Source organism: Dactylosporangium sp. NPDC000521 (genome assembly GCF_042898305.1).
In the GTDB taxonomy this organism is placed as follows: Bacteria; Actinomycetota; Actinomycetes; order Mycobacteriales; family Micromonosporaceae; genus Dactylosporangium.
Genome location: NZ_JBIAYW010000003.1, coordinates 519,846 through 576,529, shown reverse-complemented (window position 1 = coordinate 576,529; position 56,684 = coordinate 519,846). Strand labels below are relative to the sequence as shown.

Here is a 56,684-nt window from a genome sequence, read left to right as displayed (position 1 = left end):
CACCCGCGCTCGTGTACCGCAGTTCCGGATCAGCGGTCAGGTTCCCGACCACCGTCATCTCGTTCGCCATCGTCACTCCCTCAACTCGCGAACGTCCAGCACGCCAACCCCTGGCGGCCACCGCACCCACCCGACGTGTTCGCCGGGCAGGACGGAACCCGACAGCATTCAGCGACGATTGCGGGGCTGCTCGACCGGCTCAGGCGCTGCCACGTCCTCCAGGTCGAGCGCCCACGCCTCCGCGTGACCCGACTCGGCCGGCGCCTTCGGGCCTGGCATGTCGGCGAACAGCGCAGCGAGGGGCGACACCACCTCAGCGGCGAGCGGGTCACGGCGGGACAGGTCCACCCGGATCAGCGCGGCGAACCGAGTCGATGCCCGGACCACCCGCACCTCGGACGCCCAGCACGCCACCGCCACCTGACCCGCCTTACCGTCCAGCGCCGTCAGATCCAGACCGGGCCGCAGCCACACCCAGACCCGCTCCCCCGCCGGCGTCGGCCGCGCCCACAGGATCAGCGGCAGACTCCCCGCCTGAGACCGACCCGCAGCCCGCACCACCTGGGAGAAGCACAGCCGCAGCCGATGCCGGACGATGACGCACCACGCCCACGCCACCACCCGTCGGCGCACCCTCCGCACCCCACCGACCACACCGCCGACGAGCAACACCAGAACCAGCGACACCCACGACGACGTCACGTGAGCAAGCCACGTCAGCGGCACCGCGATTCCGAGCGCCGTGGTGATCTCGACGGACCACCACCACAGCACCCGCAGCACAGGCCAAGCTGTCACCAGCACCGCCAACGCGACACCCATGACCGCGCCGAGGACCAAGCCCAGCGGCACCGCCGCCCAGAGCGACAGCCCTCCGACGAACAGCGCCATCGACGCCAACGCCGCGCTGACACCTCCGCCAACGAACAGCGCGACGCGGGCCTTCTGCGCGTACGTCCGCGACACCGGCGCATCGACCAGCGCAATCGTGCCTACCGGACGACCACCGAACAGCTTTGAGAGAGCCACAGAACTTGTCCCTTCGAGACAGATCCCTGGCCGGACACGAATGCCGTGTCGTGCGGCGTTCGCGTCCAAGCACGGGTTGGTTTGACTCTGATCAGTTGCTTCGCTCCGTACAGGGGGGCCTATACGGAGCAGCGTACAGGACCCCCTAAACGACGTCTAGGGAGTCCTTGACGCGGGGTAGGATTTGAAGCTGTGACCGATGAGGGCGTACCTGCCGAGGAAGCCGCGTTCCTGGACGCACTCGCTGCGCTGAACAGTGCGTACGCCGATTCGATCCACGCCGTCGACAGCATCGGCGACAGCGTGGCTGCGTTTGAACGAGCGACTGAGCTGTCCGGAGTTCTCCAAGACCTCGCGAAGAGTGCGGCGAACCTGCGAGCAAGTACAGCGCTCCGTGTTGCCGAGTCCGAAGGGCTTTCGCTAGCAGCTCTGGCCGGTCGGATCGGCACCTCGAAGGCGCGTGCCGACCAGCTCATCCGTGCCGCGAAGGCGCTTCGCGAAGCGACAAGCCCGGACGGTGGCGAGGCGCCGTAACAGCACCTCACCACCCAGACGCTCACCAGCTACGGGCACCGGTGCTCGCGCTCGCCAGTGCCGGCTCACACTCGACCGACGTTGCGGCGTCGAGCGGTTCGGCTTGGTGGCTGGCGGTCGACCTGCCGTCTCCGGAAGGCAGCCTGCCGTGGCTCATGGCACCGAACGCCATGAGCGCGCCGACAGTTCCAGCGACAGTCCCCACGGCAACCATCACCGACCACGCGGACACGGTGCCGCTGCCCGCCCCGAAGCCGACAAGCCAGAGGCCTGCGGCAGCGGAGCCAACGGCGGTGCCCACGACCATGTAGCGCCCGAGCGCTGAGTGGATCAGCCTGGCCATTGTCAACACCCCTTCCGTCATCCGTGACGAGCCCAGTCGCGCTGGGCAAGGCCCTCGTGACGATCATCGATCTGCGTCACACTGGAAGGGTGCGGTAGCGGACCGTGACATGACGAGGTCCACGGGCGGACACCTGACGGACCTCAGGCGGACCTGTCGCGGACCTTCGTTGAGCGGCCGACGTGCTTGCGCGACCGTGGACGTAGAGCCCCTTACAGCGTGAGGAGACGAAGATGGCGGGAGCGGCCGAACGTACGCCGCGCACCCTGCTGGAGCATCTGCTGTGGCAGCAGGACCGCACCTATGAAGAAGTGGCCGCGGACTTCGCTCGGCTTGCCGACACGCTCGGAGAACGGGCCACGATCAGCGCCCGGCACCTCCGCAGGCTTGCCGCCGGCCATCGTGCCGGAACCACGCCGGTCACCCGGCGCGTCCTGCAGACGATGTTCGCCGAACCGGTCGGTCGCCTCCTCGAACCATGGGCTCCAGAAGTCGAATCCGTTCACGGCACACCGGCAGCGCCGGTCAGCCAGGGGCAATTGCTTGCCCCCAGCGACGAAAGGAATCTGTTGACCATGGCCGCTCAACGAGCCCGGCGCTTCGCCCTCATCGCAGGTCAGGCCGGCGTAAATGCTGAAGTCATCGACCAGCTGCACGAGGACGTCCATGAACTGGCGGTCGCGTACCCCCAACGCCCGGTCTCCGAGCTGCTTGGCGACCTCACGCAGGTCCAGGAAACCATCTTCACGCTGTTGGAGCAGCACCAGAGGCCACAGCACGCACACCAGCTGTACTTCCTCAGCAGCGTCACCGGCGCGATGCTCGCCAAGGCGTCCCATGACCTCGCCGAGCCGCAGGCGGCCATGGCGCAGGCCCGGACCGCGTTCCTCTGTGCCGAGAGCATCGAACACGACGGTCTTCGCGCCTGGCTCCGTGGACTCCAAAGCCTCGTCGCGTACTGGGCCGGCCGGACTCAGGAGGCGGTGCGGTACGCGCAGTCCGGAGCCGAATTCGCACAGAGGGCGGGCAGCACCACCGCTGTCTGGCTGCCCTCCAGCGAGGCTCGCGCCTGGGCGGCTCTTGGCAACGCGGAGGCAGCGAAGGCCGCCATCGGCCGTGCTGAGGAAGCTTGGGACCAGATCCGACGGGACGACCTGGACGAGCTCGGCGGCATCTGCACCTTCAGCCGCCCGCGCCAGCTGTACTACGCGGCAGACACCCTGGCGTGGCTGGCGGGCGAAGCAGTAGCCGGCGAGCGCTACTCCGTTCAGGCGGTCGAGGCGTACGCCGACCCGTCCGCGCCGGAGTGGGCGTTCGGCGACCAGGCGGGCAGTCACACCGACCTCGCCATCGCCCGTATCGGCCGCGGCGACCTGGACGGTGCCGCCGAGGCCGTCGCGCCGGTGCTGAACCTGCCGGTCGAGCAGCGCATGAACGGCATCATCATCTCCGCGCAGCGCGTCCACCGCGCCCTGGCCGGCAACGACCAGGTGAGCCAGTCACCAGCCGCCGCTGCGTTGCGCGAGGAGATCGAGGTGTTCGTTCGGACGCCCCTGCGCCTCACCTGATCAGTGGGGCATCATCGTGGGATGGTCTACCCGGTGCTGCTCCAGGGCAACAAGGTCGTCCTTCGCGAGTTCCGAACTGAGGACGGCGAAGGCGCATGGCGAGTCGTCGGAGACGACCGGGTCACACGGACCCTCTCGTTCGACAGCCGAGACAGAACAACAGCACAGGCAATGATCGACGGCGCGATCGAGCGCGCGAAGCTCGACCCCCGCACGGAGTACTACCTCGCGATCTCACACACGGAAGCGGACGAACTCATCGGGTTCGTCCGCTTGGCTTTGGGCGGAGTCCAGGCCGCAAAGCTCGGCTACGCCCTACAGGCCGACGCGTGGCATCATGGTTATGCAACCGATGCGGTCTCGACAGTGATGTCATTCGCCTTTAATAGCCTTTTGCTGCACCGAGTCACCGCTGCCATCGGGCCAGACAATGAATCCTCGATGCGCCTGGTGGAGCGCCTAGGGTTCACTCGTGAGGGTGTGCTGCGTGACCATGTCTACACAAATGGCAACTGGCGCGACAGTATTTTATACTCCGCGCTCAGCCATTCAGTACAGTCAAACACCTAGATGCTCCAAGCTACGGCGGACCACTTCGTCAGCATCCAGGAGTTTCCGACTTACCTCGAAACCGCCGGCGAACGCGCGGCGCGATTGAACATCTGGAACCCATCACTTAACTGACGGCAGAACAAGGAACACAAACAGTACCCACAGCACTATGTTGGATAGTGCAACGAAAGCCCCGACGTACGTTTCATGCCATCGCTTCCAGTTGGACACTTTCGGCGGCGACCGGAACCCGACCGAAACGGCGTCGTCAGTCAATTCACATTCTTCCTTACGATAGTCCAGCCATGCCAAAACGCCAATAAATATCATCAAGATGGTGAACACTGCTATAAGTGAGGTTAGTGATAGAAGTCCTAGTATCCCCGCTCTCGCGACCGACGGATCGAGATTCCAGCTTCTGTAGCCAACGAAAACCCCAAGTGCGCTTGCAGTCAAAGCGGTTACCAACGTTTGGTAAATGGCCAAAAATCGGTACAGTGCTTCGTTGGATGTGTTTAGCTGCTGCAGGATGAACCGATATCGTTCCAGATAGAACTCTTCTTTGCCGTGATCCATTGCGAGAACGCCCCACCTTAGCCGTGAATGAGTGGATCAAAGAAGGTATCCCGATCGGCCGTCCCAGCTCACTGGGTCAAAAATCGCCCAACCCTCGATTGCCACCGCTTTAGCAAGCAAGTCCCAATCGAGATCGAGTTTGTTAGACCAAACTTCTCGATCGTCCAGGTGGCGTCGGAGTGTCTTCAATGTAGCTTGCCGTTGGGCTAGACTACTGGGGCCAGAACTCATCAAGCCCACTGTTACGGCAGCTATCCACGCAAGAGCTTCGCGGTCGTTTTCACCCAAGGCGCGCACATATTGGTCTTCGAATAGAGAAAACCATGGCCGACCGGGGAGTAGATAGATGGCTCCTCCAAGAGAAACCGCATCGTAGTCATCTAGCCCTACAGCCGAATCGGAGCTGACGGGAAAAGCGATGGAGTTCGCAGCGCGCCACCGCCGCGTAAGGGGATCAGCCACAGTCTGCGTTATACTCGCGTAGAATTCTCGTTCCGAGTTCCTCTTCAGATCTGCAACGGTAACGTGAATCCATTGGGACTCCGCCTCCGACATGCTCCATTTGCATTCCAGCCGACCCACCTGCGGATTGGCAGTCAGTGCGATGAGCCTCCACTCCGCACGGAAGAACCGAGACGTCTCGTATAGTGAATCGTTCACGACGAGCGGACCTGGCGGCAGCATAATTTCGAGCCCGCTTACTGAATTGATCAGATCCGTAAGCGATGCGGCGGTCGGCAACTCTCTTAGAAGGTGCTCAGTTCTTCTGATCAGTGGCTCGGTTAGGGTAAAGAAGCTGGGAAGCTTGCTCAGCTCGTCCATGGACATCAGCTTTCGCTGTGCGGCGTCTTCCACGACGATTAACGGAATCTTCCTTAGCTCCTGCTTGAGCCTCTCAGGCATTGCTGAAAGCAAAAGCGTGCTAGCACTGTTAGTTCGCTGCCTATCCCGGAATGGCAACATCAGCGCCGCGGCAATATACCCAACCTCGGCAGAGGCTTTCGACGGCGAAAATTTGTTGTCGGCCTGTAGTTTGACTAGCTGCTGCTTTAGGTGGTCACAGTAGCCAGCGTAGATTTCCGCTTCGGAAGCAGCGTACTCAGGTGTGTCGTCGATGTCAGATCGAGCGACGTTGGTTCGGGGGGCTTTCAGTCCCGACAGATTTGCGATCGCAAGGATCCCGGCATCGGAAAAGCCCGGCGATCCCACCCTGACGCGAACACCTTCAACACAGGTGCCCACCAGTTGCTCCGTCGCGACGCTATCGATGCTGACAAACTCCCAGGAACGGAAGTAGGGCTGCCATTCGACCGCATACGCTAAGTCAACAATTTCCCCGCGGTATTTTCTGATTTCAATCTGTCGAGCATTATCGTCGTAGCCGATGGTGCCCAGGGCCTCCTCAAGTGCCCCGGCGGCATCTTCGTGCCCAACTTCGACGGGTGGCTCTTCGTCTATCTGCAGCGTCAAGCGGCATCCTGGAATGATGAACCACGACTTGGCGAGCGCAAGCCAATTCTCCGCCTTTATGCTGGGCCGCACAGAAAGCCGTATCACGGTGCCATGCGGGGCGATCGTCTTAACGCGTTCGTCTGTCTCTTTGTCCAGTACTCTAATGAGGTACTTGCCGTGCACAGAACGGAGAGAAATCTGGCGTGCCTTCTGGTCGTCAGGATGGCAGGTGACAACATCCACAGCATCGGCAATCATGAACGTAGTCAACACGCCGATACCGAAACGGCTAATCGGATTGAAGTTCGGGTATTGCTTTTTGAATTGATCGCTTTGATATCTACTTGTGCCAACGCTTAGAAAGTTATCCTCGATAATCTCCTGAGTCATTCCGGTTCCGTTATCTTTTACCTCAAGAATCCGTTCATTGCTGTACCAGCGGATGGCGACGGCGCCGGCTTCATTTGAACGCCCGCCCCCTTTTTCATCTGAGTGTTGCAGTCTGACGGCATCGATTGCATTCTGAACGATTTCCCTGAGCACAACACGGCTATCGTTGTAGAGCGTATGGCCAGTTAGCAGGTCGAGAATCTTCGCCTGATTGATTTCGAAGACGAATTGACGTGGTAGAAATCCGTCGGTGGTAATCGTACTCTCATTAATGTCCCGCCACGGAAATCTATGCGGAACATCGAACTTCTTGGCGCTTGCTTCAATTAACTTGTGGCTGACTTCAAGCTCGCCCCGTGCGTAGGCGAGATAGTTTGTCAATGCGAAGAAGCCCTCTTCGTCTTTGAAATGCGCATGCACATCGATCGTGTCGGGCTGCAGACCGGTGCTAACATTGCCGTCTCTGTCGGTTTTCGGCTGTGCCAGCATTGCCCTTACTGCCATCTGCTTTGCCCACTCGCGCCGACTGAGAGGGTCGCTCGGATTCAAGATTCGAAACGCTATGGAGGGGGTCCGGTCTCGCGTGATCTGCAGTAAGTCGACGGTACGCAGAAGCACCGCCACATATTGAACATTTGCGATCTCCGCCGCGCTTCCGCCGTACGGCCTCCTGACCTGGTACTTGTTTGTGTCGTCCAGATCATTCAAGTGGTGACTCTCGCATACAAGGCCAAGGTCTGCGCGGAATACTGAATCCACCCCAGCTAGGAGTGGAGCAATTGCATTGCGTACGCCTTCAGTGTCACCAAGACGCTTACTGACTGAGCCTTCAACCCAGAGTTTGGACCTCTCAGCATGATTTGCGCGAACGAACTCCTCGTAGAGGAACTCGTCGGTTGCGTCTCCGAGAGTCTTCACCGCCGCCGTATAGTCGCGACCTCGGTCATCGCTAGTCTCTAAACGGGTGCGCCTGTACTCGTCGAATCCTGAAAAGTTCCTTGCATTAAACTCGTCCCGCGTTACAAGCATGCCTAGATCGTGAAAGTAGACGCTCAGTACCGTGAGCAGCCAGTCAGCCGGGGTCATCGCTTCCTGCGTTTCCTTAGGAATCACCCAGTCGAGCAGTTGGAGCATTGAGTTGACATGGCCTATGTCGTGACGGCTATACGTTTCAAAGATCCCCAGTTCGCCCACGTGTCGCAGCAGTTCGGTGATCTCCCGCTTGATCTGACGAAGATTGATTCCGTCGAATGCGGGCAAACTGGTCGCCTCTAGAGCTGCTGCTTCCGCTCTCGTAACAAGTTCGGCCATGAACGACTCCTCAGGCGGGTTGCAATGCGCAGAGCGATGATAACGTAGCGCATGGATGAGTAGTTCCCTTTGGGGTAGTCCATTCGGATTGACGTCAGGCCCGTCGGTCTATACGCGTGGTAGCCGTCCATGCAGGACTAGTGGCACCGCCAGCATTACTGTGAACTCTTACTGCAGCACCCGCGTGCTGGAGGGTGTTGCGCATCTGTCCGTGGGGTTACGGTTCGATCGGCAGACTGACGGCAGACTGACACGGCAGACTGACGTCTGACATCCCCGGCCAGGGTGAGAACTTTCCATACGTCTTCAAGGCGGCCCTGGCGGGCCGCTGCGCACCGCTCGGGGCACGCCGCGCCTTGCCGCTTCGCTCCCGGCGCGGCGACCCCGGCTGCGCGCGAGGTCCAGAGGGCACGCCGAAGCCCCGGACATCCTCAACACGAGGAGCCGGGGCTTCAAGCGACCCGGTGACTCTGCGTCTACGAACACCAGCTGCCGGCGCCGCACCGAGCGTGGCCCGGGCGCGCATCCAGGACGATGGCGAGCGCTTCGGCTGTGCGGCCGTTCCCGGCCTCGGCGACACGACAGCTCTGGCGGACATCGCGAAGCCCAGCGTTCACCGACTCCGGCAACCGCTGAGCGCCCGGGGCTTCAGCCTCAGAATCCGCGCCACTCCTCTATGGGAACGTAGTGCCACACGTCGTCGACCCGCTCACCGAGGAAGAGCGGCCGGGTGAGGGCCACGTCTCCCGCCCGCTGCGCACGAACGACCAAGCCAAGATCCACGAGATGCGGATCTGCGCCGGGCGAGTAGCGCAGCTCGGCGTCATGCCGGTCCACGTAGTCCCACACCCACTGCTCCACCTCGGAAGGCACACGTCCCACGAGCGTGGTGCCGTCCACCGTGACCTGCGGACCGACCAGGGCGTCGATCGCCACGCAGTACAGGCATTCCGCGCGAAAGTAGGCCGTCAAACGCCGGTACGACAGCACTACGACGCCCAAGCTTCCGCGGGAGCAGCTGCCCGGCCCGGCATGGAGCGCTGCCATCACCTCATCGGGACTCATCCCGAATCGCAGCGGTCCCACGCTGACCAGCGGATCGAGAACCCAGTGATCGCGCTCGTCGTCGCGCTTGACGTCCCATACCCCCGACACTTCAGTTCCTCCGTCCACGCCTGACGCCAGCCGGACGCTACTGGCCCGTGCCGAACCGTTGCCTCCGGCGGGTAGGGCCTCCGGCCCTACAACCCGGGACATGCCTCCGGCGGCCAGGGCTGCGCGCCCTGGACTGCGGCGGGCCGGGAAGCCCCGGGCGGGCTCCGAGCCCTCCCGTTGCGCACCGAGGGCTGCCATGCCGCACCGGCAGGGCGCCAGCGTCCGAGGGCAACACTCCGGTCCGTACGTCATGGCGCCCCACCGGCACAGCATGTCCGGGCGGAGCCTGCGCAACGGGAAGCCTCTCCGGGTCCGAAGCATGTTGCGGAAGCGCCACCAGAACCGCGTCACCCTACGGACGCCGCTGGGAGAATTCTGGGAGACGATCTTGCCCAACAGGCCCCAGAGCGCCGCCGCGAACCAACGGAGACCCATGCTTTGACCTGCGTCTTTGTCCGCGCTGGCAGGTCCGGAAGAGAAGTTGACCTTGTTCACACCGAAGAGGTCACTGGTTCGATCCCAGTATCGCCCACGCGACGGACGGCCCCTGCTCAACGGCGGGGGCCGTTTTCGCGTTCGTCGCGTGGTGTCATCCGCGCAGGCTTCGCCTGCTCCCCAGCGGGGGTTCCCACCCGCACCCCCATGCTTCGGCTTCGCCTCGCACTGCCTGCGCTGCGCGCGGCAGGACCTCCGCGTTCCGCGCGCCATCGTCCGGGGTCCGGCTTCCGGGGTTGGTTGGTCCGCCTCCTGGCAAACCAACAGGACGCATGAAGCAGACCAATGGACCCGCCGAGCCGTCCTCTACCTCCACTCGGGCCTACATCGAGCCCAGACCACGGAAGCACTGCGGCGCCTGGGTGACCTCGGCGCCGCGCCGGCCTGCGCCGAAGAGTCCGTCCGGACAACTGGCGGAACGCACTACGCGGCGCGGCCACCGCTTCGCCGGCCTCTCGCTCGTCGTCGACCAGCGCGGCGACGTCGACCAGGCCGTGCACGTCTGTACAGATGCTCGACTACGCCGGAAACATAGAATCGAGCCGCATACGTGACCGCGTCGCGCAGGTAACGAGCGTCCTCCGGCCACACACTAGGGTGCCAGCGGTGGCGGAATTCCTAGAACGGGTCGACATCGGCGCCCAACTCAGGGGGTTCTGATGCGCTGGCAGGTCAACTCCGAACGCCACGCTACCAAGACCAATGGGTCCACGTGCCGACCGCTGACGTTGAGTTGCCCGACGGCAGACACCTCGACCACCGCCTCATCCGCAGCGCCCCGGCGCCGTCGTCGTAGTCGTAGTCGACGGCGAGGTGCTCCGGCGTCACCGCTTCATTACCGACACGTGGACCTACGAGGTCCCCGTCGGCGCAATCGGCAACGACGCACCGTGTCGCAGCCCCCTCGCGAAGTCGAAGAAAGACGTACGGCGCCTCCTCGACAAGCGATATCTTGACTGGCACGACGGCGACCGTCCAAACTTGCGCTCTGAAGCCGACGCCTGCTGACCGACGACATAAGGCCGCCCACGTGCTCCGGGTAACACCGAGAAAACGCACGCAGTTGTCAGCCGTCCACCAACCGGGTGGCAGCCCATTGGGTTCACGAGACTCCGTCATCGCGCACGACCATTCGGCATCGCACCCGTTTAGCAGCTGGGTGCTCGATAGACGCCGGACACTTGTCAGGTGTGTCCTAAGGTTAACCGATTTCGTCTCCACTCGAGATATGTGGATGAGCACACGACGCAGAGCCGCCACCCGATTGGTGTCCGGTAGCGACAGGTCCATCGATTTACGTGTCACTGAGCCCGTGCGATCATCTGCACGTGCCATCAATTGCAGATGCATCGCCGCTGGCAATCGGCGCTGTAGGCGGTGCCATCCTGGCGCTTGCGCTCATAAGTCTCGGCCTGCGTTTGTGGGTTCCGCGTGGACCCCAAGGAAATGCACGGCTCCCGGGGCCGCTCCGAGCGCTGCGCAGGTTTTTCGACCATCCGACGTTCGTCCTCTACAGCGCAGGTGCGGAGGTCGTGCTCGGCATCGTCCTTGTGGCCATTGCGATCGTCCGAGCTGCCCACTAACGGTCAGTGCCACTGCCTCCGGCGGGTAGGGGGCCTCCTGCCCTGCGACCCGGAGCGCGCCTCCGGCGGCCAGGGCTGCGCGCCGACGTAGCCGCCCACCATGGCCACCCGGGTGTCCAGGTCCTTGCCGAGCAGGCCGCGCGGGCGTGGGCGGCCGTCCGGCGCCTCGGTGCTCAGGAACCGCTCGACCTCCCACAGCGACGACGGCGAGAAGTCGGCGCGGTAGCCGGCGGCCGTCAGCGCGGCCGCGGTCCAGTCCGCGCCCGCCCGCACGTCGTTGTCGATGCCCACGGGCATGATCTTGGCACGTCGAGCGCCTGTCGAGCGCCTGTCGAGCGAGTACCGAGATCGGATCAAACGCATCACCAACGCTCTGACCACGCAGCGCGACCGGTCGTCCGTGAAACTGCGACACGAACACCACGGCCAACAGTCAGGTGGGGACCTTCTCCGATTGCTGGAGGTCGGCGTGGGCGTCGTACGCGTGGATCCAGCTGACCATCTCGGGGAGGTTGGTGAGGCGTTCGTTGCGGGCCCGGGCTTCGGGGCCGTCGGGGACCTGGAAGCACTTGGCGTTGCCGCGGGAGCCGAGCTGGAGCTGGCGGGCGCGGGGTTTGCGGACGGTCTCGTACGCGGCGAGGGCGGCGCTGACGGGGAGGTCGGGGCGGCTCAGGAAGTGGGCGAGGACGGCGACGTCCTCGACGGCCTGGTTGCTGCCCTGGCCGGCGTGGGGCAGCATCGGGTGGGCGGCGTCGCCGAGGAGGGTGACGCGGCCGGTGCTCCACTGGCGCAGCGGCTCGCGGTCGAAGAGGGCCCAGCGGCCGGTGTCCTCGACGGCGCCGAGCATCGTGAGGACGGTGTCGTTGAAGCCTTCGAAGGCGGCGACCGCCTGGCTCGCGTCGCCCTTCGCGGACCAGGACTCGTCGGTCCAGGCCTCGTCGCGGGTGTACGCCACGAAGTTGATCAGTTCGCCGCGGCGGACGGGGTACACGACGAGGTGGCTGGTGGGGCCGAGGAAGAACGTGAGGCCCATGGACGAGCCGCCGGGGACCTTGTCGATCGGGACGAGGCCGCGGAAGCAGCTCATGCCGGCGAAGACGGCCTCGTCGGGGCCGGCCACGTGCTGGCGGACGGTCGAGCGGACGCCGTCGGCGCCGATGACGACGTCGGCGCGGGTGGTCGTGCCGTCGGCGAAGGTGATGGTGACCTCGTCGGGCGTCTCGGCGATCGTGGCGCAGCGCTTGCCGAGGTGGACCTCGCCGCCGGTGGCGCGGAACGCGTCGAGCAGGACCTGCTGGAGGTCGGCGCGGTGCAGGCCGAGGAACGGCGCGCCGAAGCGGCCGGTGTACCAGTCGCCCATGGGGTGCTCGTAGAAGATCTCGCCGGTGCGCCACTCGTGGAACTGGATGCGCTGGAGGTCGGAGCCGACCTCGCGCAGCGCGGGGCCGAGGCCGAGGCCGTCCATCAGCCGGGTGCCGTTGGCGCCGAGCGAGACGCCCGCGCCGATCGCGCTGAAGGTGGCGGCCTGGTCGTACACCTCGACCTCATGACCATCGGCGTGCAGGGCGATCGCGGCGGTGAGGCCACCGATCCCAGATCCGATGACTACGACCCGTGACGTCATGGTGCCCTCTCGACTCGCGTCCTGCCTGTCGGCGCCGCGAAACAGCGACTCTGCGCCGCGACACAGCGACCCGGTGCCGCGGAACGGCGACTCCGTGCCCGCGGAACAGCGACGGGAGCCTATCACCGCCATTGATGAACCCCCGAGCGCCCAGGACGGCGGGGAATGGGCAGGTAGCCTTGCCCGGTGCGGACGGCGGACGAACAGATCAGGGCGGTGCTCGACGGCAGCGTCGGGTACGAGCGCGGGCTCGACGCGCTGACCGTCGCGCCGGCCGCCGACGTCGACCCGGCGCTCTTCGCCGCCGTGCGGTCCGCCTGCACGCGGCTGTTCGAGCGCGGCTGGCAGCCCGGCGAGCTGCACCGAGTCGCGGGGCGGCGCGGCACCGTCGCGCACACCCAGGTCGTGACCGACGCCGTCGCGGCGCACCTGCGCCAGTTCCGGCCCGCGCTGGTCGACCCGCGCTGGCGGGCCCAGGCCGACGCGCTCGGCGCGACCGTCTGGTGGGGGGCCGACGAGCGGTACCTCGACGGGCTCGCCGCGCGGTGGCGGGTCGACCGGGTCGAGGTGCTCGACACGGTCCTGGTGCTGCTGGGGATCCTGCGCACCCTGCCGCCGATCGAGGTGCTGGTCCCGCCGCCCGGCACCGTTCAAGCGGCCGGCGTCAAGCCGAGCAACGTCGACGTGCGGCTGCTGGACCGGGTGCGGGCGCTGCTCGCGAAGGCGGAGTCCACGACGTACCCGGCGGAGGCGGAGACCTACACGGCGAAGGCGCAGGAGCTCGTCGCCCGGCACAGCATCGACGAGGCGCTGCTCGTCGCCCGTGGCGCCGCGACGGACGTGGTGCCGTTCGCCCGGCGGATCGGCGTCGACCACCCGTACGAGAGCGAGAAGGCCGCCCTGCTCGACGCCGTCGCCGGGGCGAACCGCTGCCACGCCGTGTGGTCGCCGGAGCTCGGGTTCGCGACCGTGCTCGGGTTCGACACCGACATCGACGCGGTCGACCTGTTGCACACGTCGTTGCTGGTCCAGGCGAACCGGGCCATGTCGGCGGCGGAGCCGCCCGGCGGCAAGGCGGGGCGCGCGCGGCTGAAGACGTTCCGCCAGTCGTTCCTCGTCGGGTTCGCCGTCCGGATCGGCGAGCGCCTCAGCCAGGCCGCCGCTGCCGCCGCGCTCCCCACGGACGCCGCCTCCGACCTGCTGCCGGTCCTCGCCGCCCGGGACGCGCAGGTGCGCGAGACGATGGAGCGGGTGTTCCCGCGTACCGTCCGGGGCCGCGGCACCAGAGTGGACAGTGACGAGGGCTGGGACTCCGGCCGCGCCGCCGCCGACCGGGCGGCGCTGCACCGCGGCTGAGAGGATTCTCAGGGTCCCGCCCGGGTCGCGCCCTGATGCCGCTGGGGATCGATCGTTGCGAACCTGCCTGCATGACCCCATTGCTGGTGCGCGCCGGCGCTCCTCTCCTGCTGTTCGTCTACGGCACCCTCCGGCTCGTCGACGGGCGCGACGGCCACCACGACAAGGACGGCGCCCTCTGGAACGTCGGGCACGCCTGCTTCTTCATCGCGTTCGTGCTGCTGGCGGCGCTGACCGTGCACGCGTACCGGGCGCTGCACCGGGTTGTCGCCCTGCCCGCGGTCGTCGCCGCGCTCTTCGGCGCCGGCTGCTTCCTGTGGGTGATCGCCGGGGACATCTTCCCGTCGTTCCCCGAGCTGCCCGGCGCGCTGCAGGTCATCGGGCCGGCGCTGTTCCAGCTCGGGATGCTGACGTTGCTGGTACTGCTGACGCTGGCGCGACACGTGCCGTGGTGGAGCCCGGCGGTGGTGGTGGCGGCGTTCGCGGCGATCGGGGCGAGCCTCGACCTGATTCCGCTCGCGGCGGTCCTGCTGTTCGTGGGCCTGCTGCCGCTCGGCCGCCCTGTCACCGCGACGCCCGCCGGTGCCGCCTGAGCGTCGCCGCCGCGATCCAGTTCCAGGCGACGGCGACGCCGAGGAACAGGGTCAGCGCACCGCCCGTGCCGCCGGTCATCGCCCAGGCCAGGCCGAGCGCGAACAGTACACCTGCGATCCGCCCCGAAACGGCCCAGCCGCGCTGACCGCTCCGGCGGAACCCGGCCGCGAGCACGAAGCAGAGCGCGATCATCGAGAAGAACGACAGGCTGCCGCCGACGTTGTGCAGGATCATGTGGCTGCTCATCGTGGTCAGCCGGCCTCCGGGGGTGCCGAGCGGGAAGCCGTCGCTCGCGTCCATCCGGAACACGGCCGCGATGAGCAACCCCACCCCGATCGCGGCATGGAGCATCTTCGTGGTCTTTGCGGCTCTTGTACCGGCAGCCGCCGCCAGGCTGAGCAGGCCCGTCACCACGAAGCTGGTGGTCTGCACCCAGCCGAGGTCGCCGAGGGCGAGCATGCTGACGGGGTGCCGGGTGATGTCGTACCCGTCGCGGGTAGCCGCCTGCACGACCGCCGCGACGGTGAACAGGGGCGCCGCGAGGATCCCGGCCTTCGCCAGGGCGCTGACTCGGGCGTCGCTCGCGGTGCTGGCGGTACCTGCGGTGCTTGCGGTGCCTGCGGTGCCTGCGGTGCCTGCGGTGTCGATCATGGTCGGATCCTTCCGGTCGCGTCTTCGCTCACTGACGCGTCGAACGGCTCCCTCGTTCTTCGACACACCACTCGACACTTTCTTTGAACCGGTCCGGCTTTGAACCGCTCCTGGCTTCTTGAACCGGGCCGGGCGGCGGCGCGTGGACGCGGAGTATGCGGATCCTCTTCACCGCGTGCCCGATGTACGGCCACGTCAACCCGGTCCTGCCGCTGGTCCTCGCCGCCCGCGCCGCCGGCCACGACGTCGTGGTCGCGACCGGCCCCGACATGGCCGCCCGCCTCACCGTCCCTACCTGGGCCGTCGGCCCCTCACACTGCGAGGCCGGCAGCCCCGGGACGGACTGGCTCGCGTACTTCGCCTCGACCGCCCGCGCCCGCGCCGCCGACCTCGTCCCGCGCGCCCTGGACTGGAAGCCCGACCTGCCGCACACCCTGCTCCTCCCCCGCTGCACCGCCGTCGTCTCCCAGGCCGGCGCCGGCATCATGTTCGGCTCCCTCGCCCACGGCCTGCCCCACCTGGCCCTGCCCCAGGGCGGCGACCAGTTCACGAACGCCGAAGCCATCGAGCGCTCAGGCACCGGCCTGGCTCTCCACCCCGCCGAAGTCACCGGCGCCGCGATCACCGACCGCCTCACCGAACTGCTGACCAACTCCACGTTCGCCGCAGCCGCCGCATCGATACGCACCGACCTCACCGCCAAGCCCGACGCCACCACCGTCCTCCCCACCCTGACCACCGAGGCAGCCTCTTGGTGACCCGCTCCCCCGCGACTTGATCAACGGCGGCTCCAGCCACCCAGCGACGACGAGCCCACCCGCCCACCGCCATGATCACCCCGACCTGGCTTGATCCAAGGACAGACCTGGCCGCCACCACGACCGGATCCCTCCTTCGATCAAGCCGACCGGAGACAGGACGAGCCGCACAGCCGCGGGGCGAATCGCGCACAGCAAAACAGGCAGGGCAACGGAGCTGGCAGGCGGCGGGAGGGGTTACCCGCAGCGGCCGGCGACCGGCGGCGGACGAGGAGCAAGGCGGCGCCGATCAAGAGAGAGAGAGAGAGAGAGAGAGAGCAAGGCCAGTGGCAGCAGGGTGAACGGAATGCCGAGGCTGCGGGACAGGCCCCCACAAGAGACAGAACGAGCCGGCTCAGCAGCGGCACGGGCTGACGCGGTCGCTGGGACGGTCCGGCGCCCTCGCGAGGCGGTCCGATCACGGAACGGGCGGTCACGAGGCGAACCGGCCGAGACGGTCGCGGAACGAACCCCGCACGGTGGCAGCAGTCCGGACAGTGGCAGCGAGCCGGACAGTGGCAGCGAGCCGGGCAGTGGCAGCGAGCCGGGCAGTGGCAGCGGGCCGGGCAGGCGATTGGCGGGCGGCGGCGTTCGAGAAGCAGGGCGGCGTTCGACGAGAGAGCAAGACTGGCGGCGGTGATGACGATCGGCAGGTCGAGGCGGGATGCCGAGATGGACGGTGATGCCGATGCTGCGGGACAGCCCTCACGGGAGGCAAGAGGAGCCCCCTCAGCCGCAACGCAGGCCGGCGCCGTCGCGAGGCGGGCCGGTCACAGGGCGGGGCCGGGTCGGGCGGGCGCGAGGCAGTCCGGTCGGGGCGGTCACAGGGCGAACGACACACAGGGGTAGGGCTGACCGGCGGGACCGTGCCGGGCAACGAGACCGAGCAGCAGGACCGGACCGGGCGGTGGGAGCGGGTCCGGCGGTGGGAGCGGGTCCGGCGGTGGGAAGGGGTTACCGCACAGGGGTTGGTGAGCGGCGGCGGGCGAGGAGCAAGGCGGCGGCAATCGATCAAAGGACCAGGCCGCGGCGATGGCGGCGGCCGGCAGGGTGGGCGGGATGGCCAGGTACACGAGGAGGCCGAAGACAAACCCGAGGGAGACAGGACGAGCCCGCGCAGCCGCAGCGCGGGCTGGCGCCACCGCGGGGCGCGGAGGGGCGGCGCACAGCGAGAGCTGGACGGCGGAAGCTGGGTGAACTGCGGGAGCGGGCTGAACGCAGAAGCGGCTGAACGGCAGAAGCGGGCTGAACGGCAGAAGCCGGCTGAACGATCGTGGAGCGAGCCGGCGCACGGCGGGAGCCGGGCCGTGGGAGCGGTTACCGCGCAGGGGTTGGTGAGCGGCGACGGGCCAGGAGCAGGGCGGCGGCGATCGATGAGAGGACCAGGCCTGCGGCGGTGGTGGCGGCCGGCAGGGTGGACGGGATGCCGAGGTAGACGGTGATGCCGAGGATGCGGGACAGGCCCCACGGGAGGAGGGCGAGCTGGTCGTTCCAGATGGTGAGGGCGCGCTCCAGGCCGAGGGTCGTCACCAGGGCGCCGAGCAGCGTGAGGGGGGTGCCGGCGGCGAGGAGCAGAGTGGCGGTGACGTGGCGGCGGCGGAGGTGGTAGTGGTCGCGGAGGACGAGGGCGGTGGCCACGAAGAGCCAGCCGAAGGCGGCGAACGCCACGCAGATGTAGACCGAGCGGACCGTGGGGGCGGTCCAGAACTCCAGCCAGTAGTGGCCGGGGCCGCGGACGGCCAGGGCGGCCAGCAGGAGCAGGGAGCGCAGCAGGGCGACGCCGCCGATGGTGGCCCACAGGAGGAAGGGGTCGCGGCGGCCGAGCAGGAGGCGGGCGGTGAGGGCGAACAGCAGCCAGGCGCCGAGTGTCAGGACGAGGTGGGCGGGGGCGGCGAACCAGGTGTGGACCAGCCGGCTCAGGACCAGGGCCGCGGCGGGCAGGGCCAGCACGAGGATGCGGTCGGTGCGGGTGACCGTGGCGTCCAGGCGGGCGACGCGCCACGGGCGGGTGGCGCCGGTCCACAGCGCGTGCAGGGCGGGCGAGCGGCGGAGGGTGGCGCCGGCGATCAGGGCGGCCAGCAGGAGGACGAAGAGGGCCCTGGCCAGCCAGGCCATGAGCGGGTCGCGGTCGGCTCGGGTGGCGCCCAGGTCGGCGGCGGTGAAGTTGTAGGCGGGCAGGTCGACGTCGCCGCCATAGCGGGTGACGTGGGCGGCGCGGGCCGCCTCGTAGCGGCGCTCCGCCGAGCGCCAGGCGGAGTAGGCGGCGGAGGAGCCGGTGTCGAGCCACTGCACGTGGCGCAGGACCATCGTGCGGTACGCGCCGAGCGTGCCGAACAGATCCGCCTCATAGGTCAGGGTGTCGAGCAGCTTCGCCCGCAGCACCGGGTCGCGCCACGTGGCCGGGTCGGTCGCGGTGATCAGGGCGCGCATCCGCGCGGCGACCTCCACCGCCCGCTCCCCCTCGGCCACCGCCGCGTCCACGGCACCGGAGGCGGCCGTCACGGCGTAGATGCTGGTGAGGGCGGCCGAGTCGCCGGTGGCGATGTCCCACTCGAAGATCCACATCATGGGTGGCGGCTCGAGGCCCAGGGCGCGGACGGAGCGGTCGGCGTAGGCGCCGATGTAGAGGCCCTTCGTGACCGCCTCGCGGGAGAGGGCGAGCATCTCGCAGACGGCGGCGACGGTCGCGGGGTCGGACGAGAACGTCTGGCGGACCCAGTCGGCGGTCAACTGCTCGGCCGGGGTGCCGGGGTCGTGGGCGAGGCGGCCCAGCGTGTACGCGTTGAGGTCGTACAGCTGCCAGAAGCCGGTCCGCAGGTACAGCGTCATCGGGCCGGCGCGCAGCGGGCCGCCGTCCTGCGTCCAGGTCCAGACGCCCTCGACGTGCGGGTTGGCGGCGAGGAAGCGGCGCAGCGCCTGCTGGTGCAGGCCGGTCAGGTCGTTGGGCAGGGCGCCGAAGCCCTCGAACTCGCGCCGCGCCTGGAACTCCACGATCCGCCGGTGCGTGCCGGTCTCCAGCGTGCCGTTGAAGGGCAGGTGGCTGTAGAAGTCGCCGAGCGTGTACTTGGTGGAGACGATGAGGTGCGGGTCGTCGATGCCGCCGAGGACCTCCGCATAGGAGGCCGGGTTGGTGTGCAGGTCGCCGACGGCGCCGACGCCGACGGTCCAGGTGCGGAAGATCAGGTCCTTGCCGGCGCCGCCGGCGGTGCCGAGCAGGGCGCGCAGCATGGCGCGGACCGCGCCGGCGCCGGTGACGGCGAGCTTCGACGAGTAGTCCCAGCCGGGCTGCCGGTAGGCGTCGCCGCCCTCGCCGATGCGGACCATGAGGCCGGCGGCGAAGGGCATCGCCTGGAACAGCTCGGTGAGGCCCAGCTGGTACACCTGCCAGAAGCGCGGATCGGCGACCTTGAGGCCACCGAATTCCCGCTCCAGGTAGCGCCCCAGCGGCGGCGACACGGCCAGCATGTCGGTCAGCAGGTAGACCCGCATGCCGAGGTCGGCGGCGCGGCGGAAGACGGGGGCGAACGCCGCGACGAGCGCCTGCGCGCGGGCGATGTGGTCGTCACCGGCCGGATAGACCGCGTGGCCGTCGCCGACCAGGGCGAACGTCACATACTCCAGGAAGCCGGGGACGACGACGCCGTTGTAGCCCTGGGCGAGGGAGTGCTCGACGAACTGCCGGAACTGCGCGTCGATCCGGTCGACGGCGGCCTGGTCGACCCACGGCGCGGCGGGCAGCAGGGCGCCGCCGACGACGTCGGTGTTGAGCGAATAGTCGGTGCCGGCGGCGAACGCGGCCGGGTCGGGCTCCCGGCCGACGGACCCGGCGTCGGTGAGCCGCAGCCCGAGCCGCGGCGCGAAGACGGCCGGGCCATTGGCGGGCAGCACCGCCGAGCCGGAGCGGATCCGGTCGGCGACCGCATACAGGCCGGTGGCCGCGCCCGCGACGCCGGCGGCCTCGATCGTGATCGCCGCGCCGTCGCCGCCGAGCCGATAGGCCTCCAGCGAGCTGCCGAACGGCGCGACGCCGACGACGACCCGCAGCGTCACGCCCGCCCCCTCGGCAGGCTCCTGGCCGATCGCGGGCTCTGGCAGGCCGCGGTGGGCGAGCGCCGCGGCGACGGCCTTCGCGGCGAGGGTGAGCCGCGGCTCGGCCGGCACGCTGATCACGCTGATCGGCGGCGCCGCGGCCAGCGGTGCGGCGGGCGCGGCGACGGCCCGCTCGACCGGCACGGACACCGGCCCGAACGACAGCCCGAGCGCGCCACCGACACCCCACGCCACCAGCGCACCGAGCGCCAGGAGCAGGAGAGCCGAGATCACCACCCGTCGCATGCGGCACATCGTAGAGCCCGGGTCTGACACTTCCGCCAGTCAAATGAGAGAAAAATTCAGCCCGCCCCGAAGCAGACGAAGCTGCCGGTGCTCGCCCGCACCGAAGGGTCGGCCGCCGCCTGCGCGAGCGCCAGCGCGGACGCCGGCGAACGGCCCGCGCCGAGATGGCCGTACAGGTCGCGCATCAACAACCGCGTCGCGCCGTCGTCGACGGGTCCGGTGCTCGCGACGACGGTGGCCGTGCCCATGTTGAGCAGCGCCGCGACCAGCCCCATCAGCTCGTCGCCGGGGTGCACCTCGGCGAGGCCCGTGTCGCAGCCCGACAGCACCAGCAGCGCGGGCGGCCGGCGCAGCGCCGACAGGTCGTACACGGTGAGCGGCCCGTCCGCGAGCAGCAGGAACGAGAACAGCGGGTTGTCCATCCGGAACTCGCCGTGCGAGGCGATGTGCCCGATCGCGGCGCCGTCGAGGGCCGCGAGCGCCGGCGCCACCCTGGCCCGCTCCCCCGCCAGCACGGTCGGCGGCACGGGCTGGTCAGCGGCGATCTGCGCGACCTCGGCGGCCGCCTGCGCCGCGGACGGCGCACCGACGAGCACCATGGGTCCGTCGGCGCGCGGCTGGGTCGCGACCCGCCACCAGATCGCCGCGGACGGCGCGACGGTCATCGACCGCCCCCGCAGCCTGGGCAGCAACGTCCACGGCATCGCGTGCAGGGCGCCGGTCGGCACGAGCACGAGCGGGCCGTCGCCGATCAGGTCCGCGACAGGGTCCAGCAGCAGCCGGTCGAGTGCGGCGGCGCCCCGGTCGACGCGTTCTGCGCTGGTACCGCCGTGCCCGAGGATCTGTCCGCTGAGCGCGATCCGCAGGTGCTCGAGCTCCGTCGCCACCGGCGCGATCGGCCCGACCACCCGGTGCGCGACCCGGTGCCCGCCACCCGAGGGGAACACCACCAGCGCGTGCAGGACGCCGTCGATCGCGAGCAGCTCGAACAGCACCCGCCGGTCCAGCGCGGCGACCAGCGACGCGAACGGCACGTCCGTGCGCGATCCGGGCCGCGAGCCGGGCACGCGCCAGGAGCGGCGCCGGATCTCCGCCTCCAGGGACCGCTGCCGCCGCAGCAGCCGCCCCGCGCGCTGCGGACCGGCGGGCGCCGCGGCCAGCTCGCCGGTGATGCGGCGCAGCTCGGTGAGGGCCCGCGCGACGACCGGGTCACTGGACGGGTGCGTCGGCGGCAGGGACAGCGCCGCCGACCGGCACCGCTGCGCCCAGGTCAGCGCCTCCCGCGGGCCGCCGTGGTCGAGGGCGAGCCGCAGCCGCAGCCCGGCGAGCGCGGCGGCCTCGACGCTGCCGCGCACGCGCAGCTCGGTGGCGCCGAGGCTGGCCCGGTACTCGTCGGCGATCCGCAGCCCGGCGGTCGCCACCCTGGCCGCCTCGGCGGTCGCGCCGCGGGCGAGCTCCAGGCGGGCCCGGACGTGCGCCCAGCGCACCCGCAGCGGCGCCGGGCCGAGCTTCGCCGCGGCCGCCGCCTCCTGCAGCAGGTCGGCGGCGGTGCCGTGCTCGCCGAGGCCGACGGCGAGCTGCGCGGCGTCCAGCAGCGCCTCCCAGCCCGGATGGGGCCAGCCGGCGTCGATGAGGGCCCGTCCGGCGGTCCGCAGCTCCCGCAGCGTCCCGCGGTGCGCCCGCCCCGACGCGACGACCGCGGCCAGCTCCGCGACCCTGGCCCGGGCGATCCACACCGCGCGCTTCTGCCGCGCGAACACCTTCCGCGCCGCCGCGGCCGCCGCCCGCGACTCCTGGGTGCCGGAGCCGCCCGTGAGCAGCGCCAGCCGCGCCATCATCAGTTGCGCCTGGCCGAGCACCGAGTCGAGGTGTCCGTCGGTACAGGCAGCGATCGCCGCACGGATCGCCGTGCCCGCCTCCGGCAGCAGCCGCACCGACAGCAGCAGCTCCGCGCGGTCCAGGAGGCTGACCGCGTCGACGCCGGTCTTCCACAGCCGGTCGTGCGCCCGGTCGTAGCGGGCCAGGGCCGTCGGCACGTCGCCGGCCTGCGCCGCGACGAAGCCGAGGTTGTGCTCCACCTGCGCCGCCGCCGTCGACATCCCGAGCCGGTTGTACAGCGCCTGCGCCGCCCGCAGGTCGGCCTCGGCGAGGCGGAGGTTGCCCCGGAAGCCGTGCAGCACCCCACGGTTGGTCAGCGTGCGCGCCTCCCACACCGCGTCGCCGGACCGCCGGAACGCCCGCAGCGCATCCCGGTACAGCTCCATCGCCTCCCGCTCGAAACCGAGCCGGCGCAGGATCAGGGCGCGCTGCATCGAGGCCCGCGTGCGGCGCTGCCCCTGCAGCTCGGCCATCGCGCGGTCGATCTCGCGCAGCGCCGCGGTGGGCCGGCCGAGATCGTCGAGGATGAGCGCGTGGCTCATCCGGGACTCCGCCTCGTACTGCGTCAGCCGGTGACGCCGCGCGATCGCGATCGACGCGCGCAGGTGCTGGTCCGCGCCCGCCGCGTCGTGCCGGGCCCGGGCGGCGAGGCCGAGTGTCCGCAGCGCCACCGCCTGCGCCGCGCGGTCACCGGCGCGCTCGGCGTCGCGCAACGCCGCGTCCGCGAGCGTCTTGGCCTTGACGGGATCGGCCATCACAATCGGTAACAGCCGCTGCGCCAGCTCATCGGCGGTGGTGGACACCTCCGATGTGTATCACGGCACCAGGCCCGCGTCTCTTGTCAGCGGTCCGTCTGTAGATGAGCGAACGCAACTTCCGACCGAGGAGCACGCATGTCCGTTGCACGAGATCGTCTCGAAGGATGGCTGGCGACCCGCGACGCACGCCTGTCCGGACTGCCGTGGTTGCGCACCGAGTCACACGCCGGCCGGACCGTCCGGTTCGTCGCCGACGAGATCCTGGTCCAGGACGCGAGCAGCGCGATCGCCCACCGCACCCTGGTCGGGCTCGGCCACCGCACCAGCGAGATCGCCGAGGACGAGCCGGCGTCCGGCCTGCGCCGCCTGCGCACCTCCGGCCTCGACGTCTCCGACGCCGTCCGCCGCCTGCGTGGCCAGCTGCCGCAGGGCTCCGTCGTGGGGGCCAACCACGTCTTCATGTCCACGCCGCACGAGCACGGCGGCCCGTTCGGCCCACCGGTCGCGGTCGACGCCCCTTCGGCGAAGCTGATCTCGTCGGATCATGCGTCGCCGGTACGGGTCGTCGTCATGGACACCGGTATCTGGCTGGACAGTCCGCTTCCGCAGGGCTGCTACACCGCGACGCCGGAGAACCACGAGACGGTCACCGACGGCGACGCCGACGGCATGCTCGACTCCGACGTCGGACACGCCAACTTCATCGCCGGCGTCGTCGCGCAGGGCACCACCGGCGCGCAGGTCCGCATCGTGAAGATCCTCGACAGCTTCGGCGTGTGCACCGAGGCCGACCTCGCCGCCGCGATCACCGCCCTCACCGACACCGACGTGCTCAACCTGTCCCTCGGCGGCTACTCGATCGGTGACCTGCCGCCCGCGGCGCTGTCCGCGGCCCTGCGGACGTTCCTCGCCGGCGGCGACCGGGTCGTGGTCGCCGCCGCCGGCAACAACGGCATCGCCGACCGGCCGTTCTGGCCGGCCGCGTTCACCGCGAGCGGCGAGGCGTGGGCGGACCGGCTGCTCGCCGTCGCCGCGCACGACGGCGCCGCGATCTGCGAGTGGAGCAACACCGGCCCGTGGGTGAGCGTCGCCGCACCCGGCGCCGACATCGTCAGCACGTACATCAACCATGAGCTGTTCAGCAGTGGCTGGGCGGCGTGGAGCGGCACGTCGTTCGCCACGCCGAAGGTCGTCGCCGCGATCGTCGACCGGGTCGCGACCGCCGGCTCGGTCTCCGCCGCGGCCGCCGCCGTCCGCGCCGAGGCGCAGGGCAGCGTGGTGGGCGGTTACCCGGCGCTGCACTGAGACACCGGCCGCAGCGGCGCAGGGTGATGGGCGGTCACCCGGCGCCCCGTCGGAGCACCGGCCGGCGCGGCGACGCGCTGAAGACCGGCCGGTGCGCCGCTGCCCGGTCGGCGGCCGTCCGGTGCCGCGCTGAAAGACCGGTGGGCGGGGCGTTGACACGCCGTGGTGAACTGTTGCCCGTGATCGATGCGGAGGAGCCCGACCGGCCGGCCTGGCTGACCCCGGAACGGGACGAGGAGCCGGCCGGCCCGGGCTCCCGGCAGACGCTGCTGCTCGTCGCCGGCGGCGCGGCGATCCTCGTCCTCGTCGCCGGCGTGGCCGCGTTCGCCCTGCTCGGCTCGTCCTCCGAGCCGAGCCGGCCGCGCCCCAGGTCGGCGGCGGCCGAGCCCGTTGTGGCGGTCACCGCCTCGACGACACCGGCCGAGGCCCCGAGCGCGGCGGCCGCGGAGCCGAGCGCCACACCCAAGGCGTCGCCGGCCAAGCCGCACGTCACGGCGGCGCAGATCAGCGTCGAGCCGGCGAGCGTCACCGGCCCCTGCCCGCGCTCGACGAAGTACGTCAAGGTCAAGGTCACCGTCACGATCACGGTCTCGAGCCCCGACGTCCGGCTGCGGTACACCGTCGACGGCGGCAAGGAGCACGGCGCCACGCCGCGGTCCAGGACCTACACGGACACCTGGGAGGCGGAGGTCCGGCGCGCGGCCGGCACCTCCACGTCCACGCTGCAGGTGATCGCGCCCAGCACCGCCTCCGACACGGCGACCTTCACGTACACCTGCAACTGAGAGTTCAGATAGCACATCAGTTCGGACATGAATGTTCGTGAATACCGCACGATTGGTTACGCTTGATGGACCAAGAGTGACGGGGCCTGACGAATGCCATGATCACCGACGGCACGCTGCTGGTGCACTGCTCCGCCAACCAGGCGCTGCGGTGCGCGCCGATCGCCGAGCGACCCGGCGCGGGCCTCGTCATCTCGCCACACCAGCGGGACGAGAGGGGCCTGCTGGCCACCGCCGCGTACCTGCTGCGTCAACGCCGCTTCGAGGCGCCGCTGCTGCTCGACGCGGCCCGCTACGCCGGACAGGCCCGGCTGCCGGCGAGCGCGCCGTTCAACCCGCGCTGGCTGCGCCGCCAGCGGGAGCTGGGCGTGCCCGTGCTCACCGACTCCGGGTACGTCGACAGCGGCGACGAGCCGGGCCTCGCCGGCATCCTGCGCCGCGCCGCCGTCCTGCCCGACACGATCGCCGTCCTGCCGCTGCACCCCGTCTGGCTGCAGGACCGCCTGCACCGCACCGTCCTGACCGGCCACATCCGCGCCGCGGGTGGTCCCGTCGCGCTGGTGCTGGAGGCGAACCGCGACCCCTTCGCCCTGCCCGGCGTGGTGGAAGGGCTTCTCGCGGTCCTCGGCTGCGGGGTGCCGACGCTCCTGCTGCGCTGCGACGTGTCGGCGCTCGGCGCGCTGTGCCACGGCGCCGCTGCCGCCGCGGTCGGCACCGTGGCGGGCCTGCGCCACCTGGCGCCCCGCCCCGCGCCACAGGCCGGCCCGATGGCTCGCGGCTTCCGGCCGGCGGCGCCGTCCGCGGTGTTCGCGCCGGCTCTGTCGTACCGCCGCATCAACGCCATCGCGAGGGCGCACCGCCGCCATCCCGACCCCGGCCTCTTCGGGTGCGCGTGCACCGTCTGCGGCGGCCGCGACGTGGACTGGATGGCCGCGCTGGACGACCGCGAACGGGAGGTGCCCGCGTTCGAGCACTCGATCCGCGTCCTGCAGGACCTCCGCGACGAGCTGCTGCGCTCGGCGGACACCGCCCCGGCGAGCTGGGCGGCGCACTGCGCGGACGCCGTCTACCGCTCCCGCGAGCTCGGCTGGGACCCCGCCCCGATGCTCCGCCACTGGCAACACCACTCCCCCGGCACCGCCGTCACCCGCCTGACCGCATAGCCCCTACCGCCCGCCGCACCGCCCGGGCGCCGCACCGCCGCCTCCACGATCCGCCCGACCGCGCGACACCGCCCGCCCACCGCACCACCCGGGGCCGCACCGCCGCCTCCACGATCCGCCCGACCGCGCGACGCCCGCAATCCGCCCGACCGCGCGAGGCCCACGATCCGTCCGACGCCGCCCGCCCGCCACTGATCGGCCTGCGTGCCATCGCGCACCACCCGCTGGCCTGCATGGCGCCGCACAACCACCCTGCCCGACCCGCGCGACGCCGCCCGCCCACCACTGATCGGCCTGCGCGCCACCGCGCACCACCCGCTGATCCGCGTGCCGCCGCACGGCCACCCGGCCCGGCCGCATCACGCCGTACGCCACCAGGTCGGCTGCACAATGCCGCACTGCCACCCCGCCCGACCACGCGACGCCGCACGCCGGCCGTGGCGCCGCGGGAGGCGTCACAGCCAGCCGTTGGACTGGGCGACGCCGACGGCCTCGATGCGGTTGCGGGTGCCGGTCTTCGTGATCGCCGCCGACAGGTAGTTGCGGACCGTGCTCTCCGACAGGCGCAGCCGCGCGGCGATGTCGGCGACCGTCGCGCCGCCTGCGGACTCGCGCAGCACGTCGCGCTCCCGGTCGGTGAGCGGGTCCGGGCCGGCCGCCAGGGCCGCCGCGGCGAGCGCCGGGTCGACGACCCTGCCGCCCGCGTGGACCCGCCGGACCGCGGCGGCGAGCTCCTCGACCGGACCGTCCTTCACCAGGAAGCCGCTCGCCCCGGCCTCCATCGCCCTGCGCAGATACCCGGGCCGCCCGAACGTCGTCAGGATCAGCACCCGGCAGCCCGGCACCCGCCCGCGCAGCTGCGCGGCCGCGGTGATCCCGTCGCCGCCGGGCATCTCGATGTCCAGCAGCGCCACGTCGGGCCGGACCCGCTCCGCGACCGGGACGATCTCGTTGCCGGTCGCGACCTGCGCCACCACTTCGATGTCGGGCTCCAGGTCTAGCAGCAGCGCCAGCGCGCCCCGCATCATGCCCTGGTCCTCGGCAAGCAGCACCCTGATCACAACGGCAGTCTCGCAACGAGGGTGAACCCGCCACCGTCCCGGGCCCCCGCCTCCAGGGTGCCGCCGACCGCGGCGAGCCGCTCGGTGAGCCCCCGCAGCCCGTTTCCCGTCGCGACCGCCCCCGGCGCCGCTCCGGCCGCCGCCCCGCCGCCGTCCGCGACCCGCAGCGCCGCCCCGCCGTCGTCCGCGACCCGCAGCGCCGCCCCGCCGTCGTCCGCGACCCGCAGCGCCGCCGCGCCGTCCGCGGTGGAGATCTCGATGTCGCAGCGCTGCGCGCCGCTGTGCCGGACCACGTTCGTCGTCGCCTCCCTCAGCGCCCACGCGAGGAGCCGGTCGGCGTCGTCCGGCAGCGGGTCCGCCGTGCGCTGCACCGTCGCGGCGATCCCGGCACTGGACAGCACCCCCTTCGCGCGGGTCAGCTCGGCGGTCAGGCCGCTCTCCCGATAGCCGGTGACCGCCTCCCGGATCTCGACGAGCGCGCGCCGCCCGACGTCCTCGATGTCCGCGGCCTGCGCGGCCGCCGCGGCCGGGTCCCGCTCGGCGATGCGTCGCACCACCTCCGCCTTGACGACGATCACCGACAGCGTGTGGCCGAGCAGGTCGTGCAGGTCGCGGGAGAACCGCAGCCGCTCCTCCGCGACCGCGGCGACCGCCAGCGCGTCCTGCGCCCCCCGCAGCTCACGGATCAACCGGCTCATCTGGCGGACCGCAGCCACCAGCCCCGACGCGAGGGTCGTGGCGACGATGGTGCTGAGCAGCATCGCCGTCTCCGCGTGCCGCAGCCACCCCAGCACGGCCTCGACCGCCACCACCGTCAGCAGCACGACCAGCGCGACCGTCATCCGGGGGCGGCCGGCATACACGGCCATGCCGCACGTCGACACGAAGAGCAGCACGATCAGCCACCGCTCGCCATACTCGGCGGCCAGCGCCACGCCGAGCGCCGCGACGACCCCGAACCCGGCGTCGGCCACCCGGCGCAGGTCGTCGCGGTGGTCGAAGCCCAGCGTCGCGACGGTGACATAGACGGCGGTGAACAGCGCCAGGCCGGCCCCGGCGACCACGCCACCGTGCTGCGGTGTGATCGTGTCGAGCGGGCCCAGCAGCGGAAACGTCCACACGCCGACCCAGAGCAGCCCGCCGACCGACGGCCTCCACCGCTTCCTGGGCATGCGCTCCACCCTTGCCTCCTCGCAACCCCGCACGCCGGGACCTACAGGCCCGCGGTGCTGCGGACCGACCGGCGGAAACCGGCGACGGCCAGGGCCGTGAACGCGACCAGCCACGCGGCCAGGGTCAGCACGTCGGTGCCGGTCGGCGCGCCGCCGAAGGCGACCTGCCAGGACATGTCGGCATACGCGTGGGTCGGCAACCACCGCCCGACCGCCGCCACCCAGCCCGGCAGCGCGTCCAGCGGCAGCCACAGCCCGCCGACGATCGACATCCCCAAGTACACCAGAAGATTCAGCGGCTGCACGGTCTGCGCCGTCGCGAGATACCCCATGCCCAGCCCCAGCAGGGCGAACGGCAGCGACCCGAACCACAGCAGCGGCACGATCGCCAGCCACTGGCCGACGCCGAGCCGGACGCCGTTGACGGCCGCGGCGGCGGCACACAGCGCGACGACCGGGACGATCGCCGTCGCCATCGCCGTGAGCCCCTTGCCGACGACGACGCGCACCGGCGACAGGGGGGTGAGCCGCAGCTGGCGCATCCAGCCGATCGACCGGTCGACCACGACGCCCGAGGCGTAGTTGAGCAGGGCGCCGATCGCCCCGTAGCCGGCCATGCTCACCATCGTGTACGTCGCGGCGACGTCCTTGTCCTGCCCGGTCAGCCCGTGCAGGTTGGTGAACAGCAGGTAGCTCAGCAGGGGCATCAGCACCGCGAAGATCAGCAGTCCCGGCATCCGGCCGAGCCGCCGCAGCTCCAGTCGTACATAGGCGAACATCGCGATCACGCTCCGCTGAGGTTTCCGGTGAGGGTCAGGAACGCGTCCTCCAGGCCGGCGCCGACGACCTCCAGGTCCCGCAGCAGGCCCGCGGCGGCGAGCGCCAGCACGGTCGCGTCCGAGTCGGTGGTGGTGAGCACGACCCGCCCGTCGCGCCGCGCGACGGCGACGACACCCGGCAGCCGCTCGAACCCGCTCTCCTGCCCGTCCTGCGGCTCAGCCACGCTCACGGTGCGGACCGCGACCATCCGCTTCACGCTCGTGGCGGTGCCGTCGGCGATCACGCGGCCACGGTCCAGCACCACGATCCGGTCGGCGTTGTCGTCGGCCTCCTCCAGGTAGTGGGTGGAGAACAGGACGGTGCGCCCCTGGGCGGCGTAGCCGCGGATCGAGGCCCAGAACGCCCGCCGCGACTGCACGTCGAGCGCCGCCGTCGGCTCGTCGAGGATCAGCAGGTCGGGCCGGCCGATGACCGCCATCGCGAAGCGCAGCCGCTGCTGCTGCCCGCCGGAGAGCCGCTCCACGGTCCGCCCCGCGAGCCCGTCCAGGTCGGCGAGGGCGATCGCCTCGGCGACGGGCATCGGCCGCGGGTACACCGCGTGCAGGAACTCCAGGAGGTCACGCACGCTCGACCGGGGCGGGACGCCACCGGCCTGCGGCATCGCACCGACCCTGCCCCCGGCGACCGCGCGGGCGACCGGCCCGCCGAACAGCCTGGCCGTGCCGGTCCGCGGCGGCAGCATGCCGAGCAGCAAGAGCAGTGTCGTGGACTTGCCGGCGCCGTTGGGCCCCAGCATCGCGACGACCTCACCGGCCTCGATCCGCAGCGACACGTCCCGCACCGCGAGGCCGCCGCCGCTGTACGCATACGACACCCGATCCAGCTCGACCGTGCTCATGCCGCCGCCTCCGCTGCGCTACGGTGCCGGCCTGAGCCACACCTGGAGTGCCGATTCGCGGCCCCTCCGCCACGCTCCGACCCGCTCATACCCTGACGCTACGACCGGCCCGCCCGCGGCGGCAGGTCCGCCGGTACCCGACCGGCGGTGACAAATGTACTGGTGTGGATCTTGCGCCGGTACCGGACGGCGGGCGGTCGGTCAGGCGCGTTCGTGCAGGGGGCGGCCGTCCCAGCGCCACTCGGAGCGGGCCGGGTGGGTGGGGAGGGCGGCGCGGCCCGTGGCCCACAGCAGGAGCTCCCACGGGTCCGGGTGGTCGGGCAGGTCCGGGAAGAGGCGGTCCAGGGCGCGGGTGCAGAGGTCGGCGGGCGGGGTCCACGGCAGGGAGAGGCCGGCGGCGACGTCGAAGGTGTGGACGAGGACCTCGACGACGCCCATGGCGGCGAAGCCCGAGGCGTCGCTGACGCCGTACGGGTGGTACGCGCGCCGCGACGGCGGGGCGAGGGCCACGGCGCCGGCGAGCATCGTGGCGCAGGCGGACAGCGTGCGGAGCAGGCCGAGGGTGCCGCCGGAGCGCTCGACGAAGACGGTGCTGACGGGGCCGCCGTCGTACTGCGAGCGGTAGGCGATCGGCAGGTAGGCGGTCACCGGCGGATCGGGGACGCCGATCTGGGCGGCGTAGGCGAACAGGTCGTCGGCGGCGTGCTCGACGACCTCCCAGCAGGTCCAGGTGAGAGTGCCGGCAGGGCGGTCCCAGCCGTCGTCGGGGACGCCGGCGAGGGCCTGGCGGGCCAGGGACACCGAGCGCAGGACGTCGTCGGAAGAGGTGGTCACGACGCGTACAACCTCCGCACCACGGCTTCGATGTCGGGTTCTTCGATGGTCAGGTCATGCACCTGGGCACGGGACGCCACGACGGACAGGATAGCGGCGACCGTCGTCTCGCCGGGGGCGAAGGACAGGCGCTGGCGCAGCCCGCCGGCCTCGACGCCGACCAGGCGGGTGCCGGGGACGTCGACGAGATCGGGGGCCGGCTCGGTGAGGTCGAGCACGACGATGCGTTCGGCGCCGACCTGTGCGGCGAGCCCGGTGAGGGTGCCGTCGAAGGCGAGCCGGCCGTGGTCGACGACGAGGACGCGCTCGGTGAGCCGGCGCACGTCACCCATGTCGTGGGTGGCCAGCAGCAGGCTGGTGCCGTGCAGGGCGCGCTGCTCGGTGAGGAACACCCGCAGGCGCTCCTTGCTGAGCACGTCGAGGCCGATCGTCGGCTCGTCGAGGATGAGCAGCTCCGGGCCGTGCAGCAGCGCCGCGGCGACCTCGCCGCGGATGCGCTGGCCGAGCGACAGCTGCCGGACGGGGGTGTCGACGAAGTCGCCGAGGTCCAGGCGGTCGACGAGTTCGCCGGTGCGGGCGCGCACCGCGTCGGGAGCGAGGCGGTGGATCGCGCCGAGGGCCCGGAACGAGTCGCGCAGCGGCAGGTCCCACCACAGCTGGCTGCGCTGCCCGAAGACGACGCCGATGCGGCGGGCCAGCCGGCGGCGGTCGCGCAGTGGCTCCAGGCCGCACGTGCGGGCGGACCCGGAGGTCGGTCTGAGGATGCCGGTCAGCATCTTGATGGTGGTCGACTTGCCGGCGCCGTTGGCGCCGATGTAGCCGACCGCGGCGCCGCGCGGCACGCTGAAGGTCAACCCGTCGACGGCCGTCTTGGCCCCGAAGACCCGGCGCAACGCGACGGCCTCGATGATGTTCATGATCCGGCTCCCGTGTAGTGCCGCAGGCCCGCCCGCCAGCCGAGGAGCGCCACGATCCAGACTGCCGCCGCGGCGAGGGGCGAGCACCAGCCGAGGACACCCCCGGCCGGCAGCTCGAGCAGCGTCAGCACCGGCAGGTACGCGACGAACGCCGCCGGCACGACGAACGTGAACAGCACCCGGGCGGGCGTGGCGAACACGCTCGTCGGGAACTGCGCGGCGTAGTTGCCGCCGTAGACGAACGACGCGGTGAACTCGGCGCCCTCGACGAGCCAGAACTGCACGGCGGCGGCGCCGACGAAGAGCGCGGCGAACAGGGCGGCGCCGGCGCACACGGTCACGGCGAGCAGCGCCGCCTTCGCCGGGGTCCACGCCACGTCGGACGAGGCGAGCGCCACGACGGCGATGGCGGTGCCGGCCGCGGTCCGCCCGAAGCGGCGCAACGAGATGTCGCCGGTGATCAGCTGGGCGAGGACCGGCAGCGGCCGCAGCAGGAACGCGTCGAGCGTCCCGGCCCGCAGGTAGGTCGGCAGCGCGTCGAGGTGCCCGACGACCAGGTCGGCGAGGCTGAACGAGACGTGCCCGATCGCGAAGACGAGCACCGCGGCGGCGAAGTCGAGGCCGCCGAGCGCGGGCACGTTGGCGAAGATGACGTAGAGCTCGCCGAAGCCGCTGACCGTCGCGCCGAGGCTGGCGAAGACCTCGACCGCGAACGATCCCCGGTACACCGTCTGCGCCCGCATCCGCATCCGGACGAGCACCACGTACGGGTTATCCACCCTGGATCACCAGCTTGCGCGTGCCGAAGCCGAAGACGACCCGGCCGGCGGCGAGGAGCGCGGCGGCCCACGCGGCCTGCACGGCCAGCAGCCGCGCCGCGTCCCAGCCGGCGGCGTGCCCCATGAGGACGTCGATCGGGGTCTGCAGCATCGACGGGAACGGGCTGGCGGCGGCGACGGCGGCGAGCCACCCCGGGAACCAGGACACCGGCACGGCGAGGCCGCACAGGATGTTGGTGACCAGCAGGTACAGCGTCATCGGCCCGCGCAGGTCCAGCAGCCAGAACGCGGTCAGGTTGACCAGCCAGCGGCACGCGAAGGACACCACGACCGCGAGGGCGACGCTCAGCACGCCGAGGGCGTAGACGAGCGGGGCGCCGGGCAGGGCGAGCCCCGTCACCAGCGCGCCGACCGCGAGGGGCGGCAGGCCGCGGGGCAGGAACACGAACGCCGCCCGGCCCAGGTCGGCGGCGAGGTGGGCGAGCATCGGGTCGACGGGGCGGGCCAGGTCGACGGCGACGTCGCCGGAGCGGATGCGCTGCGCCAGCTCGCTCCACGCGAAGAAGTAGACCGGGCCGATGAGGGCCTGCCCGAGCCACACGTAGGTGACGCCCGTCAGCGCGTCGTAGCCGCCGAGGGTACCGCCGGCCGCGGCGACCGTCGCGGTGACCACCCCGGCGCGGATCAGCCCGAAGACGCTGTTGGTGAACGCGCCCGCGAACGCCGCCAGCCGGTAGGTCGACCATCGCCGGAACCCGATGCCGACGAGCGTCAACCAGAGGCGCACAGCGCGTCACACTACCGGGGCGACCCGGATCCGGAAGGCCTGCCGGTACGCCGACGGCGAGGTGCGCATCGTCGCGGCGAAGTGGTGCCGGTACGTGACCGGCGTGTCGAACCCGACCGCCGCCGCGATCTGCTCGATCGGGGTGTCCGTCGACTCGAGCAGCGCCAGGCTCGCCTGGACCCGCTGCCGGATCAGCCAGCGGATCGGGCTCGTGCCGGTGGTGCGGGTGAAGTGCCGCAGGTAGGTGCGCGGCGACATGTGCGCCTGCCGGGCGAGCACGTCGACGGTGAGCGGCTCCGCGAGGTGCGCGAGGGCCCAGTCGACGCTGCGGGCGATCCGGTCGTCACCGACGTCGGCGGGCATCGGCGCCTCGATGTACTGCGCCTGGCCGCCGTCGCGGTGCGGCTGCACGACGAGCCGGCGGGCGACGGCGTTGGCGATCGCGGCGCCGTGGTCGGCGCGGACGACATGCAGGCACAGGTCGAGGCCGGCGGCGCTGCCGGCGCTCGTCCACACGTCGCCGTCGGCGAGGTAGAGGACGCCGGGGTCCACGTCGACGGCGGGGAAACGCCGCCGCAGCAGGTCCGCGTAGCGCCAGTGGGTGGTGGCGCGCCTGCCGTCGAGCAGCCCGGCGGCGGCGAGCGCGAACGCGCCGGAGCAGATCGACAGGATGCGGGCGCCGCGGTCGTGCGCGGTGCGCAGCGCGTCGAGGACCGCGACCGGCGGGTCCCGGTGCACGTCGGCGACGCCGGGCACGATGACGGTGTCCGCGGCGGCGAGGTCCGTCAGGCCGAACGGGGTGGTGAGCGTCGCGCCGCCGATCATCGGCACCGGCGTGTCGCTCGGCGCGCACACGACCAGGCGATACCAGGGCCGGTCGAACTCCGGGCGGGGCAGCCCGAACACCTCCGTGACGATCCCGGTCTCGAAGGCCGACATGCCGGGATACACCAGGACGGAGACGTCGAGCATGGCGGTATCTTAGCGATGGGTGGCATTCACGCCACTGTTCTGCCGCCGGTACCGGCGACACCATGGGCGCATGACCAACACCGCCGCCATCGAGCACTTCGCCGGACGCCTGCGCTTCGAGACCGACGTCAGCGACGTCCACGCCGCGCTGGAGGCCCGCACCCCCGGCTACGTCGTCGTCGACTCGCGCGGCGCGCAGGCCTGGGCGCAGGGGCACCTGCCGGGCGCCGTCCACCTGCCGACGGCGGAGATCGCCGGACGCGCCGCCGGGCTCATCCCGCGGGACGCGCGGGTCGTCACCTACTGCTGGGGCCCCGGCTGCAACGGCGCGACCCGCGCGGCCCTGGAGTTCGCGAAGCTCGGCTACGACGTCCAGGAGATGCTCGGCGGCTACGAGTACTGGGTCCGGGAGGGCTTCACGTTCGTGTCGCCGGACGGCCCCGACCGGCGCCCCGCCGACGAGCTGACCGCCCCGCGCTGGGCCGTCTCATGTGACTGTTAGGACCGTCTTGCCGACGGCCGCCCTCGACTCGATCGCGGCGTGCGCGTCGGCGGCGCGGGCCAGCGGGAACGCCTGGCCGATCAGGGGCGCGAGCCGCCCGGCGGCGACGCCGTCCAGGGCGCGCGCCAGGTAGGCGCGGAACCGGTCCGGGGGAAGCTGGACCTCGTCGATCCCCGTCGCGGTGACGCCGCGGGACCGCGCGACCGAGGGGTCGGCGCTGGCGAACGCGCCGGCGGGGGTGCCGTGCGCGGAGAACCGGCCGCCCTCCACGACGAGGTCGAACGCGGCGCGGCCGTAGTCGCCGCCCGCGCCGTCGAGGACCACGTCGAGCCCGCCGGTCGCCTCCCACACCGCGTCCGTCCAGTCGGCGACGCCGTAGTCGACGACGACGTCCGCGCCGAGCGCCCGCAGCGCTCCGAGTTTCGTGGCACCGCGGGCCGCCGCCACCACCGTCGCGCCGGCGGCCCTCACGGCCTGGACGAGCAGCGCGCCCATCCCGCCCGCGGCGGCGGTGACGAGCACCCGGTCGCCGGCGACGACCTTCACGACATCCAGCAACGCCAGGGTGGTGACGCCGTCGTGCAGGACGGCGGCGGCGTCCCGCGGGTCGACCCCGTCGGGCACGTCGACGAGCTCGGTGGAGGCGACGGCGACCCGGGTCGCGTAGCCGCCGCCGGCGGGCCCGAGCCGGGCGACGACCCGCCTGCCGCCGACGGTGCCGGCGACGCCGACGCCCGGCCGGTACGGCGGCGTCACCGGGAAGTAGGCGCTGCGGCCGGCCCGGACCTGGGTCTCCAGCCACAGGGTGTCGGCGGCCTCGACGTCGACGATCACCTCGCCGTCGCCCGGGACCGGGTCGGGCACCTCACGCAGTCGCAGGACTTCCGGCCCGCCGAAGCGGGCGACCTCGATCGCCTTCATGCGCACCAGCTTCGAACGTGAAGCCACGTTGAGGTCAAGGGCCTCACAGCACGGCGGTGAACCAGCGCCGCCCGGGGTCGAGGTGACGCTCGAAGCGCAGGCCCGCGCCGGTCAGGGCGGCGTGCAGCCCGGCGCGGCTCAGCCGGCGAGTGGCGAAGCGGTGCGTCCAGACGGGGGCGTCCGGCGACCCGGTGTCGCGGTAGGTGCACATCGCCTGCAGCACGGTGCCGTCGTGGGAGAGCGGGGTGTCGGTCACCTCGATGCCGCCGATGCGGCCGCTGACGGGGCGCATGTCGGCGAACACGCGGTCGAACCACGCCGGCGGCAGCCACTGGATCACGACCCGGCCGTCCGCGTCGAGGTGCCGGCGGCAGGCGGCGAGGAGCCGGCCACGCAGCCGGTCGTCGGGGGTGTTGCAGAGGTGGCTCGCCAGCAGGACCACCGGGAACCGCCGGTCGAGGTCGAGCGTCTCGATGTCGGCGAGGACGGTGGTGGCACCGCGCACGTGGGCGAGCATGTCGGCGGAGTTGTCGACGGCGGTCACCGGATGGCCGAGGCGGGTCAGCGGGTGGGTGAGCCGCCCGGCGCCGCACCCCAGCTCCAGGATCTCCGCGCCCGGCGGGACGGCCGCATGGACGAGCGCGGGCTCGCCGGTCGCCGGAAGCAGCCGGTACAGGTCGACGGGGCAACCGTCCCGGGTGACTGCGCCGTTCACACCCTCACGGTCCCACAGTTCGGGTGACTTCGCGGACCCCGCGCGGGCGGGTGCGCATGGGTCGGGCACGGCTGGGCAGGACGTCCTCCGTGCAGAGACAGTTCACCGGCGACGTCATGCTCCACGTCAACGGTCACCCGCAGCAGCTGCTGGTCGACAACCGGGCGACCCTGCTCGACGTGCTCCGCGAGCAGCTGCAGCTGCCGGGCACGAAGAAGGGCTGCGACCACGGTCAGTGCGGCGCGTGCACGGTCCTGCTCGACGGCCGGCGGGTGAACAGCTGCCTGGTCTTCGCCGTCACCTGCCAGGACGCCGAGGTGACGACGGTCGAAGGGCTCAGCAGCCGCACCGCGACCCACACGGCGGCGCCGCCGGACGAGCGCCCGTCGCTGCACCCGATGCAGGAGGCGTTCGTGGCGCACGACGCGATGCAGTGCGGCTTCTGCACGCCCGGCCAGATCTGCTCCGCCGTCGGCATGCTCGAGGAGGTCTCGGCGCAGGAGGGCGTGACGCTGGACGAGCACGAGATCCGGGAACGGATGTCGGGCAACCTCTGCCGCTGCGGCGCCTACACCAACATCGTCGCCGCGATCCAGGCGTCGATCGGAGTGGCCGCGCGATGAAGCCGTTCGCCTACCAGCGGGCCGATGAGGCCGGGTCCGCCGTCGCCACGATGTCGCACCCGGGTGCGGCGTTCCTCGCCGGCGGCACCAACCTTGTCGACCTGATGAAGCTCGGCGTCACCGCGCCCGACCTGCTCGTCGACGTGACCGGCCTGCCGCTGCGGGAGATCGAGGCGCTGCCCGACGGCGGGATCCGGGTCGGCGCGCTCACCGCCAACAGCGACCTCGCCGCCGACCCGGTGGTGCGGACCAGGTTCCCGGCGGTCGCCCTGGCGCTGCTGTCCGGCGCGTCGGCGCAGCTGCGCAACCGGGCCACCCTCGGCGGGAACCTGCTGCAGCGCACCCGCTGCCGGTACTTCACCGACGTCACCAAGGCGTGCAACAAGCGGCTGCCCGGGTCCGGCTGCGACGCCCGCGACGGCGAGCACCGCGACCTGGCGATCCTCGGCGCCTCCCCGCAGTGCGTCGCGACGAACCCGTCGGACCTCGCGGTCGCCCTCGCCCTCGTCGACGCCCGGGTCGAGCTGCTGACGCCGGACGGGCCGGCGCAGATGAGCGTGCACGAGCTCTACCGGCTGCCCGGCGACCGGCCCGACCGCGACACGAACCTCCCGCCGGGGGCGCTGATCACCGCCGTGGTGCTGCCGGCCACCCCGATCGCCCGGCTGTCGACGTACCGGAAGGTCCGCGACCGCTCGTCGTTCGCGTTCGCCGCCGGGTCGGTCGCCGCCGCCCTCGACGTCCGCGACGGGATCGTGCGGGACGTCCGGCTGGCGTACGGGGCGGTCGCGCACCGGCCGTGGCGGGCGTACTCGGCGGAGCGGATGCTGCGCGGCGCGACCGCGACCGTCGACAGCTTCGAACGGGCCGCGGACGAGGAGCTCTCCGCGGCACGGCCGTTGCGGGACAACGCGTACAAGGTGCCCCTGATCCGCAACCTGACGGTCGGGGTCCTGCGGGGGATGACGGAGGCCAGCTGGTGACCACCGTGACGAGAAGGACGGCGCAGCCCGCGATCGGCGTGGCGAGCCCGCGCGTCGAGGCGTGGGACAAGGTCACCGGCCGCGCGCCGTACGCCGCCGACCATCCGGTGCCCGGCGCCGCCTACGCGTCGGTGGTGCAGTCGACGGTGGCCCGCGGGGTCGTCTCCGGCGTCGACACGTCGCGGGCGCTCGCGGAGGACGGCGTCCTGGCGGTCCTGTGGCACGGCAACGCGCCCCGCCTGGAGCCCGTCGGCGATCCGGAGCTGCTGGTCCTGCAGTCGCCGCGCGTCTCGTACCGGGGGCAGGTCGTCGCCGTCGTCGTCGCGACGTCGCCGGAGGCCGCGCGGGCCGGCGCCGACCTCGTGCGGGTCGTCGAGGGCGGGACCATCGCCGACACAGTGCTGCGGATCGACCATCCCGCGCTGTACCAGCCGGTGCAGGTCAACGCCGGCTACCCGGCCCGGTCCGCGGTCGGCGACGTCGACGCGGGGCTCGCCGCCGCGGCGGTGCGGATCGACGCGACGTACCGGACGCCGGCGGAGCACCACTGCGCGATGGAGCCGCACGCGACGACCGCGTTCTGGGAGCGCGGCTGCCTCTTCGTGTTCGACGGCACCCAGTCCTCCACGGCGGTCCACGACACGCTCGCCGGCCTGTTCGAGCTGCCGCCGTCGTCGGTACGCGTCATCAACGAGCACGTCGGCGGCGGCTTCGGCAGCAAGGCGGCGCCCAGGGCCAACACGGTCCTCGCGGCGATGGCGGCCCGGTTCGTGGGCCGGCCGGTGAAGCTGTCCCTGACCCGGCAGCAGCTCTTCGCGCTCGCCGGCTACCGCACGCCGACGATCCAGCGGGTCCGCCTCGGCGCGTCGGCGCAGGGCGAACTTCTCGCCATCGGTCACGACGCGGTCAGCCAGACGTCGCAGCTCGCCGAGTTCGTCGAGCAGAGCGCGGTGGTGTCCCGGCACATGTACGCCGCGCCGCACCGGCTCACGACGCACCGGGTGGTGGCGCTGGACGTACCGACGCCGGGTTGGATGCGAGCACCCGGCGAGTGCCCGGGGTCGTTCGCGCTGGAGTCCGCGATCGACGAGCTGGCGTCCGCCGGGAACTGGGACCCGGTGCGGCTCCGGATCGACAACGAGCCGCCGGTGCACCCCGAGGAGCGGATCCCGTTCTCCAGCCGGCATCTCGTCCAGTGCCTGGAGACGGGGGCGGAACGCTTCGGCTGGGCCTCCCGCGACCCGCGCCCCGCCGTCCGCCGCGACGGCGAGTGGCTGGTCGGCACCGGCGTCGCCGCCTCCACCTACCCGGCGATCACGATGCCCTCGACGGCCCTCGCCCGGGCCACCGCCGACCAGCGCTTCGACGTGGAGGTCAACGCCGCCGACATCGGCACCGGCGCCCGCACCGTCCTGCGCCAGATCGCCGCCGACGCCCTCGACGTGCCCCTCGAGTCCGTCGCGATCACCGTCGGCGACTCGGCGATCGGCCCCGCCCCCGTCGCGGGCGGCTCGATGGGCACCGCCTCCTGGGGCTGGGCCGTCACCAAGGCGTGCCGCCTGCTGCGCGAGCGCATCGACCGCGACCACGCCGGCACCATCCCCGCCGGCGGCGTCGCCGTCAGCGCCGACACCACCCTCGACGTCCGCGACCGGCCTTCGTTCGACCGCCACGCGTACGGCGCCCAGTTCTGCCAGGTCCGCGTCTCCACGATCACCGGCGAGGTCCGCGTCGACCGCCTCCTGGGCGTCTTCGCCGCCGGCCACATCGTCAACCCCACCACCGCCCGCTCGCAGCTCATCGGCGGCATGACCATGGGCCTGTCCGGCGCCCTGCTGGAGCGCTCCGTTCTGGACGCCCGCACCGGCGACTTCGTCACCGCCGACCTGGCCGCCTACCACGTGGCCGTCAACGCCGACGTCCCGCGCATCGAGGTCGTCTGCCTCGACGAGGAGGACCCCCACCTCAACCCCATGGGCGTGAAGGGCGTCGGTGAGCTCGGCATCGTCGGCACCGCCGCCGCCGTGGCCAACGCCGTCCACCACGCCACCGGCATCCGCGTCCGCGACCTGCCCATCGGCCTGGAGCACCTCGTCCCCAGCATCCGCTGACGTCCTGCCGGAGCACCGGCCCAGCGCCCGCGGACCGGCACGCCCGGCCGCTCCCGACGGAGCGAGCCGGCATCCCGCCGCACCGGCACATGAGCGGCACATGAGCGGTGGCGCGGCACCGAGGTGATCGGTCGCGGCACCGGCGGCAGGCGCGCCGGACCGCATCCGCTGAGCGCGGCCGTCCGGCGCGCCCAGCGACGGGTGTCGACCTTGCGAGTGGCCGGACCGCCATGCGGCCGGGGTCCGCACAGCCGTGCCGCGGCCCCACCGCCCCGGTTGATAATGCGTATTAGTCACTGACGCGAACGGGTAACGAAACCTTCGACGCTGCTTGACGACCCAGCGGGAGCGGGCGCAGGATTCGAGGCCACAGGTTGCTGATACGCATTAGCGAAGGGAATCGTCGTGGGGCGTCGGGTCACGCAGCGGGACATCGCGCGGATGACAGGCGTCAGTCAGGCGACGGTGTCCGTGGTCCTGAACGACCGGGCGGACAGCGGGGTCCGGATCGCGCCCGAGACGCGGCAGCGGGTGCTCGACGCGATCCGCGCCACCGGCTATGTGGCCGATGTCGTCGGGCGACGGCTGGCGGACCGCAGCAACCGGATCCTCGGGGTGTTCACGTACGAGCCGGTGTTCCCCAGCACGACCGCGGACTTCTACCACCCGTTCCTGGTGGGTATCGAGCAACGGGCCGAGGAGGTGGGGTGTGACCTGCTGCTGTTCACGTCGGGGCCGCACCGGATGCGGCTCGCCGACGGGTGCATCGTGCTCGGGCGGTCGATCGGGAAGGCGGAGCTGGCGCGGCTCGTCGGGGAGCACCACCCGTTCGTGAGTGTCGGGCGGCGGGACTCGCCGGATGTGCCGTACGTGGGAGCCGACTACGGGGCGGCGACCGCCGCGCTGGTCGCGAAGGCCGTCGCGCTGGGGCACCGGAGGTTCGCGTACGTCGGCACCGGTGGGCCCGCCGAGTCGCACCTCGACCGGCTGCGCGGATTCGCCGACGCGTGCCTGGCCGCCGGGGTGCACGCCACCCACCAGCCCCGGTGGACGCCCCTGGAGGCCACCGCGGACGTCACCGCGATCTTCCTGGAGGAGCCCGCCGACGCGGCCGAGCTCATCACCAACCTCCGCGACCACGGGCGGGACGTGCCCGGCGACGTGTCGGTGGTGGTGCTGGGCGAGCCGACCAGGGCCGGCGCCACTCCCCCGCCGCTGGACGTGACCAGGTTCCGGACGCCGCGCGGCGAGATGGGCCGGCAGGCCGTGGACCACCTGACCGGACTGGTCAACGGGGCGGACGGCGGCAAGCCCCGGCAGACGTTGCTGGCCTGCGAGCTCGTCGCGGGTGAAACCCTGAAAACAGCAAGATCGAGGAGAGACACGTGAAGGAGATCACGGCGGACGTGCTCGTCGTGGGCGGCGGGCTCGGCGGGGTGGCGGCGGCGCTCGCCGCGCTGCGGGCCGGCCGGACGGTCGTGCTCACCGAGGAGTTCGACTGGATCGGCGGCCAGCTCACCAGCCAGGCCGTGCCGCCGGACGAGCACTCCTGGGTCGAGCAGTTCGGCGTGACCGCCAGCTACCGGGCGCTCAGGGACGGGATCCGCGACTACTACCGCCGCTACTACCCGCTGACCGACGCGGCCCGGCGGTGGGTGCACCTGAACCCCGGCGCCGGCGGCGTGAGCCGGCTGTGTCACGAGCCCGTGGTGGCGAAGGCGGTGCTCGAGGCGATGCTCCAGCCGTACCGTGGCGGCGGCAGACTCCGCGTGCTGCAGCCGTGGAAGGCGACGGCCGCCGAGACCGACGGCGACCGGGTCACGTCGGTCACCGGCAGGCACCGCGACACCGCCGAGCAGACGGTCGTCACCGCGCGGTTCGTGCTGGACGCGACCGAGACCGGCGAGCTGCTGCCGCTGACCGGCACCGAGTACGTGACGGGCTTCGAGTCGCAGGACGACACGGGCGAGCCGAGCGCACCGGCGACGGCACAGCCGGCGAACATGCAGGCGGTCTCGGTGTGCTTCGCGATCGACCACGTCGACGGCGACCACACCATCGACCGGCCCGACGCGTACGGGTTCTGGCGCGCCTACGCGCCGCCGTTCTGGGGCGGGCCGCTGCTGTCGTGGCGCTCCCCGCACCCGCGGACCCTGGAGATCGTCGAGCGCAGCTTCACGCCCAACCCCGACGACGACCCGCTGCGGGTCGTCGCCGACCAGCGGCTCGACCCGGGCGACGCGAACCTGTGGACGTTCCGGCGCATCGCGGCCCGCAAGCTGTTCACGCCGGGCGCGTACGGCAGCGACATCACGCTCGTCAACTGGCCGATGATCGACTACTTCGAGGCGCCGGTCATCGACGCCCCGGACCCCGAGGAGCACCTGGCACGCGCCCGGGAGCTGTCGAAGTCGGTGCTGTACTGGCTGCAGACGGAGGCCCCGCGGCCCGACGGCGGCACCGGCTTCCCCGGCCTGCGGCTGCGCGGCGACGTCACGGGCGGCAGCGACGGGCTGGCCCAGGCGCCGTACGTGCGCGAGTCGCGGCGCATCCTCGCCGACTACACCATCGTGGAGCAGGACCTGTCCCACGCGGTGCGCGGCGACAAGGGCAGCGTCGTCTACGCCGATTCGGTCGGGATCGGCATGTACCGCATCGACCTGCACCCGTCCACAGGCGGCGACACGTACATCGACGTGCCGTCCAGCCCGTTCCAGATCCCGCTCGGCGCGCTGCTGCCCCGCCGGGTGGAGAACCTCCTGCCGGCGGCGAAGAACCTGGGCACGACCCACATCACCAACGGCTGCTACCGCCTGCACCCCGTCGAATGGAACATCGGCGAGGCCGCCGGCGCGCTCGCGGCGTTCTGCCTGAACCAGGGCACCACCCCCCGCGCCGTCCGGGAGGACCCGTCCCGGCTCGCCGATTTCCAGTCCCGCCTCACCGCCGACGGCGTCGAGCTGGCCTGGCCCGACGTCACCGCGTACTGAAGACACCCCACCTTCTGGAGACCCCCATGCGACTGAAAGCATCGCTGGCAATCGCCACCGCGGCCCTGCTCGGCCTCACCGCGTGCGGCTCGGGCGACAAGGACACGCCGAAGGACACCGGACCGGTTTCGTTGCGCATGACGATCTGGACCGCCAACGAGGCGCACCTGAAGCTGTTCAACGAGATCGCCACCGAGTACAAGGCCGCCCACCCGAACGTCACCGAGATCAAGTTCGACTCGCTGCCGTTCGACACGTACACCACCGCGCTGACCACCCAGATCGCCGGCGGCAACCAGCCCGACCTCGCCTGGATCCTGGAGAACTCCGCGCCCGACTTCGTCTCCTCCGGCGCGCTCGTCCCGCTCGACGACACGCTGAAGAAGACGCCGGGTTACCAGTTCGAGGACCTCGGCGCCAGCCCGATGAAGCTCTGGCAGAGCCAGGGGAAGCTGTACGCGTACCCGTTCTCGACCTCGCCGTTCGGCATGTTCGTCAACAACGACCTGGTGAAGAAGGCGGGCAAGCCCACGCCCGCGGAGCTCATCGCGGCGGGGAACTGGAACTGGGACACCGCGCTGCAGACCGCGTCGGCCGTCAACGCCGCCACCGGCAAGGCCGGGCTCGTCGTGCGGGACTTCGACTACAAGTCGTGGCAGAACCTGGCCAGCTTCTGGGGCGGCTGGGGCGCGCAGGCGTGGAGCGCCGACGGCAAGACCTGCGGCTTCGACAAACCCGAGATGGTCGAGGCGATGACGACGCTGCACAAGGCGATCTTCACCGACAAGGCCCTGCCGGGCCCCGGCGTCAGCGCCGACTTCTTCGCCGGTGACGCGGCCATGACGATCACCCAGATCAGCCGGGCGTCGCTGCTGAAGAACCAGTTCGGCTGGGACCTGGTGCCGCTGCCGAAGGGCAAGGTCGGCGACTACGCGGTGTTCGGCCAGGCCGGCATCGGGGTGTTCAAGAAGGGCAAGCACGCCGACGCGGCGCAGGAGTTCCTCGCGTTCATGACCAGCCCGGCGAACTCGGCGAAGCTCGCCGCGTACTTCCCGCCGCCGCGCACGTCGCAGCAGACCGCCGAGACGCTCGCGAAGACCAACCCGCTGCTCAAGCCCGAGCAGTTGCAGAAGGTCGTCGTCGACGGGATCGCCAAGGGTGCCGTCGGCCCCAGCCACGCCGGGTTCGCCGAGCTGTCCCAGACCGTCCGCGCCGGCCTCGACCCGCTGTGGCAGCCGCAGGCCGACGTCAAGGCGGTGCTGTCCGGCGTGTGCGCGAAGATCGCCCCGCAACTGGCGAAGCAGTGAACCTTCGGTCAAAGACCGCTGACCGGCTGGCTGGGTGGCTGTTCATCGCCCCCCAGCTGGCCGGCTCGGCCGTCTTCGTCTTCGCGCCGCTGTGCCTCGTCCTCTGGTACAGCCTGCACGAGTGGAACGTGCTCGCCGGCAGCTTCGAGTTCGTGGGCGGCGACAACTACCAGGCCCTGCTCGACGACCCGACCCTGCCGTCGGTGCTGCGGGCCACCGGGATCTTCTCCGTCGGGCTGGTCGTGTTCAACCTCAGCCTCGCGCTGCTGCTCGCCGTGCTGCTCAACCAGCGGCTGCGGGGGCTCACGGTGTACCGGACGCTGTTCTTCTCCCCCGTGGTCGTGTCGCTCGTCGCCTGGACGATCGTGTGGGGCTTCCTGCTGCAGTCCAACGGCGGCGTCAACGGCCTGCTCCACGCGGTCGGCGTCGAGGGTCCCAACTGGCTGCGGACCGGCCCGACCGCGATGGTGTCGGTGATCGCGGTGCAGGTGTTCAAGAACGTCGGGCTCAACATGGTGCTCTTCCTGGCGGCGCTGCAGGGTGTACCGGGTGAGCTCTACGAGGCCGCGCAACTGGACGGCGCGTCGGCGTGGACCCGGTTCCGGCGCATCACGGTGCCGATGATCAGCCCCACGATCCTGCTCACGTCGATCATCACGGTCGTCGGGTCGCTGCAGGTCTTCGCCCAGATCGCGGTGCTCACCCAGGGCGGGCCCGGCACGTCGACGACGGTGCTCGTCTACTACCTCTACCAGCAGGCGTTCCAGTTCCATCACTTCGGCTACGGCTCCACGCTGGCCATCCTGCTGTTCGTCATCGTGCTCGCCCTGACGCTCGTGCAGTGGCAGCTGCGCCGGAAGTGGGTCGTCCATGAGCAGTAGAGCCAAGGTGCTGGTGTACGGGGTGCTGTCGGTGCTCTGCGTGCCGTTCGTGTTCCCGACGTGGTGGATGGTCACATCGTCGTTCAAGCCGACCAGCGAGATCTTCGCCTACCCGCCGCGCCTGCTGCCCTCCGAATGGCATTTCGGCGCGTACCGGGAGGTGTTCCGGCTGCAGCCGTTCGCGGAGCAGTACTGGAACAGCCTGTACATCGCGGCGATCGTCACCGTGGGCACCATGGCGGTCGCGTCGATGGCCGGCTACGCCTTCGCCAGGATCCGCTTCCCCGGGCAGAACGCGCTGTTCGTGGTCGTGCTCACCGGCCTGCTCATCCCGAGCGAGGTGACGATCGTGCCGCTGTTCCAGCTGTTCAACCAGTTCGGGCTGATCGACACGCACTGGCCGCTGATCCTGGTGCCGATCTTCGGCGCGCCGAGCGTCCTGGCGACGTTCATCATGCGGCAGTTCTTCCTGACGCTGCCGAAGGAGCTGGAGGAGGCGGCGCGCGTCGACGGGCTCGGCCGGTTCGCCACGTTCCGGCTGATCGCCCTGCCGCTCGCCCGCCCGGCGCTGGGCGCGGTCGGCATCTTCACGTTCCTCAACAGCTGGAACCTGTTCCTGGAGCCGGTGGTGTACCTGTCGAGCAAGGACAAGTTCACGCTGCCGCAGGCGTTGACGCAGTACGTCGACGCGTACGGCGGGCCGATGTGGGACGTGCAGCTGGCCGCCGCGTCGCTGACCGCGCTGCCGGTGCTGGTCGTGTTCGTGCTCGCCCAGCGCCAGTTCGTGGAAGGGCTCGCCCACACAGGGCTCAAAGGGTGATAGACCTTCGCCTGTGAGCAGACTGGGACGCAGCGAAGGACTGCGCACCAGGACTGCAGTGCTCGGCTCGGGCCGGCGCCGGAGCGCAGCGGAGGTGGCGGCATGAGCAGACGGGTCACGCAGCGGGACATCGCGCGGATGACGGGGGTGAGCCAGGCGACGGTGTCGCTGGTGCTCAACAACCGCACCGGTGACGACGTGCGGATCGCGCCGGAGACCCGGCAGCGGGTGCTCGACGCGATCCGCGCCACCGGCTACGTCGCCGACCCGGTGGCGCGGCGGCTCGTCTCGGGGCGCAACCGGATCCTGGGCGTGTTCACCTACGAGCCGGTGTTCCCGAGCACGGCGGCGGACTTCTACCACCCGTTCCTCGTCGGCATCGAGCAGCGGGCCGAGCAGGTCGGCTGCGACCTGCTGCTCTTCACGTCGCGGGCCGACAGCCGGCGGATCTTCCACGCCGACAGCCGGATCGGGATCGCCGACGGCACGATCCTGCTCGGGCGGCGGGTCGACCGCGACGACCTGACCCGGCTCGTCGGCGAGGGGCACGCGTTCGTGTCCGTCGGCCGGCGCGACGACGCCGGTGGACCGGTCCCCTACGTGGGCGCCGACTACCCCGCGGCGGTGGCGGCGCTGCTCGGGCGGGCGGCGGGGCTCGGACACACCCGGATCGGGTATCTGGGGACCGGTGGCCCCGCGGAGTCACACGCCGACCGGTTGCGGGGCTTCCTCTCCGCCGGCAGGGGCTCGCTCGTCCACCTGCCGCCGCCGTCAACCGGATGGCTGGACGCGATCGGGCGGGAGCGGCTCACGGCCGTGTTCCTGGAGGAGTACGCCGACGCGGTCGCGCTGGTGGCGGCGGCCCGGGAGCGCGGGCTGGCGGTGCCCGGGGACCTGTCGGTGGTGGCGCTCGGTGAGCCCAGCGGCCTGGCGCCGGTGGACGAGACCATCACCAGGCTGCGGATTCCGCGCCGGGAAATGGGCTGGCAGGCCGTGGACCAGCTGACCGAGACGATCGAGAGCGGTGGTGCCGTGCAGCGGTTGCTGCCGTGCACCGTCCATCCGGGCGCGACGCTTAGCCGCATATTGTGATCGAGCCGCGACCCCTGCGGGGCCGCGGCTCGATCGCGTTTTCACCGGAATGCGATGCCGCATCGACCGGATTCTCAACCCGTGGAAATCCTGCGCCGATCCCGGACGGGTTGATCGTGTTTAGCGGCCGGCCTCGGCGTGGTAGCGGTCCACCACGTCCTGCTTGATCCGGCCCCGGTCGGAAACGTCGATCCCCTTGGCCTGCGCCCATTCCCGAATGGCACGGTTCTGGTCGCGGTCGCCGCGGGTGACGCCCCGGCCACGCACATCGCGGCCGCGCACGGTGCTCACCACGCCGCCCCGCCCGACCTTCGTCGCGGCGGCGACGAACGGGGCGACGGCGTCGCGGAGCTTCGCCGCGTTGGACGCGGACAGGTCGATCTCGTACTGCACGCCGTCGAGCGCGAACACGATGCTCTCGGCGGCCGGCTTGCCGTCGATGTCGTCGATCAGCTCGTGGATGACGCGTTTCGCCATGAGTGGCCTTTCTTCAGGTGCTGCCAATGCGTGCCGCATCACCGACACGTGCGTGCCCGCATCATTTGGACACGAACAAGATACTCAGCGGGATAGTACGCCCCGATCGGGGCGAGATTCCTCCCACCGTACCGTTTTCGCGCACCCGCCGCTGAATCGGACCGTCACGAAACGCATACAACATGAAACACGCACAATCGGTTAAGGTCGGCGAACCTCGTCGGCGAGTCACCCCGCCCGGATGTGCATGCCTCATCCCTGGCCCTCGCATGATCGCTGTCGTGAAGTCAGGCGAGCATCCGGAGCGACAGCAGCACCGCCGCACCAACGATGAGCAGCAGTCCTCCGACGGAGACGATCCGCACCAGCCAGGAACCCTCCCGTACCAGACGGGTCCAACGCTGCAACTGTCGTTTCGTAAATTGCAACAGCCGCCGCGCCCAGTGGAACTCCATCGCCAGGATCGCCAGCCCGCCGAGGATGACGAGCCATCCCGGCCCCGGCAGCGGCAGCAGCACCACGCCGACGGCGATGACGAGCGTGCCGGTGAACGCGACCACGATCTTCACGCCGAAGCGGCCGATCCGCGTCGCGTAGAGGCGCTCGCGCCAGCCCAGCAACCGGCCGGCGATTCGCCGCCACCGGTTGCCCGATCCCAGGACGGCCCGCAGGTCGGCCTCGGGCTCACTACCCGCTCCACCGCCCTGACCCGGCGCAGCGACACGCCGGAAGTCACCCTGCGGGGAGTCAAGCCGTCCGGAATCAGGCGTAACGCCCGACCCGTCCGCCTCACTGTCGCGCAATTTCCGTTCCCATCACTGGATAACCCGTCACTCCCACGAACCACTGGACGTTACCCGAATGAATTGGCGTACGGCCCACACGTGACGCCAAGGACCCCGGTCACGCTCTGAAAATCGGACATCGCGCGCACGTTGTTCGGTTGACGGCAAATCGGGCCCAGAAACACTACAGAGTGAGATCGTAGAATCACTACGCGTAACACTGGGAATCGCCTCAACATAAGAGAGGCGGGGCACGGCATGCTCCGCAGCGGTGCCGGGGGGAGTACGACATGAGCGCTATCCGACCATCGACCGTCGAGGTCGAGACATCCCTACGACTCGTCGCGCCCGACGCGACTGCTTTGCCGGTGCGAGCGAGCTTGCGCTACGACCCGAACGATCCGTACGCGGTCCACGTCCTCTTCCACGCCGAGTCGGCGGGGGGCGAACCGGTCAGCTGGTCCTTCGCGCGTGAGCTGCTCTTCACCGGTCTGGACGAGCCCGCCGGCATCGGCGACGTCCGGGTCTGGCCCTGGAACGGGCCGCGCGGCGACTTCGTCGCGCTGGCGCTGTCCTCGCCGGACGGCAACGCGCTGTTCGAGGTCCCACGCAGCGTGCTGGTGCGGTTCCTGCGCCGGACGTACAGCGTCGTGCCGCGCGGGCACGAGACGGACCACCTGGACGTCGACAACGCCGTCAACCGGCTGCTCGCGGGGCGCTGACTCGCAGCGCACAGTCACCGACCGCGAACCGCACCACCGGGACCGCGTCAAACGGGCGCCACACCGACGGCCATCCTCCGCGAGCAGCCCGCCAGCTGCCGAGGGTCCGGCCGAGGCGTGGCGCCCGACGTTTCCGCCGCTTTCCATCGCGCCTCACTCCATGGTGCACGGCGGAGCGCCGGTCCCGCCGCAGCGGACGTTGCCCCACGGGTCGATCTCCAGCAGGCGGGCCGGCACGGCGTCCGCGGGTGCGCACCGCAGCAGCACGTCGCGCCGGCCCGCACGCACCAGCGCCGGCACCTCCGGACCGCCGGCCAGCCGCCCGCCCCAGTGGTAGCGGCCGTTCAGCGGCTGGAAGTGCCCGCTCAGGTACAGCTCAACGGCGTGGACGGCGCCGTCGACGAGCAGCTCGGCCTTGACCGGTCGCGGTTCCTCAGGCATGGTACTGACAAGTACCAAGCCCTGCCGGAGCCGTCAAGGAGCAGCGATGCCGACCACCGACGAGCGCGAAGCCCGTGAGGCCACTGCCGCGCGGCTGCTGAAGATCTCCGCCGGCAACTCCTACGACCCCGACGTCGACATCGACTGGCGGGCGCCGCTCGACCCCGGCCGCATGTACGCGCCCGAGCACCGGCTGTCCCTGGCCGGCACCCCGCTGTGGGACGGGCTCACCCGCGAGCAGCGCGTCGAGCTGTCCAAGCACGAGGTCGCGAGCATCGCCAGCGTCGGCATCTGGTTCGAGATGCTGCTCATGCGGCTGCTGCTGCGCCACGTCAGCGACCAGGATCCGCGCACCGGCCACGTGCAGTACGCGCTCACCGAGATCGGCGACGAGTGCCGCCACTCCATCATGTTCGCCCGGATGATCGAGGCGTTCGGCACCCCCGCCTACCGGCCCGCTCCCCTGGAGCGCGCGCTGGGCAAGTACCTCGGCGCGACGGCCGGCGGCGTGCAGACCTTCGCCGCCGCGCTCATCGCCGAGGAGATCCTGGACGCCCTGCAGCGCGAGGCGATGGCCGACGACAGCCTCCAGCCGCTCGTGCGGATGGTGTCGCGGATCCATGTCGTGGAGGAGGCCAGGCACATCCGCTACGCCCGCGACGAGCTGGCCCGGCAGGTCGCCGGCGCCGGCCCGGTCAGCCTGGCCTACTCGCGGTTGATGATCGGGCGGGCCGCGTACACCGTCACCCACTCGCTGATCCACCCGGGCGCATACGCGGCGGTCGGCCTCGACCCGGCCCGGGCCCGCGCGGCGGCGTGGCGCAACCCGGCGTTCCGGGAGACGTTGCGCTGGTCGGCCGAGCGGATCACGACGTACCTGCAGGAGCTCGGCCTCGTCGCCGGCCCCGCCAAGCGCCTCTGGCGGTCGTCGGCCCTGCTGTAGCCGCAGTCGCCCGCCTTGCCGTGATCGCCGGCCCCGCTGTGGTCGCCGGCCCCGCTGTGGTCGCCGGCCCGGATGTTAGAGATGCAGATCACGGGACGGCGTGTGGTGGACGCGCTACTGTTTGGTGAGTCGGTGTGCTGTGTGTCCCCGGGCCTCACCACACTGCCTTCACGGAATACCGTTCGGCTGGAGCCGTGATGCGCCTATCGCCGCGAGGCGACCTGGCACACCGACCCTAAACTTTCCCGCCTGCCGAGCCGTCAGCTCAGCACCGCGTAGACCACCACGTTCTCGCGGTAGGAGTGCTTGGCGGCGTCGAACTCACCGCCGCAGGTGATCAGGCGCAGCTCCGGCAGCGGCGTCGGGCCGTAGACCTTCGCACTGGGAAACCTCGCCTTCGCGTAGTGCTCGCGGGCCGTCACCCGGAATGTGAGCCATCCACCGCCGCGCTGCACCTCGACCCGGTCGCCGGCCTTCAGCTCGTGCAGTTTGTAGAAGACCGCCGGGCCGGTCTTGGAGTCGACGTGGCCCGCGAGGACCGCCGGGCCCGGGTCGCCCGGGGCGGTGCCGCCGGCGAACCAGCCGGCCTCGTCGTACACCTTGGGGCTCTGCAGCTCGCCCTTCGGGTCGACCGTCAGCGACTCCAGGCCGGTGTCGACGCCGAGCGACGCGATCCGCAGCCGGGTCGGCGGCGCGTCCTGCCCGGCCTCGACCGGCAGGTCCAGGTCGATGCGGTGCGGGACGATCCAGGTCGACTCGCCGGCGTCGATGTCGATCCGGCGGCCGACGAGCGTCGCCGCGCCGAGGTAGACCGGCGCGGCGAGCGCGAGGACGCAGGCGATGAGGGTCAGGGCCCGGCTTCGGGGCGTGCGGTGCCGGACGACCTGTCCCGCGGGCCTGACCATGTGCCGTTCCCCGGTGCGTCAGAGCTGGGTCGTGACCCGGTGGCGGCGGCGCAGGAGCAGCAGGCCGGCCGAGGCGAGGACCACCAGCAGCGTGGCGGACCCGGCAACCGTCAGCCAGAGGCCGGTGCGGTCCCGGTCGCCCGCGGTGCCGCCGGCGCCGGTGTCGACGCCGCCCGCGGGCACGCCGTTGCTGGTCGCGTCGGTGCGCAGCTCGGCAGTGAGGCCGCTCTTGCCGTCCAGGACGATCAGCGAGTAGACGGTGCCGGCCTTCAGCGGGGCGGTGACCGTGGTCGCGGCGGCGGTGGCGCTCGGCCCCGTGAGCCGCAGCGTCCACCTGCCGGGGTCGACCAGCTGGTAGTCGGTCGTGGTGGCGAACTGGACACCGCCGGCGACCTTCGCGCCGCCCGCGATCGACACGTCCAGGACCGGCTCCTTCACCGACGCCTGCACGACCCGGACCTTCGCCTTGCCCTGCTCCGGCAGCGCCAGGTCGTCGGGGATGACCCGCAGGCCGAGGTCGGTGAACTTGCCGACGCCCGCCACGGTGTACGCCTTGCCCTCCACGACGGTGGCCTGGGTGCTCAGCACCGGCGGGCTGTCGGCGGCGGCGCCCTTGGTCCGCATCGCGACCGCGTACGTGCCGGGTGCGAGCGGCAGGTACTTCGACACCACGCCGTAGCCGACCGCGTCGAACTTCTGCGTCGCCATCGAACCGCTGACCGAGCTCAGATACACGTCGACGGCGGGTGTGTCCGGCGACAGGTGCGCGAGACGGACGTAGCCGACGCCGGCGGCCGAGGCCGGTGAGGCGCCGGCGAGCGCGAGGCCGAGGCCGAGGAGTGCCGCCGCGGCGAGTGCCGCGGTCCGTCGCCGCGGGGAAGCACCGATCACGATCATGTCCCTTTGCTCGAAAGGACCCGCCTGGAGGGATGGTTCGACGGTACGTACCCGAGCGAAGGGAATTGAGTAGTCCGTCCGGGCACCATGAGCACTGGTCGATGTGCACGATGCCGAACGGGGCGCCGAAACGCAACCACTGGACGGTCTTTTTCCGTTACCAGGTGGTTACCGATCGGTAGCGATCACTATCTCGGGCTGCCGAAGTCCTGCGTCCAGATCGGGGTCTTGCCCTGGTACGCCAGGCCGACGCCGAGGTCCTTCAGCCCGCAGTTGAGGATGTTGGCCCGGTGGCCGGAGCTGTTCATCCAGGCCTTCATGACGTCGGCGGGCGTCTTCTGGCCCTTCGCGATGTTCTCCGCCGCGCCGGACCACTTGTAGCCGGCGTTCGTGATGCGGGTCGCGAAGCTGGTGCCGTCCTGCGACGTGTGCGAGAAGTAGTCGTTGGTGGCCATGTCCTGCGAGTGCTTGCGGGCCGCGGTGGCGAGCTTCGCGTTGTAGGCCAGGGGGCTGCAACCGGCCTTCGCCCGCTCGCTGTTGACGATCACGAGGACCTGCTGCTCGTACGAGAGGTTCCCGGGCGGCGCGGCGGCGGTCGTCTTCGGCTTCGCGGGCGGCGTGGTCTGCGCCTTCGTCGGTCTGGCGCTCGCCGGCGCGGAGCTGGAGCTGCTGGCCCCGGCTTCGGGTGTGGCGCTCGCCCCTTCGGTGCCGCCGGCCGGGTTCCCGGCGGAGGGGTCGCCGGCGTTGGGGTCGCCGGCGTTGGCCGGGTCGCCGGTCGCGTCGCCCGCCACGGAGGTGCGGGCGGCGTCGCCGGTGTCGCCGTCGCGGCCGAGCAGCACGGCACCGCCGAACGCGGTCGCGCCGACCACCAGCAGCGCGGCCACCCCGACGCCGACGATCACGGCGAGCCGGGTGCCGCGGCGGTGCCGGGGCGCGGGCGTGTCCGCGGCGTCGTCCCCGTAGCCGCTGCCGAAACCGTCGCCGTAGCCCTGGTCGTAGGGCGCCCCGTAGCCGTCACTCTGCGGAGCGGCGCCGTAGGCGGGGCGGACGGGTTCGGTGTTGCGGGCGTCGTACGGACCGAACGCGGACACCAGCTGCCTCCTGAGGCACAGACGACTCAACCGCACCGAAGCCTATGAGTCCCGCCGCCGCCGAACCCAACCAGCGATGCCGATTTCACGACGATCTAAGCGAAACTTATGCCTCGGTCGCGCTGAGCAACGCCGTCACCCCGCGGCGCAGCACCCCGGTCGCGGCGGGCACGTCCAGGTGCAGCTCGTCGCGCAGCATCGACCACGACGCGAAGGTGGTCGCCACCGTCAGCGCGTGCAGGGTCTCCTCCCGGGCTGCACCGGTGCGGTCCAGCTCCTCGGCGAAGAGCTTCTCCAGCTCCTCGCGCGCGTTCGTCACGTACCAGGTCCGGTTGTGCCGCAGCGCCGCCGAGAACGGCTCCCGCAGGCGGGCCGCCCGCGCCGCCGGCGCGATGAGCTCCAGCAGACGGGCCCGCTGCTCGCAGTACGCCTCGATCCGCCGCGGCAAGGGCAGGTCCGGCGGGATGGGCCGGTGCTCGGCGGTCTGCCGCTCCATCAGGCGCGCGCCGGCCGCGGCGAACAGCCGCTCCATGTCCTTGAAGTTGGTCCACAGCGCCCGCAGCGACACCCCCGCCCGCTCGGCGATCCGCTCCGCCGTCGGCTTGAGGTCACCCTCCTCCAGCAGCGTGAGGTGGGCGTCGACGATGGCCCGCCGGGTCCGCTCGGCCCGCAGCGTGCGCCCGTCGACCCGCCGCTGCCCGACAGCCGCCTCACTCATGCCCTCACCTCTGCTGCGCTCCGGCGCCGGCCTGAGCCGGCCCGCACCCATGATTCGCGGTCCCTGCACCGTGCTCCGTACCGCTCATGACTGATCAGCCTACGTGTGTACGGTGAGGTGCGTGGCACTGCGGACCGTGCACGAACTCGACATCGATCTGCCCGTCATCGACCCGGGTGAGCTCGAGCCCGTCAGCGCACCATGGGGCGGCAACCTCAACGACGCCCACGTGCAGACCGGCCGCGCCATCCGGACCACGCTCATCGACGCCCGCCTGCGCCGCTCCCACCTGGAGAATCTCGACCTCAACGGGGTCGTGTGGGAGGACGTGACGGTCTCCGGCTGCCGCTTCGAGAAGGTCGACTTCACCGCGGCGCGGCTGACCGGGCTGACCTTCGAGCGGGTCCACTTCGTCAACTGCAAGCTCACCTGGGCACACCTCGCCGAGTCGCGGCTCGGCGACGTGCTCTTCGAGGGCTGCCGGCTGGACGCGGCGAACCTCGACGACATCACGACGATCGGTCCGACCGGATTCGTCGGGTGTGTCCTGGTGAACACCGTCTTCCGGGACTGCGTCCTGCCGCAGGCGGCGATGTCCGGCTGCCGGCTGCGGCAGATGTCGTTCGAGAGCTGCGACCTGCGCGGCGCCGACCTGCGCGGCAACCAGCTGTCGGAGGTCAGCGGCGTGAGCAGCCTGCGCGGTGTGACGATCGAGCCGGCGCAGCTGCCCGGTCTCACCGACGCGGTGATGCGGGACCTCGGCGTGATCGTCCGCGGGCCGAAGGGTTGACCTGCCAGCGGGGGCGGCGGCGCTGCGGGTAGAACGGCTCGTCGACGCACGGGGCCGGCCCGCTCGCCACGACCGGGCTCGTGAGCAGGTCGCGCGGGTCCGCCTCGACCGCGCCCTCGACGCTGGCGAAGGCGGCGATGCTGTCCATCCCGGCGGCGACCTGCGTCCACGACCGGATCGCCGGCGACGGCGCGGCGAGCCGCACCTCCCCGCCCCGCTGCCAGGCGAGCTCGGCGACCCGCACCAGCAGGGCCGCGCCGGCGGTGTCGCACACGGTCACCTCGGACACGTCCAGGACGAGCCGCGGCTCGGCCGCGACGAGGCAGCCGACGAGCACCGGCTCGACGGTCTCGACGGTCCCTTCCACGAGCAACCCGTGCAGGGCAAGCACCACGGCGTTCATCGTTGTCGACGGTACCGGCAGACCCCGGCCCAATCGTCTCCTTCGGTCGGATGACCCCGCACGGGCCGACCCGTCATGCGCGCATCGCTTCCAGCGCCTTGTGCAGGGCTTTCGGCTCGACGGGCTTCGTCGGCGCATCCGGGCGCAGCTGCTGCATCCGGGCGCCGAGCTCCTGGAGCTGGTTGCGGCCGAGGGCCGTACGGACCTTCGGGAACCACTCGTGCTCCTCCTCGTCGATGTGATGCGTGACACTCTCGATGAGGACGTTGACCTTGGCGTCGAAGCGCTCGTCGTCGGGCGTCATCGTGAAGAGCTCCATGCACAGCACGTCGGCGACGTGATGCTCCTCGTACGACTCGAGAATGTCCTCCTCGAGGTCCGGCACCAGCCGGCGGACCTCCGGGTACATGACCTCGTTCTCCAGGTACGTGTGCACGGTGAGCTCGGCGAGGATCTGCTTGACGATCTCCGCCTTGGCCTCCGCCGGTCCGTCCTCGGCGGCCTGGAACTCCTTGAACAGCCGCTTGACGTTCTTGTGGTCTTCCTTCAGCACGACGATCGCGTCGGTCGACATCGGGTCTCCTCCCGGACGAGCCTGGACTCCGCTCCGATTACCCGCCCGGGAGCAGCACAAACGGTCCTAGCGGCGGGTGCTGATCACCATGCCGGAGCCGTGCTCGAGCTCGACGGAGACGAGGTCCGGGTGCTGCGTCAGCATCCGGCGTACGCCGTCCTGGCGGGCCTTGAAGTCGTCGGGCCAGTCGTCGACGACCCGCATGTCGTCCACGACGAGGATGCCGCGCGGCCGCAGCGCGGCGACGGTCAGGTCGAGCCCCTCGATCTTGCCGCCCTGGGCGTCGGCGAAGATCAGGTCGAACATGCCCACGGCGGTCGGCAGGAACGCCAGCGCGTCGGCGACCCGCAGGTCCACATAGGATGGCCAGGTCTCGCCCGCCGCGACCGCCGCCGTCTTCTCGTCCAGCTCGATCGAGGTCACGCTCACGTCGGTGCGCTCACCCAACCCGGTGACGAGCCAGGCGACGCCGACCCCTGCGCCGGTGCCGAGCTCGAGGATGTGGCCGCCGGGGCGGATGCTCGCGGCGAGCACGGCGAGGAGCCGGCCGACGGGCCGT

General features: G+C 71.2%; 54 protein-coding genes (2 of these 54 cut by a window edge). 22 read left to right on the top strand and 32 right to left on the bottom strand.

Features of this window, described 5'->3' with window-relative positions:
- Together ssb and ACFY3L_RS12820 are read right to left on the bottom strand one after the other, a co-directional pair.
- Window positions 1-70 carry the beginning of a single-stranded DNA-binding protein gene (gene ssb / locus ACFY3L_RS12825; protein ID WP_389322144.1) on the bottom strand. The gene continues 377 nt to the left of window position 1, outside the view, so the window shows 70 of its 447 coding nt (coding positions 1-70); the start codon lies at window positions 68-70; its stop codon lies off the left edge, out of view.
- Window positions 71-168: 98 nt separating this feature from the next.
- A complete protein-coding gene (locus ACFY3L_RS12820; protein WP_389322142.1) occupies window positions 169-1,098 on the bottom strand; it encodes a hypothetical protein in 930 nt (309 codons plus the stop codon).
- A gap of 123 nt (window positions 1,099-1,221) precedes the next feature.
- On the opposite strand from ACFY3L_RS12820, the gene ACFY3L_RS12815 reads away from it, so the two are divergent.
- A complete protein-coding gene (locus ACFY3L_RS12815) occupies window positions 1,222-1,563 on the top strand; it encodes a hypothetical protein (RefSeq protein WP_389322140.1) in 342 nt (113 codons plus the stop codon).
- A gap of 22 nt (window positions 1,564-1,585) precedes the next feature.
- On the opposite strand, the gene ACFY3L_RS12810 is transcribed toward ACFY3L_RS12815, so the two are convergent.
- A complete protein-coding gene (locus tag ACFY3L_RS12810; protein WP_389322138.1) occupies window positions 1,586-1,906 on the bottom strand; it encodes a hypothetical protein in 321 nt (106 codons plus the stop codon).
- 233 nt (window positions 1,907-2,139) lie between these two features.
- On the opposite strand from ACFY3L_RS12810, the gene ACFY3L_RS12805 reads away from it, so the two are divergent.
- Window positions 2,140-3,474: a hypothetical protein gene (locus ACFY3L_RS12805; protein ID WP_389322136.1), complete on the top strand. Its 1,335-nt coding sequence runs from the start codon at window positions 2,140-2,142 to the stop codon at window positions 3,472-3,474.
- A gap of 21 nt (window positions 3,475-3,495) precedes the next feature.
- Entirely contained in the window at window positions 3,496-4,044 is a 549-nt protein-coding gene (locus tag ACFY3L_RS12800; RefSeq protein ID WP_389322134.1) for a GNAT family N-acetyltransferase, read from the top strand.
- A 102-nt stretch (window positions 4,045-4,146) separates the two neighbouring features.
- On the opposite strand, the gene ACFY3L_RS12795 is transcribed toward ACFY3L_RS12800, so the two are convergent.
- The 5 genes from ACFY3L_RS12795 to ACFY3L_RS12775 form a co-directional block, all read right to left on the bottom strand.
- Complete coding sequence (locus ACFY3L_RS12795; protein ID WP_389322132.1) at window positions 4,147-4,602, bottom strand: hypothetical protein; 456 nt, start codon at window positions 4,600-4,602, stop codon at window positions 4,147-4,149.
- A 36-nt stretch (window positions 4,603-4,638) separates the two neighbouring features.
- Window positions 4,639-7,755: an ATP-binding protein gene (locus ACFY3L_RS12790; protein ID WP_389322130.1), complete on the bottom strand. Its 3,117-nt coding sequence runs from the start codon at window positions 7,753-7,755 to the stop codon at window positions 4,639-4,641.
- A 654-nt stretch (window positions 7,756-8,409) separates the two neighbouring features.
- Entirely contained in the window at window positions 8,410-8,910 is a 501-nt protein-coding gene (locus ACFY3L_RS12785) for a hypothetical protein (RefSeq protein WP_389322128.1), read from the bottom strand.
- Window positions 8,911-10,991: 2,081 nt separating this feature from the next.
- Complete coding sequence (locus tag ACFY3L_RS12780; RefSeq protein WP_389322126.1) at window positions 10,992-11,279, bottom strand: hypothetical protein; 288 nt, start codon at window positions 11,277-11,279, stop codon at window positions 10,992-10,994.
- A gap of 142 nt (window positions 11,280-11,421) precedes the next feature.
- Window positions 11,422-12,612: an FAD-dependent monooxygenase gene (locus tag ACFY3L_RS12775; protein WP_389322124.1), complete on the bottom strand. Its 1,191-nt coding sequence runs from the start codon at window positions 12,610-12,612 to the stop codon at window positions 11,422-11,424.
- 186 nt (window positions 12,613-12,798) lie between these two features.
- Here ACFY3L_RS12775 and ACFY3L_RS12770 point away from each other — a divergent pair, with 186 nt between their 5' ends.
- Window positions 12,799-13,968: a DUF2786 domain-containing protein gene (locus ACFY3L_RS12770; RefSeq protein WP_389322122.1), complete on the top strand. Its 1,170-nt coding sequence runs from the start codon at window positions 12,799-12,801 to the stop codon at window positions 13,966-13,968.
- A gap of 71 nt (window positions 13,969-14,039) precedes the next feature.
- Window positions 14,040-14,561: a hypothetical protein gene (locus tag ACFY3L_RS12765; RefSeq protein WP_389322121.1), complete on the top strand. Its 522-nt coding sequence runs from the start codon at window positions 14,040-14,042 to the stop codon at window positions 14,559-14,561.
- On the opposite strand, the gene ACFY3L_RS12760 is transcribed toward ACFY3L_RS12765, so the two are convergent.
- Complete coding sequence (locus ACFY3L_RS12760) at window positions 14,533-15,213, bottom strand: DUF998 domain-containing protein (RefSeq protein WP_389322119.1); 681 nt, start codon at window positions 15,211-15,213, stop codon at window positions 14,533-14,535. The two genes, ACFY3L_RS12765 and ACFY3L_RS12760, sit on opposite strands and share 29 nt — an antisense overlap.
- Before the next feature lie 155 nt (window positions 15,214-15,368).
- Here ACFY3L_RS12760 and ACFY3L_RS12755 point away from each other — a divergent pair, with 155 nt between their 5' ends.
- A complete protein-coding gene (locus ACFY3L_RS12755; RefSeq protein ID WP_389322117.1) occupies window positions 15,369-15,971 on the top strand; it encodes a glycosyltransferase in 603 nt (200 codons plus the stop codon).
- A 1,356-nt stretch (window positions 15,972-17,327) separates the two neighbouring features.
- On the opposite strand, the gene ACFY3L_RS12750 is transcribed toward ACFY3L_RS12755, so the two are convergent.
- A complete protein-coding gene (locus tag ACFY3L_RS12750; RefSeq protein ID WP_389322115.1) occupies window positions 17,328-20,345 on the bottom strand; it encodes a hypothetical protein in 3,018 nt (1,005 codons plus the stop codon).
- A 56-nt stretch (window positions 20,346-20,401) separates the two neighbouring features.
- Window positions 20,402-23,026, bottom strand: coding sequence for a CHAT domain-containing protein (locus ACFY3L_RS12745; protein WP_389322113.1), 2,625 nt, complete (start codon window positions 23,024-23,026; stop codon window positions 20,402-20,404).
- A 90-nt stretch (window positions 23,027-23,116) separates the two neighbouring features.
- On the opposite strand from ACFY3L_RS12745, the gene ACFY3L_RS12740 reads away from it, so the two are divergent.
- From ACFY3L_RS12740 to ACFY3L_RS12730, 3 genes are all read left to right on the top strand, one after another.
- On the top strand, window positions 23,117-24,286 hold the full coding sequence (locus ACFY3L_RS12740; RefSeq protein ID WP_389322111.1) for a S8 family serine peptidase: 1,170 nt from the start codon (window positions 23,117-23,119) through the stop codon (window positions 24,284-24,286).
- 173 nt (window positions 24,287-24,459) lie between these two features.
- Entirely contained in the window at window positions 24,460-25,071 is a 612-nt protein-coding gene (locus ACFY3L_RS12735) for a hypothetical protein (protein ID WP_389322109.1), read from the top strand.
- A gap of 98 nt (window positions 25,072-25,169) precedes the next feature.
- Entirely contained in the window at window positions 25,170-26,234 is a 1,065-nt protein-coding gene (locus tag ACFY3L_RS12730; RefSeq protein ID WP_389322107.1) for a hypothetical protein, read from the top strand.
- A gap of 455 nt (window positions 26,235-26,689) precedes the next feature.
- On the opposite strand, the gene ACFY3L_RS12725 is transcribed toward ACFY3L_RS12730, so the two are convergent.
- The 9 genes from ACFY3L_RS12725 to ACFY3L_RS12685 form a co-directional block, all read right to left on the bottom strand.
- Window positions 26,690-27,295 carry a response regulator transcription factor gene (locus ACFY3L_RS12725; RefSeq protein WP_389322105.1) on the bottom strand — a complete coding sequence of 202 codons (606 nt, stop codon included), beginning with the start codon at window positions 27,293-27,295 and terminating at the stop codon, window positions 26,690-26,692.
- The gene (locus tag ACFY3L_RS12720) at window positions 27,292-28,467 is read right to left on the bottom strand and encodes a sensor histidine kinase (protein WP_389322103.1); all 1,176 of its coding nucleotides are present in this window, start codon (window positions 28,465-28,467) and stop codon (window positions 27,292-27,294) included. Before ACFY3L_RS12720 ends, ACFY3L_RS12725 begins: the two co-directional genes overlap by 4 nt.
- A gap of 41 nt (window positions 28,468-28,508) precedes the next feature.
- Window positions 28,509-29,246, bottom strand: coding sequence for an ABC transporter permease (locus ACFY3L_RS12715; RefSeq protein WP_389322101.1), 738 nt, complete (start codon window positions 29,244-29,246; stop codon window positions 28,509-28,511).
- 5 nt (window positions 29,247-29,251) lie between these two features.
- Complete coding sequence (locus ACFY3L_RS12710) at window positions 29,252-30,145, bottom strand: ABC transporter ATP-binding protein (protein WP_389322099.1); 894 nt, start codon at window positions 30,143-30,145, stop codon at window positions 29,252-29,254.
- 201 nt (window positions 30,146-30,346) lie between these two features.
- Complete coding sequence (locus ACFY3L_RS12705; RefSeq protein WP_389322097.1) at window positions 30,347-30,979, bottom strand: maleylpyruvate isomerase N-terminal domain-containing protein; 633 nt, start codon at window positions 30,977-30,979, stop codon at window positions 30,347-30,349.
- Complete coding sequence (locus tag ACFY3L_RS12700) at window positions 30,976-31,896, bottom strand: ATP-binding cassette domain-containing protein (protein WP_389322095.1); 921 nt, start codon at window positions 31,894-31,896, stop codon at window positions 30,976-30,978. The genes ACFY3L_RS12705 and ACFY3L_RS12700 overlap by 4 nt, the downstream gene beginning before the upstream one ends.
- Window positions 31,893-32,675, bottom strand: a complete 783-nt coding sequence (locus ACFY3L_RS12695) for an ABC transporter permease (RefSeq protein WP_389322093.1) — start codon at window positions 32,673-32,675, stop codon at window positions 31,893-31,895. Before ACFY3L_RS12695 ends, ACFY3L_RS12700 begins: the two co-directional genes overlap by 4 nt.
- Complete coding sequence (locus ACFY3L_RS12690) at window positions 32,668-33,462, bottom strand: ABC transporter permease (RefSeq protein WP_389322092.1); 795 nt, start codon at window positions 33,460-33,462, stop codon at window positions 32,668-32,670. The genes ACFY3L_RS12695 and ACFY3L_RS12690 overlap by 8 nt, the downstream gene beginning before the upstream one ends.
- Before the next feature lie 6 nt (window positions 33,463-33,468).
- A complete protein-coding gene (locus ACFY3L_RS12685) occupies window positions 33,469-34,434 on the bottom strand; it encodes a helix-turn-helix domain-containing protein (protein WP_389322090.1) in 966 nt (321 codons plus the stop codon).
- Window positions 34,435-34,504: 70 nt separating this feature from the next.
- On the opposite strand from ACFY3L_RS12685, the gene ACFY3L_RS12680 reads away from it, so the two are divergent.
- Window positions 34,505-34,936 (top strand): rhodanese-like domain-containing protein, encoded by a 432-nt coding sequence (locus tag ACFY3L_RS12680; RefSeq protein ID WP_389322088.1) that lies wholly within the window; start codon window positions 34,505-34,507, stop codon window positions 34,934-34,936.
- Here the strand turns inward: ACFY3L_RS12680 and ACFY3L_RS12675 are convergent.
- Both ACFY3L_RS12675 and ACFY3L_RS12670 read right to left on the bottom strand, forming a co-directional pair.
- On the bottom strand, window positions 34,922-35,857 hold the full coding sequence (locus ACFY3L_RS12675; protein WP_389322086.1) for a zinc-binding dehydrogenase: 936 nt from the start codon (window positions 35,855-35,857) through the stop codon (window positions 34,922-34,924). The two genes, ACFY3L_RS12680 and ACFY3L_RS12675, sit on opposite strands and share 15 nt — an antisense overlap.
- 43 nt (window positions 35,858-35,900) lie before the next feature.
- Window positions 35,901-36,572 carry a class I SAM-dependent methyltransferase gene (locus ACFY3L_RS12670; protein WP_389322084.1) on the bottom strand — a complete coding sequence of 224 codons (672 nt, stop codon included), beginning with the start codon at window positions 36,570-36,572 and terminating at the stop codon, window positions 35,901-35,903.
- 116 nt (window positions 36,573-36,688) lie between these two features.
- Between ACFY3L_RS12670 and ACFY3L_RS12665 the strand changes: the two genes are divergently transcribed.
- From ACFY3L_RS12665 to ACFY3L_RS12625, 9 genes are all read left to right on the top strand, one after another.
- Complete coding sequence (locus ACFY3L_RS12665; RefSeq protein WP_389322618.1) at window positions 36,689-37,195, top strand: (2Fe-2S)-binding protein; 507 nt, start codon at window positions 36,689-36,691, stop codon at window positions 37,193-37,195.
- On the top strand, window positions 37,192-38,178 hold the full coding sequence (locus ACFY3L_RS12660) for an FAD binding domain-containing protein (RefSeq protein ID WP_389322082.1): 987 nt from the start codon (window positions 37,192-37,194) through the stop codon (window positions 38,176-38,178). The genes ACFY3L_RS12665 and ACFY3L_RS12660 overlap by 4 nt, the downstream gene beginning before the upstream one ends.
- A gap of 5 nt (window positions 38,179-38,183) precedes the next feature.
- The gene (locus tag ACFY3L_RS12655; protein ID WP_389322080.1) at window positions 38,184-40,289 is read left to right on the top strand and encodes a xanthine dehydrogenase family protein molybdopterin-binding subunit; all 2,106 of its coding nucleotides are present in this window, start codon (window positions 38,184-38,186) and stop codon (window positions 40,287-40,289) included.
- A 405-nt stretch (window positions 40,290-40,694) separates the two neighbouring features.
- Window positions 40,695-41,678: a LacI family DNA-binding transcriptional regulator gene (locus tag ACFY3L_RS12650; protein WP_389322078.1), complete on the top strand. Its 984-nt coding sequence runs from the start codon at window positions 40,695-40,697 to the stop codon at window positions 41,676-41,678.
- Window positions 41,675-43,279, top strand: coding sequence for an FAD-dependent oxidoreductase (locus tag ACFY3L_RS12645; RefSeq protein ID WP_389322076.1), 1,605 nt, complete (start codon window positions 41,675-41,677; stop codon window positions 43,277-43,279). The genes ACFY3L_RS12650 and ACFY3L_RS12645 overlap by 4 nt, the downstream gene beginning before the upstream one ends.
- 26 nt (window positions 43,280-43,305) lie before the next feature.
- Entirely contained in the window at window positions 43,306-44,586 is a 1,281-nt protein-coding gene (locus ACFY3L_RS12640) for an ABC transporter substrate-binding protein (protein ID WP_389322074.1), read from the top strand.
- Entirely contained in the window at window positions 44,583-45,467 is an 885-nt protein-coding gene (locus ACFY3L_RS12635; protein WP_389322072.1) for a carbohydrate ABC transporter permease, read from the top strand. The genes ACFY3L_RS12640 and ACFY3L_RS12635 overlap by 4 nt, the downstream gene beginning before the upstream one ends.
- The gene (locus ACFY3L_RS12630; protein ID WP_389322070.1) at window positions 45,457-46,287 is read left to right on the top strand and encodes a carbohydrate ABC transporter permease; all 831 of its coding nucleotides are present in this window, start codon (window positions 45,457-45,459) and stop codon (window positions 46,285-46,287) included. The genes ACFY3L_RS12635 and ACFY3L_RS12630 overlap by 11 nt, the downstream gene beginning before the upstream one ends.
- Before the next feature lie 102 nt (window positions 46,288-46,389).
- Window positions 46,390-47,379 carry a LacI family DNA-binding transcriptional regulator gene (locus ACFY3L_RS12625; RefSeq protein ID WP_389322068.1) on the top strand — a complete coding sequence of 330 codons (990 nt, stop codon included), beginning with the start codon at window positions 46,390-46,392 and terminating at the stop codon, window positions 47,377-47,379.
- Between the two features lie 120 nt (window positions 47,380-47,499).
- Here the strand turns inward: ACFY3L_RS12625 and ACFY3L_RS12620 are convergent, their stop codons facing one another.
- A complete protein-coding gene (locus ACFY3L_RS12620; RefSeq protein WP_389322066.1) occupies window positions 47,500-47,856 on the bottom strand; it encodes an Lsr2 family protein in 357 nt (118 codons plus the stop codon).
- A gap of 287 nt (window positions 47,857-48,143) precedes the next feature.
- Complete coding sequence (locus tag ACFY3L_RS12615) at window positions 48,144-48,659, bottom strand: TIGR02611 family protein (protein ID WP_389322064.1); 516 nt, start codon at window positions 48,657-48,659, stop codon at window positions 48,144-48,146.
- A 272-nt stretch (window positions 48,660-48,931) separates the two neighbouring features.
- Between ACFY3L_RS12615 and ACFY3L_RS12610 the strand changes: the two genes are divergently transcribed.
- Entirely contained in the window at window positions 48,932-49,363 is a 432-nt protein-coding gene (locus ACFY3L_RS12610) for an SsgA family sporulation/cell division regulator (protein WP_033356715.1), read from the top strand.
- Window positions 49,364-49,516: 153 nt separating this feature from the next.
- Here the strand turns inward: ACFY3L_RS12610 and ACFY3L_RS12605 are convergent, their stop codons facing one another.
- Entirely contained in the window at window positions 49,517-49,804 is a 288-nt protein-coding gene (locus tag ACFY3L_RS12605; RefSeq protein ID WP_389322062.1) for a DUF4873 domain-containing protein, read from the bottom strand.
- A 46-nt stretch (window positions 49,805-49,850) separates the two neighbouring features.
- Between ACFY3L_RS12605 and ACFY3L_RS12600 the strand changes: the two genes are divergently transcribed.
- On the top strand, window positions 49,851-50,747 hold the full coding sequence (locus ACFY3L_RS12600; protein ID WP_389322060.1) for a diiron oxygenase: 897 nt from the start codon (window positions 49,851-49,853) through the stop codon (window positions 50,745-50,747).
- Window positions 50,748-51,007: 260 nt separating this feature from the next.
- On the opposite strand, the gene ACFY3L_RS12595 is transcribed toward ACFY3L_RS12600, so the two are convergent.
- From ACFY3L_RS12595 to ACFY3L_RS12580, 4 genes are all read right to left on the bottom strand, one after another.
- Window positions 51,008-51,652, bottom strand: a complete 645-nt coding sequence (locus ACFY3L_RS12595; protein ID WP_389322058.1) for a class F sortase — start codon at window positions 51,650-51,652, stop codon at window positions 51,008-51,010.
- Window positions 51,653-51,670: 18 nt separating this feature from the next.
- The gene (locus tag ACFY3L_RS12590; protein WP_389322056.1) at window positions 51,671-52,549 is read right to left on the bottom strand and encodes a DUF4397 domain-containing protein; all 879 of its coding nucleotides are present in this window, start codon (window positions 52,547-52,549) and stop codon (window positions 51,671-51,673) included.
- 188 nt (window positions 52,550-52,737) lie between these two features.
- Window positions 52,738-53,640 (bottom strand): CAP domain-containing protein, encoded by a 903-nt coding sequence (locus ACFY3L_RS12585; protein ID WP_389322054.1) that lies wholly within the window; start codon window positions 53,638-53,640, stop codon window positions 52,738-52,740.
- 106 nt (window positions 53,641-53,746) lie between these two features.
- Window positions 53,747-54,358: a TetR/AcrR family transcriptional regulator gene (locus tag ACFY3L_RS12580; protein WP_389322052.1), complete on the bottom strand. Its 612-nt coding sequence runs from the start codon at window positions 54,356-54,358 to the stop codon at window positions 53,747-53,749.
- Window positions 54,359-54,479: 121 nt separating this feature from the next.
- Here ACFY3L_RS12580 and ACFY3L_RS12575 point away from each other — a divergent pair, with 121 nt between their 5' ends.
- Window positions 54,480-55,148, top strand: coding sequence for a pentapeptide repeat-containing protein (locus ACFY3L_RS12575; RefSeq protein ID WP_389322050.1), 669 nt, complete (start codon window positions 54,480-54,482; stop codon window positions 55,146-55,148).
- Here the strand turns inward: ACFY3L_RS12575 and ACFY3L_RS12570 are convergent.
- From ACFY3L_RS12570 to ACFY3L_RS12560, 3 genes are all read right to left on the bottom strand, one after another.
- Window positions 55,093-55,551: an STAS domain-containing protein gene (locus ACFY3L_RS12570; RefSeq protein WP_389322048.1), complete on the bottom strand. Its 459-nt coding sequence runs from the start codon at window positions 55,549-55,551 to the stop codon at window positions 55,093-55,095. The genes ACFY3L_RS12575 and ACFY3L_RS12570 overlap by 56 nt on opposite strands.
- A 73-nt stretch (window positions 55,552-55,624) precedes the next feature.
- Window positions 55,625-56,125: a hemerythrin domain-containing protein gene (locus ACFY3L_RS12565; protein ID WP_389322046.1), complete on the bottom strand. Its 501-nt coding sequence runs from the start codon at window positions 56,123-56,125 to the stop codon at window positions 55,625-55,627.
- Window positions 56,126-56,191: 66 nt separating this feature from the next.
- A protein-coding gene (locus tag ACFY3L_RS12560) for an O-methyltransferase (protein WP_389322044.1) crosses the window boundary here: on the bottom strand, window positions 56,192-56,684 show its 3' portion. 62 nt of this gene lie beyond the right edge of the window; the window shows 493 of its 555 coding nt (coding positions 63-555); its start codon lies beyond the right edge, outside the window; its stop codon occupies window positions 56,192-56,194.

Coding starts and splice junctions, on each gene's coding strand:
- ACFY3L_RS12810 (WP_389322138.1), bottom strand. CDS start 1,906: ATGGCCAGGCTGATCCACTCAGCGCTCGGGCGCTACATGGTCGTGGGC.
- ACFY3L_RS12805 (WP_389322136.1), top strand. CDS start 2,140: ATGGCGGGAGCGGCCGAACGTACGCCGCGCACCCTGCTGGAGCATCTG.
- ACFY3L_RS12800 (WP_389322134.1), top strand. CDS start 3,496: ATGGTCTACCCGGTGCTGCTCCAGGGCAACAAGGTCGTCCTTCGCGAG.
- ACFY3L_RS12795 (WP_389322132.1), bottom strand. CDS start 4,602: ATGGATCACGGCAAAGAAGAGTTCTATCTGGAACGATATCGGTTCATC.
- ACFY3L_RS12790 (WP_389322130.1), bottom strand. CDS start 7,755: ATGGCCGAACTTGTTACGAGAGCGGAAGCAGCAGCTCTAGAGGCGACC.
- ACFY3L_RS12775 (WP_389322124.1), bottom strand. CDS start 12,612: ATGACGTCACGGGTCGTAGTCATCGGATCTGGGATCGGTGGCCTCACC.
- ACFY3L_RS12765 (WP_389322121.1), top strand. CDS start 14,040: ATGACCCCATTGCTGGTGCGCGCCGGCGCTCCTCTCCTGCTGTTCGTC.
- ACFY3L_RS12760 (WP_389322119.1), bottom strand. CDS start 15,213: ATGATCGACACCGCAGGCACCGCAGGCACCGCAGGCACCGCAAGCACC.
- ACFY3L_RS12755 (WP_389322117.1), top strand. CDS start 15,369: ATGCGGATCCTCTTCACCGCGTGCCCGATGTACGGCCACGTCAACCCG.
- ACFY3L_RS12750 (WP_389322115.1), bottom strand. CDS start 20,345: ATGCGACGGGTGGTGATCTCGGCTCTCCTGCTCCTGGCGCTCGGTGCG.
- ACFY3L_RS12740 (WP_389322111.1), top strand. CDS start 23,117: ATGTCCGTTGCACGAGATCGTCTCGAAGGATGGCTGGCGACCCGCGAC.
- ACFY3L_RS12730 (WP_389322107.1), top strand. CDS start 25,170: ATGATCACCGACGGCACGCTGCTGGTGCACTGCTCCGCCAACCAGGCG.
- ACFY3L_RS12720 (WP_389322103.1), bottom strand. CDS start 28,467: ATGCCCAGGAAGCGGTGGAGGCCGTCGGTCGGCGGGCTGCTCTGGGTC.
- ACFY3L_RS12715 (WP_389322101.1), bottom strand. CDS start 29,246: ATGTTCGCCTATGTACGACTGGAGCTGCGGCGGCTCGGCCGGATGCCG.
- ACFY3L_RS12710 (WP_389322099.1), bottom strand. CDS start 30,145: ATGAGCACGGTCGAGCTGGATCGGGTGTCGTATGCGTACAGCGGCGGC.
- ACFY3L_RS12700 (WP_389322095.1), bottom strand. CDS start 31,896: ATGAACATCATCGAGGCCGTCGCGTTGCGCCGGGTCTTCGGGGCCAAG.
- ACFY3L_RS12685 (WP_389322090.1), bottom strand. CDS start 34,434: ATGCTCGACGTCTCCGTCCTGGTGTATCCCGGCATGTCGGCCTTCGAG.
- ACFY3L_RS12680 (WP_389322088.1), top strand. CDS start 34,505: ATGACCAACACCGCCGCCATCGAGCACTTCGCCGGACGCCTGCGCTTC.
- ACFY3L_RS12675 (WP_389322086.1), bottom strand. CDS start 35,857: ATGAAGGCGATCGAGGTCGCCCGCTTCGGCGGGCCGGAAGTCCTGCGA.
- ACFY3L_RS12665 (WP_389322618.1), top strand. CDS start 36,689: ATGCTCCACGTCAACGGTCACCCGCAGCAGCTGCTGGTCGACAACCGG.
- ACFY3L_RS12660 (WP_389322082.1), top strand. CDS start 37,192: ATGAAGCCGTTCGCCTACCAGCGGGCCGATGAGGCCGGGTCCGCCGTC.
- ACFY3L_RS12640 (WP_389322074.1), top strand. CDS start 43,306: ATGCGACTGAAAGCATCGCTGGCAATCGCCACCGCGGCCCTGCTCGGC.
- ACFY3L_RS12630 (WP_389322070.1), top strand. CDS start 45,457: ATGAGCAGTAGAGCCAAGGTGCTGGTGTACGGGGTGCTGTCGGTGCTC.
- ACFY3L_RS12625 (WP_389322068.1), top strand. CDS start 46,390: ATGAGCAGACGGGTCACGCAGCGGGACATCGCGCGGATGACGGGGGTG.
- ACFY3L_RS12620 (WP_389322066.1), bottom strand. CDS start 47,856: ATGGCGAAACGCGTCATCCACGAGCTGATCGACGACATCGACGGCAAG.
- ACFY3L_RS12610 (WP_033356715.1), top strand. CDS start 48,932: ATGAGCGCTATCCGACCATCGACCGTCGAGGTCGAGACATCCCTACGA.
- ACFY3L_RS12605 (WP_389322062.1), bottom strand. CDS start 49,804: ATGCCTGAGGAACCGCGACCGGTCAAGGCCGAGCTGCTCGTCGACGGC.
- ACFY3L_RS12600 (WP_389322060.1), top strand. CDS start 49,851: ATGCCGACCACCGACGAGCGCGAAGCCCGTGAGGCCACTGCCGCGCGG.
- ACFY3L_RS12595 (WP_389322058.1), bottom strand. CDS start 51,652: ATGGTCAGGCCCGCGGGACAGGTCGTCCGGCACCGCACGCCCCGAAGC.
- ACFY3L_RS12590 (WP_389322056.1), bottom strand. CDS start 52,549: ATGATCGTGATCGGTGCTTCCCCGCGGCGACGGACCGCGGCACTCGCC.
- ACFY3L_RS12580 (WP_389322052.1), bottom strand. CDS start 54,358: ATGAGTGAGGCGGCTGTCGGGCAGCGGCGGGTCGACGGGCGCACGCTG.
- ACFY3L_RS12570 (WP_389322048.1), bottom strand. CDS start 55,551: ATGAACGCCGTGGTGCTTGCCCTGCACGGGTTGCTCGTGGAAGGGACC.
- ACFY3L_RS12565 (WP_389322046.1), bottom strand. CDS start 56,125: ATGTCGACCGACGCGATCGTCGTGCTGAAGGAAGACCACAAGAACGTC.